The organism is Dorea sp. AF36-15AT, from assembly GCF_003477705.1.
Taxonomy (GTDB): Bacteria; Bacillota; Clostridia; order Lachnospirales; family Lachnospiraceae; genus Claveliimonas; species Claveliimonas ammoniilytica.
Window position 1 is genome coordinate 1 of sequence record NZ_QUDV01000010.1, and the last position, 57,671, is coordinate 57,671.

Annotated in this window: 53 protein-coding genes, 1 tRNA gene and 1 riboswitch (1 of these 55 running past the window's edge); of the genes, 6 read left to right on the forward strand and 48 right to left on the reverse strand. The window is 43.6% G+C overall.

What is annotated here, in order from left to right; genetic code table 11:
- The 12 genes from DWZ93_RS12850 to DWZ93_RS12905 all read right to left on the reverse strand — a co-directional run.
- Positions 1-817, reverse strand: an 817-nt coding sequence (locus tag DWZ93_RS12850; protein ID WP_118453168.1) for a helix-turn-helix transcriptional regulator, incomplete at its 3' end; no start/stop codon positions are given.
- Between the two features lie 53 nt (positions 818-870).
- On the reverse strand, positions 871-1,143 hold the full coding sequence (locus DWZ93_RS12855; RefSeq protein ID WP_243061289.1) for a type II toxin-antitoxin system RelE/ParE family toxin: 273 nt from the start codon (positions 1,141-1,143) through the stop codon (positions 871-873).
- 172 nt (positions 1,144-1,315) lie between these two features.
- Positions 1,316-1,933, reverse strand: a complete 618-nt coding sequence (locus DWZ93_RS12860; RefSeq protein ID WP_118383210.1) for a V-type ATP synthase subunit D — start codon at positions 1,931-1,933, stop codon at positions 1,316-1,318.
- A gap of 272 nt (positions 1,934-2,205) precedes the next feature.
- Entirely contained in the window at positions 2,206-3,603 is a 1,398-nt protein-coding gene (locus tag DWZ93_RS12865; protein WP_118453169.1) for a V-type ATP synthase subunit B, read from the reverse strand.
- Between the two features lie 15 nt (positions 3,604-3,618).
- Positions 3,619-5,394: a V-type ATP synthase subunit A gene (locus tag DWZ93_RS12870; RefSeq protein WP_243007055.1), complete on the reverse strand. Its 1,776-nt coding sequence runs from the start codon at positions 5,392-5,394 to the stop codon at positions 3,619-3,621.
- Positions 5,387-5,974, reverse strand: a complete 588-nt coding sequence (locus tag DWZ93_RS12875; RefSeq protein WP_118383213.1) for a V-type ATP synthase subunit E — start codon at positions 5,972-5,974, stop codon at positions 5,387-5,389. The genes DWZ93_RS12870 and DWZ93_RS12875 overlap by 8 nt, the downstream gene beginning before the upstream one ends.
- Positions 5,975-5,991: 17 nt before the next feature.
- Positions 5,992-6,300 (reverse strand): V-type ATP synthase subunit F, encoded by a 309-nt coding sequence (locus tag DWZ93_RS12880; protein ID WP_118383214.1) that lies wholly within the window; start codon positions 6,298-6,300, stop codon positions 5,992-5,994.
- Between the two features lies 1 nt (position 6,301).
- Positions 6,302-6,736, reverse strand: coding sequence for an ATP synthase subunit C (locus tag DWZ93_RS12885; protein ID WP_118383215.1), 435 nt, complete (start codon positions 6,734-6,736; stop codon positions 6,302-6,304).
- Positions 6,737-6,768: 32 nt separating this feature from the next.
- The gene (locus tag DWZ93_RS12890; RefSeq protein WP_118453170.1) at positions 6,769-8,709 is read right to left on the reverse strand and encodes a V-type ATP synthase subunit I; all 1,941 of its coding nucleotides are present in this window, start codon (positions 8,707-8,709) and stop codon (positions 6,769-6,771) included.
- The gene (locus tag DWZ93_RS12895) at positions 8,706-9,755 is read right to left on the reverse strand and encodes a V0D/AC39 family V-type ATPase subunit (RefSeq protein WP_118453171.1); all 1,050 of its coding nucleotides are present in this window, start codon (positions 9,753-9,755) and stop codon (positions 8,706-8,708) included. Before DWZ93_RS12895 ends, DWZ93_RS12890 begins: the two co-directional genes overlap by 4 nt.
- A gap of 15 nt (positions 9,756-9,770) precedes the next feature.
- Positions 9,771-10,082 (reverse strand): hypothetical protein, encoded by a 312-nt coding sequence (locus DWZ93_RS12900; RefSeq protein WP_118383217.1) that lies wholly within the window; start codon positions 10,080-10,082, stop codon positions 9,771-9,773.
- A gap of 135 nt (positions 10,083-10,217) precedes the next feature.
- Entirely contained in the window at positions 10,218-11,102 is an 885-nt protein-coding gene (locus DWZ93_RS12905) for a LysR family transcriptional regulator (protein ID WP_118453172.1), read from the reverse strand.
- Between the two features lie 96 nt (positions 11,103-11,198).
- Here DWZ93_RS12905 and DWZ93_RS12910 point away from each other — a divergent pair, with 96 nt between their 5' ends.
- Positions 11,199-11,990, forward strand: coding sequence for a YoaK family protein (locus DWZ93_RS12910; protein WP_243007056.1), 792 nt, complete (start codon positions 11,199-11,201; stop codon positions 11,988-11,990).
- Positions 11,991-12,095: 105 nt separating this feature from the next.
- Here the strand turns inward: DWZ93_RS12910 and DWZ93_RS12915 are convergent, their stop codons facing one another.
- The 7 genes from DWZ93_RS12915 to thiW all read right to left on the reverse strand — a co-directional run bounded on the left by DWZ93_RS12915 (position 12,096) and on the right by thiW (position 19,161).
- Entirely contained in the window at positions 12,096-13,034 is a 939-nt protein-coding gene (locus DWZ93_RS12915; protein ID WP_118453173.1) for a P1 family peptidase, read from the reverse strand.
- A 3-nt stretch (positions 13,035-13,037) separates the two neighbouring features.
- On the reverse strand, positions 13,038-13,655 hold the full coding sequence (locus DWZ93_RS12920) for an ECF transporter S component (RefSeq protein WP_118453174.1): 618 nt from the start codon (positions 13,653-13,655) through the stop codon (positions 13,038-13,040).
- 204 nt (positions 13,656-13,859) lie between these two features.
- Entirely contained in the window at positions 13,860-14,801 is a 942-nt protein-coding gene (locus tag DWZ93_RS12925; RefSeq protein WP_118453175.1) for a DMT family transporter, read from the reverse strand.
- Positions 14,802-14,903: 102 nt separating this feature from the next.
- Positions 14,904-15,320 (reverse strand): PD-(D/E)XK nuclease domain-containing protein, encoded by a 417-nt coding sequence (locus DWZ93_RS15045; RefSeq protein ID WP_243061290.1) that lies wholly within the window; start codon positions 15,318-15,320, stop codon positions 14,904-14,906.
- Between the two features lie 60 nt (positions 15,321-15,380).
- On the reverse strand, positions 15,381-16,826 hold the full coding sequence (locus DWZ93_RS12930; protein ID WP_243061291.1) for an AAA family ATPase: 1,446 nt from the start codon (positions 16,824-16,826) through the stop codon (positions 15,381-15,383).
- Positions 16,827-17,245: 419 nt separating this feature from the next.
- Entirely contained in the window at positions 17,246-18,556 is a 1,311-nt protein-coding gene (thiC, locus tag DWZ93_RS12935) for a phosphomethylpyrimidine synthase ThiC (protein WP_118453176.1), read from the reverse strand.
- A gap of 95 nt (positions 18,557-18,651) precedes the next feature.
- Complete coding sequence (thiW, locus tag DWZ93_RS12940) at positions 18,652-19,161, reverse strand: energy coupling factor transporter S component ThiW (RefSeq protein ID WP_118383224.1); 510 nt, start codon at positions 19,159-19,161, stop codon at positions 18,652-18,654.
- 102 nt (positions 19,162-19,263) lie between these two features.
- A riboswitch (TPP riboswitch) is annotated at positions 19,264-19,373 on the reverse strand.
- Between the two features lie 187 nt (positions 19,374-19,560).
- On the opposite strand from thiW, the gene DWZ93_RS12945 reads away from it, so the two are divergent.
- The 3 genes from DWZ93_RS12945 to DWZ93_RS12955 all read left to right on the forward strand — a co-directional run bounded on the left by DWZ93_RS12945 (position 19,561) and on the right by DWZ93_RS12955 (position 22,673).
- Positions 19,561-20,628 (forward strand): ABC transporter permease, encoded by a 1,068-nt coding sequence (locus DWZ93_RS12945; RefSeq protein WP_442873186.1) that lies wholly within the window; start codon positions 19,561-19,563, stop codon positions 20,626-20,628.
- On the forward strand, positions 20,628-21,398 hold the full coding sequence (locus DWZ93_RS12950) for an ABC transporter ATP-binding protein (RefSeq protein ID WP_118453178.1): 771 nt from the start codon (positions 20,628-20,630) through the stop codon (positions 21,396-21,398). Before DWZ93_RS12945 ends, DWZ93_RS12950 begins: the two co-directional genes overlap by 1 nt.
- An 81-nt stretch (positions 21,399-21,479) precedes the next feature.
- Positions 21,480-22,673: an ABC transporter substrate-binding protein gene (locus DWZ93_RS12955; RefSeq protein ID WP_118453179.1), complete on the forward strand. Its 1,194-nt coding sequence runs from the start codon at positions 21,480-21,482 to the stop codon at positions 22,671-22,673.
- Positions 22,674-22,762: 89 nt separating this feature from the next.
- Here DWZ93_RS12955 and DWZ93_RS12960 read toward each other — a convergent pair whose 3' ends face one another.
- From DWZ93_RS12960 to DWZ93_RS12985, 6 genes are all read right to left on the reverse strand, one after another.
- Entirely contained in the window at positions 22,763-23,365 is a 603-nt protein-coding gene (locus tag DWZ93_RS12960) for a cytidylate kinase-like family protein (RefSeq protein ID WP_199665951.1), read from the reverse strand.
- Positions 23,366-23,384: 19 nt separating this feature from the next.
- Positions 23,385-24,737 carry an SLC13 family permease gene (locus DWZ93_RS12965; RefSeq protein WP_118383225.1) on the reverse strand — a complete coding sequence of 451 codons (1,353 nt, stop codon included), beginning with the start codon at positions 24,735-24,737 and terminating at the stop codon, positions 23,385-23,387.
- A gap of 194 nt (positions 24,738-24,931) precedes the next feature.
- Positions 24,932-27,154: a DNA topoisomerase III gene (locus DWZ93_RS12970; protein ID WP_118453180.1), complete on the reverse strand. Its 2,223-nt coding sequence runs from the start codon at positions 27,152-27,154 to the stop codon at positions 24,932-24,934.
- A 10-nt stretch (positions 27,155-27,164) separates the two neighbouring features.
- Positions 27,165-28,496, reverse strand: a complete 1,332-nt coding sequence (locus DWZ93_RS12975; RefSeq protein WP_118453181.1) for an ATP-binding protein — start codon at positions 28,494-28,496, stop codon at positions 27,165-27,167.
- A gap of 197 nt (positions 28,497-28,693) precedes the next feature.
- Positions 28,694-28,978, reverse strand: a complete 285-nt coding sequence (locus DWZ93_RS12980; RefSeq protein WP_118453182.1) for a DUF1294 domain-containing protein — start codon at positions 28,976-28,978, stop codon at positions 28,694-28,696.
- A gap of 183 nt (positions 28,979-29,161) precedes the next feature.
- A tRNA-Lys gene (locus tag DWZ93_RS12985) sits at positions 29,162-29,234 on the reverse strand.
- A 218-nt stretch (positions 29,235-29,452) separates the two neighbouring features.
- Between DWZ93_RS12985 and DWZ93_RS12990 the strand changes: the two genes are divergently transcribed.
- The gene (locus tag DWZ93_RS12990) at positions 29,453-29,953 is read left to right on the forward strand and encodes a DUF6512 family protein (protein ID WP_118453183.1); all 501 of its coding nucleotides are present in this window, start codon (positions 29,453-29,455) and stop codon (positions 29,951-29,953) included.
- A 2-nt stretch (positions 29,954-29,955) separates the two neighbouring features.
- On the opposite strand, the gene DWZ93_RS12995 is transcribed toward DWZ93_RS12990, so the two are convergent.
- The 21 genes from DWZ93_RS12995 to DWZ93_RS13095 all read right to left on the reverse strand — a co-directional run bounded on the left by DWZ93_RS12995 (position 29,956) and on the right by DWZ93_RS13095 (position 56,002).
- On the reverse strand, positions 29,956-31,323 hold the full coding sequence (locus DWZ93_RS12995; RefSeq protein ID WP_118453184.1) for a zinc-ribbon domain-containing protein: 1,368 nt from the start codon (positions 31,321-31,323) through the stop codon (positions 29,956-29,958).
- Between the two features lie 156 nt (positions 31,324-31,479).
- Positions 31,480-32,679 (reverse strand): DUF1002 domain-containing protein, encoded by a 1,200-nt coding sequence (locus DWZ93_RS13000; RefSeq protein ID WP_243061292.1) that lies wholly within the window; start codon positions 32,677-32,679, stop codon positions 31,480-31,482.
- Between the two features lie 179 nt (positions 32,680-32,858).
- Complete coding sequence (locus DWZ93_RS13005; RefSeq protein WP_118453185.1) at positions 32,859-33,173, reverse strand: thioredoxin family protein; 315 nt, start codon at positions 33,171-33,173, stop codon at positions 32,859-32,861.
- Positions 33,174-33,230: 57 nt separating this feature from the next.
- Complete coding sequence (gene trmB, locus DWZ93_RS13010) at positions 33,231-33,932, reverse strand: tRNA (guanosine(46)-N7)-methyltransferase TrmB (protein WP_118453234.1); 702 nt, start codon at positions 33,930-33,932, stop codon at positions 33,231-33,233.
- Between the two features lie 227 nt (positions 33,933-34,159).
- Entirely contained in the window at positions 34,160-36,070 is a 1,911-nt protein-coding gene (glgB, locus tag DWZ93_RS13015; RefSeq protein ID WP_118453186.1) for a 1,4-alpha-glucan branching protein GlgB, read from the reverse strand.
- A gap of 119 nt (positions 36,071-36,189) precedes the next feature.
- On the reverse strand, positions 36,190-39,021 hold the full coding sequence (locus DWZ93_RS13020; protein WP_118453235.1) for a hypothetical protein: 2,832 nt from the start codon (positions 39,019-39,021) through the stop codon (positions 36,190-36,192).
- 188 nt (positions 39,022-39,209) lie between these two features.
- Positions 39,210-41,114 carry a beta-propeller domain-containing protein gene (locus DWZ93_RS13025; protein WP_118453187.1) on the reverse strand — a complete coding sequence of 635 codons (1,905 nt, stop codon included), beginning with the start codon at positions 41,112-41,114 and terminating at the stop codon, positions 39,210-39,212.
- Complete coding sequence (locus tag DWZ93_RS13030) at positions 41,107-41,616, reverse strand: RNA polymerase sigma factor (RefSeq protein WP_118453188.1); 510 nt, start codon at positions 41,614-41,616, stop codon at positions 41,107-41,109. The genes DWZ93_RS13025 and DWZ93_RS13030 overlap by 8 nt, the downstream gene beginning before the upstream one ends.
- A gap of 261 nt (positions 41,617-41,877) precedes the next feature.
- Entirely contained in the window at positions 41,878-43,320 is a 1,443-nt protein-coding gene (locus DWZ93_RS13035; RefSeq protein WP_118453189.1) for an ATP-binding protein, read from the reverse strand.
- A gap of 137 nt (positions 43,321-43,457) precedes the next feature.
- Positions 43,458-45,737: a hydratase gene (locus DWZ93_RS13040; RefSeq protein ID WP_118453190.1), complete on the reverse strand. Its 2,280-nt coding sequence runs from the start codon at positions 45,735-45,737 to the stop codon at positions 43,458-43,460.
- A 96-nt stretch (positions 45,738-45,833) separates the two neighbouring features.
- Positions 45,834-46,928, reverse strand: coding sequence for a PucR family transcriptional regulator (locus DWZ93_RS13045; protein WP_118453191.1), 1,095 nt, complete (start codon positions 46,926-46,928; stop codon positions 45,834-45,836).
- A complete protein-coding gene (locus tag DWZ93_RS14770) occupies positions 46,867-47,085 on the reverse strand; it encodes a hypothetical protein (protein ID WP_118383239.1) in 219 nt (72 codons plus the stop codon). Before DWZ93_RS14770 ends, DWZ93_RS13045 begins: the two co-directional genes overlap by 62 nt.
- Positions 47,086-47,297: 212 nt before the next feature.
- Complete coding sequence (locus tag DWZ93_RS13055) at positions 47,298-48,410, reverse strand: ABC transporter ATP-binding protein (RefSeq protein ID WP_118453192.1); 1,113 nt, start codon at positions 48,408-48,410, stop codon at positions 47,298-47,300.
- 102 nt (positions 48,411-48,512) lie between these two features.
- Positions 48,513-49,370 carry a 16S rRNA (cytidine(1402)-2'-O)-methyltransferase gene (gene rsmI / locus DWZ93_RS13060; RefSeq protein WP_118383241.1) on the reverse strand — a complete coding sequence of 286 codons (858 nt, stop codon included), beginning with the start codon at positions 49,368-49,370 and terminating at the stop codon, positions 48,513-48,515.
- Positions 49,371-49,423: 53 nt separating this feature from the next.
- Positions 49,424-50,203 carry a tRNA1(Val) (adenine(37)-N6)-methyltransferase gene (locus tag DWZ93_RS13065; RefSeq protein ID WP_118453193.1) on the reverse strand — a complete coding sequence of 260 codons (780 nt, stop codon included), beginning with the start codon at positions 50,201-50,203 and terminating at the stop codon, positions 49,424-49,426.
- Complete coding sequence (locus DWZ93_RS13070; RefSeq protein WP_118383242.1) at positions 50,196-51,104, reverse strand: PSP1 domain-containing protein; 909 nt, start codon at positions 51,102-51,104, stop codon at positions 50,196-50,198. The genes DWZ93_RS13065 and DWZ93_RS13070 overlap by 8 nt, the downstream gene beginning before the upstream one ends.
- Positions 51,105-52,097, reverse strand: a complete 993-nt coding sequence (holB, locus tag DWZ93_RS13075; RefSeq protein WP_118383243.1) for a DNA polymerase III subunit delta' — start codon at positions 52,095-52,097, stop codon at positions 51,105-51,107.
- Entirely contained in the window at positions 52,084-52,671 is a 588-nt protein-coding gene (locus DWZ93_RS13080) for a guanylate kinase (protein WP_118383244.1), read from the reverse strand. Before DWZ93_RS13080 ends, holB begins: the two co-directional genes overlap by 14 nt.
- A 46-nt stretch (positions 52,672-52,717) precedes the next feature.
- A complete protein-coding gene (locus DWZ93_RS13085; protein ID WP_118453194.1) occupies positions 52,718-54,166 on the reverse strand; it encodes an aminotransferase class I/II-fold pyridoxal phosphate-dependent enzyme in 1,449 nt (482 codons plus the stop codon).
- A gap of 128 nt (positions 54,167-54,294) precedes the next feature.
- A complete protein-coding gene (locus DWZ93_RS13090; protein WP_118453195.1) occupies positions 54,295-55,146 on the reverse strand; it encodes an MgtC/SapB family protein in 852 nt (283 codons plus the stop codon).
- A 160-nt stretch (positions 55,147-55,306) separates the two neighbouring features.
- Positions 55,307-56,002, reverse strand: coding sequence for a 5'-methylthioadenosine/adenosylhomocysteine nucleosidase (locus DWZ93_RS13095; protein ID WP_118453196.1), 696 nt, complete (start codon positions 56,000-56,002; stop codon positions 55,307-55,309).
- Between the two features lie 162 nt (positions 56,003-56,164).
- Between DWZ93_RS13095 and DWZ93_RS13100 the strand changes: the two genes are divergently transcribed.
- Complete coding sequence (locus DWZ93_RS13100; protein WP_118383248.1) at positions 56,165-56,407, forward strand: TIGR03905 family TSCPD domain-containing protein; 243 nt, start codon at positions 56,165-56,167, stop codon at positions 56,405-56,407.
- Positions 56,408-56,773: 366 nt separating this feature from the next.
- Here the strand turns inward: DWZ93_RS13100 and DWZ93_RS13105 are convergent, their stop codons facing one another.
- Both DWZ93_RS13105 and DWZ93_RS13110 read right to left on the reverse strand, forming a co-directional pair.
- Positions 56,774-57,262: a DUF6147 family protein gene (locus DWZ93_RS13105; protein ID WP_118453197.1), complete on the reverse strand. Its 489-nt coding sequence runs from the start codon at positions 57,260-57,262 to the stop codon at positions 56,774-56,776.
- 68 nt (positions 57,263-57,330) lie between these two features.
- Positions 57,331-57,671, reverse strand: partial view of a DUF4367 domain-containing protein gene (locus tag DWZ93_RS13110; RefSeq protein WP_118453198.1) — the final stretch only. The gene runs 532 nt beyond the window's last position; the window shows 341 of its 873 coding nt (coding positions 533-873); its start codon lies off the right edge, out of view; its stop codon occupies positions 57,331-57,333.

Genomic DNA, 57,671 nt, shown 5'->3' on the forward strand with positions numbered 1-57,671 from the left:
GAGAAAAAGAAAGCTGCGCCACAGCCTTGGCAGACCATCGCGCAGCGATTTTGTTCAACCAGAATTTATCTGCATCTTTGCCACGTACTGTTAATCCAACAACTATTTTATTTCCATCACAGAAAGTTGCTCCATGCAGGAAAGAACCTCCGATATGAGGAAGGAAAACAAGTGCAATACCACAACCAGATAACATCTCAATCAGTTTAGGACAAAAATCAGCAGGGTTCATTGCTGTCATGCTTCGAATTTCCGGTAGTTTCTCCTTAAGAGTTTTTAAATCAATCAATGACGTTTCAATGGCACGAGCTTCCAGTTTTGCTTTCTGTGCCCATGCTAATAGAGCGAGATTACCCTTTTCTGTTTCAGCCAATCTGCGACATGCAATTTTTGATAATTTCATATCCTTGATAATCTCAAGATTTACAACTTCAAAATATTTTCTAAGATAAATTACCTTTTCGGTTGCCTCTCTGGTTTCCGGTACCCAACCATTCTTTGACATTTCACGATAAGGTAGTTTTTTCACAAGCTCTTTATCAGAATCCATTTCGTTCTCTGCATTTGCTTTTATGAGTTTTTCGCGATAAGTAGCTTCTAATTTATTCCAAAACTTAGCAGGAACGCCTAGTACCATTTCTAAACGAACTGCGACTTCCGGAGTCAACTGAACATCACCATTGATTAATTTACTAATATGTTTTTCGGACATACCCATGCGTAATGCAAACTCTTTCTGGCTAAGCCCTCTGTCAATCAACTGCTCTTTAATAGTTGCTCCCGGCGGTGTTGCAATAAAACTGCGACTTTTCACCATCGTAATACCACCTCCTAGTAGAATGAAAGTTTAATGATAGTTTACAATTTCCATTACGTTTGCAATTTGAATTTCATTCCCTTTTCTTTCAAAACCAGTCTGTAAGGATGAACTAAATCCATTGCGTATTGGCCTTTTCGATTGCCTTTTAATGGATGGCATCTTCCGATATGGAATTTAACCATTTCCTCAACAGTATCAGATGCAGCTATTTCGTCTATACGCTGATGGATTTTTTCAGCCATTTCTAAACCGTATTTCTTTTCTGCCTCACTTGCTAGTGTACACACCTTTTCAATCCTGCGAGACTTATATGTTATTTCCAATCTGTCACCTCTTTTGCGAATTTACCTTTGAGGTAAATCTATTATATTCTGTTCAACTATATATGTCAACATTTTCATAACCTCACGTTTTAACTCGTCACAACACAAAAAGAGAACCTGCCTTTCGGCAAAGTTCTCTCCATTTTTTCTCATGCTAATAGGTTCTGAATAATTACGCTCTTTTCATATTCTTGATGACTTTCAGTCTGGTGAATTCCTCACGCTCTTTTTCTTCCAGTGCATTATTAATATTATGAACCAGATTCGTATACATCGGAATCGTTATATTCTTCAATGCGTTGGCACGCTTCTGCGTCTTTTTAATATTTGATGCCAGACGATACGCAGAGTTCTCAACCATGGACAACTTAATCGTCAGGTCTTTCACTTCACGAAATGCCTCTCTGGCAATATCGATCGACTCGCTGGTCGTACTGAATGAGTACGTAAGGTTATTCTCTTTTTCATCATATTTCACATGCGGAATCTCAGTACCCATGATGCTTCTCGTCTGGATACGAATGGATTCCTCTATCGGCACGGTAAATGCGAGCTGCTGCACCTTGCTGATACCGTGTTCAATGTTGGCACGCTGCAGGCACGCATATGCCTTGGTAAATGTGCTGTCGATCTGCTCCTGAATCTCCTTTGCCTCATCGATCAGAGCCATCAGTTCTTTCAGAAGCACGTTACGCTTCTTATCCATCAGGTCATACCCCTGACGGGCAAGAGCCAGAGAATTCTTCGCCAGCATCAGATTTCCTTTGGTGGGAAACTCTCGTGGATCCATATCATCGACTCCTTTCCTTTATAGTGAAAAATCCGCGTGAACTCGTGAGCTTCGCTCACTCATTCACGTCAAACCCGGCATGTCTGGGATTTTTCTTTTTCTGTGAAAAATCCGCGCGAACTCGCGAACTCCGTTCACTCATTCACGTCAAACCCGGCATGTCTGGGATTTTTCTTTTTCTGTGAAAAATCCGCGCGAACTCGCGAACTTCGTTCGCTCATTCACGTCAAACTCAGACATGCCAGAGTATCCGGCTGAATAAATTCCCCCGTCTACTCTGTCGCGTCTGAGGATTTTTCACGTGGATAGTATTTTTCTATGATCTTGGTGTCGATTCGGTCGAGTTCTTCTTTCGGAAGCATTCCGAGAAGCTCCCAGCCGAGGTCAAGTGTTTCCTGAATCGTACGGTTCTCTGTCGGTCCCTGTCCTACGTAACGTTTCTCGAATTCTTTACCGAACTCCAGATATTTCTTATCCAGTGGGGACAATTCGTCTTCGCCGATTACGGATGCCAGGTTTCTTGCCTCACCTACTTTTGCGTATGCAGAGAATAGCTGGTTGGCAAGTCCCTGATGATCTTCTCTGGTGTATCCTTCACCGATACCGTCCTTCATCAGACGAGACAGTGACGGAAGTACACTGATTGGAGGGTATACACCCTGTCCGTAAAGGTTACGATCCAGTACGATCTGACCTTCCGTGATATATCCTGTCAGGTCAGGAATCGGATGTGTGATATCATCGTTCGGCATGGTCAGGATTGGAAGCTGTGTTACCGATCCTTTGGTGCCCTCTACGATTCCGGCACGCTCATAAAGTGTTGCAAGCTCACTGTACAGATATCCCGGATATCCTTTTCTTGATGGAATCTCTCCCTTCGAAGATGATACCTCACGAAGTGCCTCTGCAAAGGATGTCATATCTGTCAGAATAACCAGAATGTGTTTGTTACATTCAAATGCCAGATACTCTGCAACTGTCAATGCAACCTTCGGCGTGATCAAACGCTCTACGACCGGATCATTTGCCAAATTCAGGAACATACACACATGATCAGATACTCCGCTTTCTTCAAATGTCTTACGGAAGAAATCGGCTACGTCATGTTTGACGCCCATCGCAGCAAATACGATCGCAAATTCTTCATCGGAATCATCTCCCAGTGACGCCTGCTTTACGATCTGTGCCGCCAGCTGGTCATGCGGAAGTCCATTGCCGGAAAAGATCGGCAGCTTCTGTCCACGAATCAACGTTGTCAGACCATCAATTGCAGATATACCTGTACGGATATAGTTACGCGGATATTCACGGCGCACCGGATTCAGCGGCAGGCCATTGACATCTCTCTTATCCGTAGAAAGCAGCGGCCCCAGTCCATCGATCGGTACTCCGACTCCGTTAAATGTTCTTCCCAGCATATCCGGTGACACTGCCACTTCCATCGGATGACCGGATAATTTGGTATGTGTATTTACCAGGGACATATTCTCGGTTCCTTCAAATACCTGGATGACAGCTCTGCCTTCATACAGTTCAATAATACGTCCCATTTTCTTTTTATTACCATCTACAACGAACTCTACGATCTCATCATAGAATGCGTCCTGAAGTCCTTCCAGAACTACGAGAGGTCCGTTGATATTACTTAAGCCAAGATATTCGATTGCCATTGTCCTCTCTCCTTTCTATGCGTTCTTTGCTAATACGTTATTGTAGAATTCATCAATCTTCGTCTTATAGGTATCCAAAAGCTGAAGATTATCGTTTGGTACATCGTACTTGATAGCGATAACTTTCTCAAAGATGCCTTCTGCTTTCAGTACTGACATCGGATGTCCCATTGCCACCAGCTTACGGCTGGTCTTATAAAGATACAGGATAACATCCATCATCTTAAACTGCTTTTCCAGTGACACACAGGTATCGTCTTTATGGAAGGCATTCTGCTGCAGGAATCCCAGACGGATTACCTTTGCAATCTCCAGGATCAGCTTCTGATCATCCGGAAGTACATCCGCACCGATCAGTTTAACAATCTCCATCAGGCTGTTCTCCTGCCCAAGTAAAGACATTAATCTGTTTCTATAGTCCACAAATTTTGGCGATACATTGTCTGTATACCATCCGCTAAGATCTGTCAGATATTCACTGTAACTGGTCAGCCAGTGAATTGCCGGGAAATGTCTCGCATATGCCAGTGACTTGTCCAGTCCCCAGAAGCAACGGACAAATCGTTTGGTATTCTGTGTAACAGGCTCAGAGAAATCACCACCCTGTGGGGATACCGCACCGATAATAGATACAGAGCCTGTAGCACCGCCAAGTGTCTGCATCATTCCGGCTCTCTCGTAGAATGCTGACAGACGAGATGCCAGATATGCCGGGAAACCTTCCTCAGCCGGCATCTCTTCCAGACGTCCGGATAACTCTCTTAATGCTTCTGCCCAACGCGATGTAGAATCTGCCATGATCGCTACGTCATAACCCATATCACGGTAATACTCAGCCAGTGTAAGGCCTGTATAAATTGATGCCTCTCTGGCAGCTACCGGCATGTTAGATGTATTCGCGATCAGTGTCGTACGATCCATCAGCGGATTACCGGATTTCGGATCGACAAGTTCACCAAACTCTTCCAATACCTGTGTCATCTCATTACCACGCTCACCGCATCCGATATAAATGATGATATCCGCATCGGACCACTTCGCGATCTGATGCTGCGTCATGGTTTTACCGGTTCCGAATCCCCCTGGGATTGCTGCCGTTCCGCCCTTTGCGATTGGGAACATCGTATCCAGAATACGCTGTCCGGTTACCAGCGGTACGCTTGCCGGATATCTCTGATGCACCGGTCTTGCTACTCGGATCGGCCATTTCTGTGTCATAGTCAGTTCCTGAATATCCCCATTAGAACGCTGGATCTTTACCAGCACTTCATCAATGGTGTAATCTCCATCTGGAACGACGTCTACTACTTTTGCTACTTCAACCTCCGGCGGCACCATACATTTGTGTACAATTGCGCGGGTCTCCGGCACTTCTGCAATTACAGATCCGCCGTGTACTACATCACCCTTTTTTACCGTCAGATGAGTCTTCCATTTCTTTTCTCTATCCAGGGAATCAACCGATACACCTCTGGTAATAAATGCACCACCCTTATCAGCGATACGTTCCAGCGGTCTCTCAATTCCGTCAAAAATATTATCCAGGATACCAGGTGCCAGCGTTACTGACACCGGTGCTCCGGATGCTTCTACGATCTCTCCCGGACGAAGTCCTGAAGTTTCCTCATATACCTGAATGGTCGTACGTTCTTTGTCCAGTGCAATAACCTCACCTACCAGACGCTGTTCACCTACATATACCATTTCAGACATCTTAAAATCACTTTTTCCTTGCAGGTAGATTACAGGACCATTGACGCCGTAGATAACTCCTGTCCTTTTCTTATCCAATGCCCGTACCTCCTCTAAACATAAAATCCTGGAATTCTTCTTCCAATGCTCCTTTGTACGCATGGTCAATCAGCACATTCCGGCCTTTTACCACCGCTCTCACACCACCGACAAAATTCTCCTTGCTGACTGTAAGCGTCATTCCTGTGCGTTCCTCCAGCCATTCCTTTTTGTCTGCGTCTGACGGGTTAATATAGATCTTGAGATCTTCCCCATTTGTGAATCGTGCCGCTTTCTCGATATATGCTACCAGAAGTTCTTTATACTCATCCGTCTTCATGAACTCCTGTAATTCTTTCAGCACTTCCTGAAACAGTTCCTGCTTCAGTTCTTTCTGACGTTTGCCATACTCACGCTTCAATTCCAACTGTGCCTTAGATACAGCCATATTCTGCTGCTGTCTGGCACTGACTGTTTCTGCCTTGATCCGCACATCTGACTGACGGTTGGCCTCGCCTTTGTGCTGATTCAATACATTCGTCAGAGTCTGTTCATGCTGTTTTACAATCGCGTTCGCCTTTGCTCTTGCTTCTTCCATAGCCGCTTCCTGCAAATGCGCTACTCTCTCGTCTATCGTCAAGCTTCTCACCTTCTTCTCTATAATTTCAGTCCAATCGCCTCATTTACATAGGATGTGATAAAGTCTTTTTTACGTCCGGTTCCGTGTCTGTCAGGAATCTCGATCAGAAGCGGCATCGTTCTCTTCAGCTTAATCTCATCAATCAGCTCCGGAAATTCTCGTCCGAAACGCTCTGTCAAAAGTACAATGCCTACATCCGGATCTTCCATAGCAGTCTCAATCGCGTTACGTAGTTCTTCTTTTTCATGGACAACCACGCCATCTACGCCCGCTAACCGCATTCCTGTCAGAGTATCCACATTATCACTGATCAGATACATCCTCATCTTACAATTTACCAAGGATCATGAAGGAGATGATCAGTCCATACAGACACACACCTTCCGCCAGACCTACGAAAATAAGAGATTTACCAAGTGCGCTGGAGTCTTCACTGATTGCTCCCAGTGCTGCGCTTGCTGCACTTGCTACTGCGATACCACCGCCGACACAAGATAAACCGGTTGAAAGTGCTGCTGCAAGGTATCCAAATCCTGTTGCGCTGCTTGCTGCTGTACCAGCTGCCTCTGCTGCCTGTGCAGGCATTCCTGAGAACAGCATGATTCCAGCTACGACAAATGCTCCGAAGAAGAAGAATGCATTTGCTCCGATCGTACGTTTATAACGTTTTTTTGATTTCTCTCCCAGAAGAAATGTTCCGAATGGGATGATGATGCCAAGCACCAAAGCTGCGATAAGTAATAATTTTACTGCTAATGTCATTGTAATAGTCCTCCTTGTCTTAAGTCATATGATTATTTTGTGTTTATTTGGTTAAATGGTTTGAATTCTCGTCCGCTTCCCTTATAGAACCGGCTGAACATCTCATAGTATTCAAGCCTCAGTACCTGAATACCTACAACCAAACCTTCCAGTAACATTACGATTGCATTACCGATTACAATTCCGATCCAGTTCGGGCTTCCATTCTCAGCACCTGAAAGCATCAGTACAACCTGCATGATTGCTGCATGGCTGACTGCAAATGCTCCGATACGCACATAGGACAGCGTATTGGAAAAGTAACTAAGCATCGTCTCGAATAATTCAAAAAATCCCTGTACCAGAAACATCCCTTTGCCGACTTCCATTTTCTTATGTCTCTTCTCGACAATATTACCAAGAGGTTCTTTGAACAGGAACAGCAATATTGGAATCCCCAGGAAAATTACCATTAATATATTACCTGGTGTCTTGTGACCTGTCATATAAAGCACGATCGTCATTACGATAAATGCATAAAATACCAGTCCCGCAATACCATTATGAGAGAACAACATATCTTCCAGATCATGCGCTTTTGCTGCATTGATAATCTGGAACAGCATTACCAGTAAGTTGAGTCCCATACCAAATGCAATTGCTACAATAAATACGGTATTCAGCTGACCGATAAACGGTAAGTTGGTCATCGCGTCTACCGGCTTCAACCACATAGCAGGCATTACATCTTCAAATCCAAACACACTTCCGTACATAACTCCAAAGAACATCGAGAACACTCCGGCAACGGAAATAATGCCCGCCAGATTCATTTTCTTCTTCAGATACAGGATGCCGCCCACGATAAAGAGCAATGCCCCCTGTCCGAGATCTCCGAACATGGCTCCGAATATCAGTGTATATGTGAGTGCCACAAACATAGTCGGATCCATCTCATCGGCCGCCGGAAGTCCGTACATCTCAATGAACATCTCAAACGGTTTGAAGAATTTCGGATTCTTGAGCTTGGTCGGTGGCTCTCCAAAGAACTTTTCTTTATTCTCCTCGACCACTGCCATAACTCTGTCATCGTCTTTAATCTCTTTCAGGAACTGCTCCACATCCGCTTCACTCATCCATCCACAGATCACGTAATGACCGTCTTTGTTTTCTTCATCCTCGATGATTGCTGCCTTTTTACGGATGTCAAAGTATTCTGCCAGCTCTGTCAGTCTCTGTTTAGCTCCCAGAAGTTTGGATGCATTACTGCTCATCAGGCTTGCTTCCTTTTCATCAACCTCAGCAATCTCCTGATCTGTCTTTTCAATCTCTTTCTGTACTGTCATCCTGATCTCTTCCGGAGTACCTTCTTTATATTCATTGGTTAGATGGATTCGTTCAAAATGCAGTGAATTAAAAAGTGCATCCACTTTCGCTTTGTCTTTGTTGGCTGTAATGTATCCGCCATAGACATAACTGTCATTTCTTGATCCTTCCAGAAATACTGCATCCAGATCTTCAAATAAGTACTTTTCAAGTCTTCCGTAGTAGTCCAACCCGATCCTACCAAAACGTATCTTTAGAAACTGATAAGTGGACACATGTCCCAAATTAATTTCTAATGATCGGAACGGTTCCAGTGCATTCGCAGTCTCTTTCAGTTCACCTGCTTTTTTCTTTAATCGTTCCCTTTTCTCCTGAAAATCCACGTAATCGTGATTAATATCACGCAAGAGTCCCATCATCTCATCTCTGCTCAGAGATGTATCCGGTGAAGCCTGCGTATCACCAAGCAATGCACAGAACTGCTCCGCTTTTCCTAACGGATCACGATACGGATTCACTTCGATGAAGGGCTGCAGATTGTCCGTCGTCTTCAGTTCAGCAATAGCACTTTCCAGCTGCATTTCATGTCTGGACAGATACTTATTGCACATTCTGTCGATATCCGATTGCGGTCCGCTGATCTGCAGGAATTTCATCTTTACTATCATTTCTTAGCACCTCCTATGTACCCCAAAGTCTCCCTCGGTGTCAGGCCGTAGCGGATACACTCAAGGGCTGTAGTCAGTCTGTTGATCTCCTCTTCCTTCAGGAACAGATAGGTATTCACTGTTGCCAGCGAATATGGATTCCTTCTGCGGTCTGACAGATACATGCCATGGATACATGCCTTATAGAACTGCTCCATGCCTTCAGATCTCTGCATCGCATGGAAGCGATTCTCATAATATGTATTTGCCAGAAGCTGCATAAACTGATCTACAGTCGGCGCTTCAACCAGCGCCTTAAATTCATCTACCTTAATCCGATAATGGATTGGTATGGTCATCAGATAAATGTCCGGTGGAAGCATATGATAATACTTCTTCGCACGGTAGATCCAGTTCAGATTCAGCAGATCAATCTTCATCCCGCAGTCTCTGGTGTAGATCTCCTTTTCCTTTTTATCCAGGACCTTACGCTGTCTGGTCCACGCATTTTTAAAATAATACTGTTCCAGTACAGTTTCGTAGTCATACAATGTCGCTTCGCTGGTATCCTTCAATTTCACCAGCGGCTCATAGTATTCGGTACCTTTCAGGTTCTCCACCAGTTCCTCGATATTGCCGGATGTTACCAGCTTATCGATGGAAATCTGCGAATACCTGTCAAAATACTCTTTCTTGTAATTTAAATCAAACGGTACATCATAATGATTGAATACGATCCGGAAACAATAGTTAATCAAATCTATTTCATACCGTTTCCAGAAGCCTCTCATAAACTGCTTCTGTTTCATGCCCGCAAATCGATACAATCTTGTATAATCTGCGTACAATGACTGTGCCAACACTTTTTCCACATTGCCCCTGTGATACAGTGTATCATCCATCCGGTTCAGTGCATCCGCATACGCGGGTTTCCCTTTCAGATATTCCACTGCTTCCGGAACGCTGTGAAGTGCGGCAATGTTCTCAAAATCCTGATCTGTCAGAAGTTTTGCCTGCATAGCCCGTACTTTTGTAACCAGACCACTGTATGCCATCACATTTCCCATAGTCTCACCTCTGCGTTATACCTCTATGATACGCTCCAGAATCTCTTTTACATAAGCCTTGCGATTCTGATTATAATCATTTTCCAGATTATCGATAACGGAATGATGTCGTTCCTTCTCTTCTTTCAGGATCTGCTCCATCTTCTTCTCAGATTCTTGTTTGATCTGATCCAGCTTCTGCTTCGTATCTTCTGCCAGTTTCGCATCGAACTGGTCCCGTTCTTCCTGCAACCGCTTCTCAATCACAGCTTTTTCTTCTTCTGCGTGCTCCACGATCGCTTCTGCTGTCATTTCTATATCTTCCAGCTTTTGAAATACAGAATCCATATGGCACCTCCATTCTTTTTACATTATCGGATAAGTCTTTTATCTAATTGGATATTATGCGCTCTTTTATTTTTCAATGCAATCGTCATTTTCAACAAAAGACTATCATTAATTCTATGAAAAATAGTACAAAACCTACTTTTCCAAATACTTGATAAATAGCTCCGCAGCCCAGCTTTTTCCCACACCTTTATCCCATACCATCTGGATATCCCGGGGCGGCATCTTCATATCCACATCAATCTGCACCAGCTCTTTTTTTTCTAATAATGGCTCTGCCAGTACTTCTGGCACGAACCCTATCCCTAGGTCATTTTGTATCAACGGCAGCATCAGATTGGCCGTCGCTACTTCCATATCCAGTTCATAATCGATCTTCGCCTCTGAAAAAACTGCCTTGTATAATTCATAAGTTGCTGTTCCATTACCCAGTCCGATCAGAGGATAACTACATAGCTCCTTGAGTGTCTTCCTGCTCTCTGCAAGTTCTGCATAAGTGCTGCCACCTACCAGGATCTCATGAAATTCCGTCATATTCCTGCTGGTTAATTTCTCGGATACAGAAAATGGATTGGTAATAAACGCAATATCAGTCTTACCGCCATTCAGATCATCAATTACTTCCGGCGTCGTATTGTTACGGATCTTAATCTTAATCTCCGGATAACTCTTCTTAAATTCACAGATCTTATCCATCAGATACAAGTGAAGTGCTGTCTCTGTCACTCCTATCTCGATCGTCCCTCCCAGCCCTTCACCCAGACTGCTGAGTTCCGCCTCTGCATTAAACAAATGCTGACACGCCACCTCTACATGTTCATACAGACGTTTTCCTTCTTCTGTAAGCTTCAGACCTCTCGGTTCACGGATAAACAATGCACAGTTAAGCTGTGATTCCAGAAGCTTAATTACTCTCGTTACATTGGGCTGATTGCTTTTCAGCACACCTGCTGCTTTCGTAATATTCTTATACTTCGCTACATAGTAAAATATCTTATAGTACTCAAAATTAATATCCATATAAATTTTATATTCCTCGCATATAATATATATATTTTTAGTATTTCTTTAAAAGTAGTATAATCCACATCGTAAAGAAAGTAAACAGGTGATCTCATGAGAAAATCAAAAAAACAAATGTCCGAGTCTTTCCGGACCGCTGCATTCCTATCAGTGTCCGGTGGTCTGCAGGATGCTTATACTTATATATTCAGAGATAAGGTCTTCGCGAATGCGCAGACCGGTAACATTGTGCTCTTAAGTCAGTGCATTGCAAACCGTGACTTAGAATTATCCATTCACTATATTGTACCTTTATTATTTTTCGCAGTCGGTATCGCTGTGGCCGAGATAATCCACGGCAAATTCAAAGAAGCCAGACGCCTTCACTGGCGGCAGCTGGTTTTGATTATTGAAATTGCATTACTATTTATTGTCGGATTCCTTCCTGAGAAATGGAATCTTCTTGCCAATGCGATGGTATCCTTTTCCTGTGCAATGCAGGTACAGGCATTCCGCAAGGTGAACGGTTATGCCTTTGCCAGCACCATGTGTATCGGTAATCTCCGAAGCTGTGTAGAATCGCTGTGTGCATATGGAAGAACCCGTGACAAACACATACTTCAGAAAGCTTTCAGCTATCTTGGTATCATTATATTGTTTGCAGTAGGCGCAGCACTTGGCGGTCACTTTATTCCGGTTATTGCTGCACGTACAATATGGATTTCCTGTGGACTTCTGATCGTAAGCTTCCTGTTCATGTTTATCAGGGAAGAAGTGGAAGAACATCCGGAACTTTTGGCAGACGAAAAGGCAATCAAAGAAAGCTTTCATAATATAAAGGAAGAAACATTAGACGTTACGCACATTCTGGAAGACGACATCAAATCATCCAGAAAAGACAAATAAATATTAGATTGTCAAGTCCCATATGCAAAGAAGCGAGAGGTATGTGTCCAGCCTCTCGCTTCTTTGCATTTCACATTTATTCAGTTATATTCTCCACATTTAGAATCATACCGCGTGGATCGCATTCACAATCGCACGCTCCATCACCTGTGCAGCCAGTGTCCCGGCGACATTGATATCTGCCTCTACATCACCAACGGACGCCGCATAGATTGTATCCCCATCCGCCAGTGTCCCTACCGGATTAATACATCTTGCATATGCATTGCGTGTCATTGATGCAATCTTATTCATCTCTGCTTTGGAAAATTTACCATTCGTAATCACAGCGCCAATTGTTGTATTACCGGTAAACATATCGGTTCGCTTACTAAGCTTATACAATTCTTCCCTGGTGTCTGCAAAACCACTGCCATCCTCTGACCGAAGTCCTGCAATCTTCTTGCCGTTTTCCGGATCAAAGATATCTCCCAATGCATTTACCACAACTACTGCTGCCATCTCCAATCTGCCAAGTCGTGCCGCATAAATGCCAAGCCCTGACTTAGATGCACGCTCCATGCCACACAGTTTACCGACGGTTGCTCCGCATCCGGCTCCTGTATTACCGCTTCTCGGATGATTCGCTTTCGCATCCTCACAAGCTTCATACCCCATCGCCGCATCCGGTCTCACGCTGGCACTTCCAAAGCCCAGATCATAGATGCAGGACTGACATACCAGCGGTACTCTTGCATAACCTGTGTCATATCCTATGCCATGTTCTTCCAGATACCGCATCACGCCATCCGCTGCTGCAAGTCCATATGCCGAACCGCCAGCCAGCACGATCGCATTGATCGGATTATCTGCTGTAGTTGGATCTGCCAGATGCGTCTCTCTGGATGCCGGTCCGCCACCACTGACATCCACTCCGGCTTTTGCACCTTTATCAAATAAAAGTACCGTCACGCCTGTCTTCGCCTGATCATCCTGCGCATTACCGATCCGCAGTCCCTTCAGATCTCTGACAGATATTTCTTCTAATTCGCCTGTCTGCTGCATTCCTTACACTTCCTTTAATGCTGCTGCCAGCGCACGTGCAACTGCTGCTCCCACTACGGTACATACAACTGCCTCGATTGCGCCCTGCACACCTACAAATGCGACTACAAATGCAAATGGATTAGTTACGCCAAGCGCATCTACAAATCCCTGAATGTAGTCTGTATTATAAAAGAATAACACCAGAGAGCTCATGTAGAAAATGGTATTCAGAACCGGACAAGCCAGTCCGCCTGCAAAATACGCCAGATTCTTGTTCTTGCTTCTGACTGCTTTGAATATCAGACCGCTGAGCAGACCTTCCAGGATTCTTGGAACGATACATGTAAATACGGTACCGAATGGATTGATTCCAAGAAGCATTGCCCCAAATGCGCTGGTTCCAAAGCACTGCATCAGACTTGTGATACCAAATGTTGCTCCACAGATTGCGCCACCTTTCGGTCCAAGGATCATCGCTGCTACTGCTACCGGTACGGTCAGGAATGTAATAGACAGTCCCGGTGTTCTGAGGTATCCTAACGGTGTGAATGCCATCACAAAAATGATTGCGATCATCAGCGCCAGTTCTACAAGATACTTTGTGCCTCCCTTAGTGTTAGTTGTTGTCGTTGCTTCCATATTCTGTTCTCCTTTTCTGCTGATAAAACGGCACTTTTCCAAGTGTTCCCCTGTCTTTCAGCCACGTATTATAGGGAAATGAGCATCGCTATCAGACTTCGTCCTCCCCTTAGGCGGTTGCCGCCTTACGGTCAGCACCGGTTCAGATTCTATCTATAAGATATGAAATGCCCGGTGACATTATATCACCGGGCGCACATTTTCTCAACTAATTCCTGTTTCTTTCCGAAAATTCACGATATAGATTCCCACACATACCATCACAAGCGCTGACAGGCTGTACAGATTAAATGCTTCCTGCACCTCTCCCAACACCAGCGCTGACAGAATCACGCTACACAGTGGATTCACAAATCCAAGAATTGCAACCCGCGATACCGGATTATGCGCAAGCAATATTGACCATAACGTATAAGCCACCGCTGATACCAGTGCCAGATATAGGATCAACACAGCTCCGGCTGCAGTCAGCTTATCCAGATGCCCGCCCATAAACTTTCCTATTATAAATAGTAAGATGCCGCCCGCAAAAAACTGGCTGCCACTCAACAATATCGGAGACATCTTCTTTGAATAGCGATTGATCAATAACGTAGATACCGCATAGGACACCTGCGATATCAGTACAAAACCTTCACCGGTAAGCTTAAAGCCCATATCTAATGTACTTCCATTCAGATTGATCAGCACCACACCTGCAAAGCCAAGCAGACATCCAATCATCTTCCGCCCCGTCAACTTCTCATTCCGAGCCACCAGACATGACATCAGAATTGCAATAAAGTTCCCTGTTCCGGTAATAATGCCACCCTTCACTCCTGACGTATGGGCAACACCTATATAAAAGAAGAAATACTGCACCAGTGTCTGTGCCAGGCATACCGGCACAATATACCTGATCATGGACTTCTCTGGCAACATGATCTTCTTTTCACGAATTGTTCCAAACAAAAGAACAAGCAATCCAGCCAGTGCAAATCGGATTCCTGCAAATACAATCTGGCTTGCAGTGTCGGACGATTCCACCTCAAGCAGGCGATATCCCGTCTTAATCGCCGGAATCGCACTGCCCCATAAGATGCAGCAGATGCTGGCAAGCAGCACAACCATCCATGTTCTGGTTAATATATTCTCTTTCTCGGACATATAAATTCTCTCTTTCTCCTATAGTAAAACATCTGTACCCCACAAACATTTACAGATATTTTACCCTTAAGATCTTTGTATGTAAAGAGAGAACAGCGCGTATCAGGATTTTTGATAATGTATAACTGCCTGTTTACCACGATGTGCCAGACCAATATAATAAACTGGGGTATCCAAATTCACATCATACTTTTTATCTTTCATCTGCTCCACTGCACTGGCAGCAAGTTTATCCAAATCCTCTTTCTTATCCTTGGTATATTTAAACTCCAGAATCATATTAGGATAGCCGCTTCTTTTTGCCCTCATCAAAAGATCCGCTCTCCCATTTCCGTTCTCACGATTACTTTCTATAATATAATTCTTCTGTTGAAACACACACATTCCCAATACCATCATATGATAACTATTTTCACATTGCAGGTCATGATAGGATGGAAGTGCCAACAAAATGTTCTGATACCTTTCCGCAAACTCATCTATATTTCCCCGAATCAGCTCCATAAATAATTTCTGCATATCTTCCTCATCTATTTGCAGAGAAAATGCAGTCAATTCGCGAAAAGCTGACCATACCTCCTAATTAGGAATCCGCAGTGTATAATAGTCATCTCCCAGGTTTTCTTTCATCGTCAGCATACCTGCATTTACCATCAATCCCCATAGCGAAGCATCACTTTGATGTTCATAATACGCAGTAGTCAATGAGACAACTGTTGTTATCTCTCCCGTCTCAATCAACTTATTATATTCTTTTTCAAACGTTGTTCCTCGTTCTCTCAGCGCATCTTTTAATATACTGTTCTCGGCAGTATTTACCCAATATGGTGCCAGCCTTTTTCTTACCGCATAATTGATCGCTGACCACGGATTGTAGATATCTTTATTGCCAAATCGGTACCCATCATACATCTCCTTCACTTCATCCGTAAGTTCCAGGTCAAAGTCATCCAAGAGTTTCCTGACTTCTTCCTCAGTAAAACCAAAACAATCTTCATATTCCGAATCATTTACAGTAAGCACCGTTAGGTTATTCAATCCGGAAAATATGTTTTCTTTCGCTACACGCTGGATTCCTGTAAGCATCGCTCGTTCCAGATAAGGGTTCCCTTTTAACGATGTACTGAGAAATCCCGCTAAAACAGAACGTACTTCTGAATAATAACCATTCATGTTCGCCGACATAAACGGCGTATCATATTCATCTATGAAAAGATAAACATTCTTTCCATAATATAAACTCAAAACTTCACACAGAGTCCGGATTGATTCTATAATACAAATTCTCCATGATTCCATATTTCTTATATCTGCTAAAGCTCTGTATATCTTATTAAATTTTTCTTTTTCTCTATCCGATAACATACTATCGTTTATCAGAGAATAATATCTCTCATATTCTTTTGTTACAGTCTCCCCGATTAATTCAAAAAGTCCTTTCGAACAATCTGATTTTGTATTCAAAAATGACAAAAATATCACTGGACACTGATTAAGTTCCACCATCCATTCTGTCATGCTAATATTAGTTCCTTCAAAAATTGCTTTTGAATCTTTGGTACAGTCAAGAAACTCTGCAAGCATAGACATGTTCATTGTCTTCCCGAATCTTCTCGGTCTGGTTATCAAAGTAATCTGATACGGCGAGTTGAGAAATTCCCCGATCATCATTGTCTTATCCACATAATAAGCATGAAGCTCTCTCAACCTGCGAAAGTCCTGCAAACCAATAAGAGCCTTTTTCTTAGCCCTGGGGCTTCCGTATCGAACCGCTTCCTCACGCAGCATCACACCACTGCCAGAAGTATCCCTTTTATAACCTCCACTTCTGCCAAACAGTTCATCCAACGAACATTTCAGTACATCCGCAATGCGTATCAACGCGTCAAATCCTGGTTCCGCCGTTCCGTTCTCATACTGTGAATATAGCGATTCCTCAATTAACAGCTGCTCTGACATATCCTTTTGTGAATATCCGGCACGCTTCCGATACTCCAATAAATGTTTACAAAATATTTCGTTCATGATGCACCTCCTGCTCTTTTTCTGATAGTATCACAGTCATGCATCATTTTCAACATAATAATTTATTTAAATTTATGGTCTCTTTTTCATTTTTATATATTGACATTTTTAATTTCAGAATATAATATTATGTCACAGCCGATAGGGTGCATGCTGCCGTTTCCGAGCTTTAAGGAAAGGGGAGTGATTCTTATGAGTACATATGAAGAATTTATGATTATACTGGCGACCGCCAACTTGATTATATCTGTTCTAAGTTATACAAAAAAGAAATAGCACCTCCGCTCTGACAAAGTAAGGTGCTATTCTAGCTTCTGAAAACCGCCAGAAACGGATAGGCTTGATCTATCGTATCGGCTGTCTTGTTAATTTCATTATATATGTATTTTTTTAAATGTCAAGTATTGTTTTTGATTCTTTTACAGAATATCGATATATTCTCCTGCCAGTGCTTTGTTCATACTACGTACTGCGCAGAATTTTCCACACATGCTGCAGGTATCGCTGTGATCCTCTTCCGGACTTCTGCTGTCACGGATTGCCTTTGCATGCTCCGGATCCAACGCACATGCATACTGTGCTTCCCAGTCAAGCTTCTGTCTTGCTTCAGCCATCTTGTCATCAATGTCTCTTGCGCCCGGCACGCCCTTAGCAATATCTGCCGCATGAGCCGCAATCTTGGAAGCAATGATTCCCTGCTTCACATCATCAACATTTGGCAGTGCCAGATGTTCTGCCGGTGTTACATAGCACAGGAATGCAGCTCCGCTCATAGCGGCTACTGCTCCACCGATTGCACTTGTAATGTGATCATATCCCGGTGCAATATCAGTTACGATAGGTCCCAGTACATAGAATGGAGCTCCCATGCAGATGCTCTGCTGGATCTTCATATTAGCTGCCACCTGATCAAGCGGTACATGTCCCGGTCCTTCTACCATAACCTGTACATTATGTGCCCACGCACGTTTGGTAAGTTCTCCCAGACGTACTAACTCTTCAATCTGGCATACATCGGATGCATCAGCAAGGCATCCTGGTCTGCAGGCATCACCAAGCGAAATCGTCACATCGTATTCTTCACAGATATCCAGAATCTCATCATAATATTCATAGAACGGATTCTCTTCACCTGTCATGCTCATCCATGCAAATACAAGACTTCCACCACGGCTTACGATATTCATTTTACGTTTGTGCTTTTTAATCTGTTCGATCGTCTTTCTTGTTATTCCACAGTGCAGCGTTACAAAATCAACGCCGTCTTCGGCATGCATCCGAATTACATCTACGAAATCTCTGGCAGTCAGTGTTGCCAGATCTCTTTGATAGTGGATGACGCTGTCATATACCGGAACAGTACCGATCATTGCCGGACATTCACTGGTCAGCTTTCTGCGGAATGGCTGGGTATCGCCATGGCTGGACAGATCCATGATGGCTTCTGCCCCCATATTTACCGCACTCATTACTTTCTGCATCTCGATATCATAATCTTTACAGTCTCTGGATACGCCCAGATTCACATTAATCTTTGTACGCAGCATGCTGCCGACTCCTTCCGGATTCAAACAAGTGTGATTCTTATTTGCGCAGATGGCTACCTTACCCTCTGCTACCAGCTTCATCAGCGCCTCGGACGTCATGTGTTCTTTCTCTGCAACCGCCTTGATCTCAGGTGTTACAATTCCTTTTCTTGCTGCGTCCATCTGTGTTGTGTATTCTCTCATCTTTTTTCTCCTTCTTCGGGATATCCCGGTTCTTTATTGCCCACAACATTTTTCTTACGCGACAGAAGGTGGTGCCCCCAATCTGCCGCCATGCATTACCTTTCAGTCCGTATCTGGTTCAGCGCTCCACCCTTTTCCAGTGCAGAGATCAATACATATGCCAGAATACTTCCCACAACTGTAGAAACAAGAAATGGCACAATATAGACAAATAATCCGGTTGGATTCAGTCCCATCAAAAGCTTTGCAACCGGATAAGCTGCAATTCCTCCCAGCACGCCGGTTCCAAACGCCTCAGCACAGCAGGTCAGCCAGAGCTTTCTACACATTGCATATACCAGTCCACAGCACAGAGCTCCAACCATACTTCCCGGAAATGCCATCAGACTTCCGAGTCCAAGAAGGTTACGGATCAGACTTGCCGCAAATGCAATGCCGACTCCCCACCATGGTCCAAGTACAACTGCTGCCAGCACATTTACCATATGCTGTACCGGTGCACATTTGCTTCCAAGTATCGGAAAGCTGATAAAGCTTCCGACTACAGCAACCGCTGTCAGAACACCTGCAAGAGCAAGCTTCTTAACTGTGTCATTCTGTTTCATCTTGATTATCCTCCTTTCCTGCCATAGTAGTTGAGTAACTCTCTTCTATAAATTCTATAAATAAGAAAAGAGACACCCCGTAAGGGCATCTCCTAAATCACTGATTACTCACTTTGTTGTCCCTACGTTGGCATTATCCAAATCAGGTTATGGGTCGAGAAATGCATTCTCCTCTCAGCCAGCTTTTTACGCCAGCTCCCCGTAACGATCATTCTATTCGTCCTACATTATACTATCTCTTCAACTTTTTTTCAAGTATCGTTTATCTATAGATTATATCTATAATTAACCTTACTTATGGGATTTTTTTATTTTAATTCAATACACTTTATATGTTATCCTATTTATTGAAGATATTAATACAATTTAATAAGAAAATGAGAGGAAAATGAGATGTCATTGAAAGAGAATAACTCTGAAAAGAATCTGTCAGGCACAGGCGATTTGGGAAGTCTGAGCCGTCAACAGTTAAAAGAACTGGAAGCCAGAGAAAAAAACGGATTTCAGAAAGCTCTGGACTGGATTATCATGATACTTCCGGTAATCTGCGGAATCATTTCCATTCTGGAATATAAGTTTATTCCAGACGGAATCACGAACAGGAATCCACAAACCTATCTCGGTGCATTGATTGTACTTATTGCGGCATATATCATTTATTTTTTGGTCGCATGGATTAAAAAAATGCGCGGGAATCTTCCTTGTATAGAGAAGCTACGCTACAGAGCACCTCTGTTTTCAGCACTGTTTCTTCTGTTGGGCGGATATGATTATCTGACTTTGAAGACCGGAATCTTGACACAGCCATTTGTACCATGTCTGAACGCAGTACTGAATATCGCATGGGAAGATAAAGCTTATCTGATCAATTGTACACTTCATACACTGCGTCTCCTGCTACTCGGATACTTCAGCGGAGTCATCGTTGGTCTGATCACCGGTATAGCCTGTGGCTATTTTGAGAAGGTACGCTACTGGATCAATCCTATTATCAAATTCTTAGGACCAATCCCAACTCCTACCTGGATCCCGATTATCATGGTAGTTGCTTCATCACTGTTCAAGGGTGCCATCTTCGTAATCGCGCTTGGTTCATGGTTCGCTGTAACAGTCGCTTCCATGACTGGTATATCTAACGTAGATAAAAGCTATTTTGAGGCAGCTCGGACCTTAGGTGCATCGCAGCGTCAGCTCGTATTTAATGTTGCGATCCCGCATGCTATGCCATCCATTCTCCAGGGATGCACACAGGCTATGAGTTCTGCCTGCGTAGCTATCACAGTTGCCGAAATGATGGGTGTTAAAGCAGGACTTGGCTGGTATATGAACTGGGCAAAATCCTGGGCAGCTTATGATAAGATGTTTGCCGCATTATTTGTGATCTGCATCATCTTCACAGTTGTCACCAAAGTATTGGATCTTATCAAGCGTCGCCTGTTGAGATGGCAGAATGGAGTTGTTAAATAATGGAAGAAAAAAAAGTCACACTGAAGCTGGATAATGTATCCAAAAGCTTTGCCAAAATAGAAAACGATGAAGTTACCCATGCATTAAATGAAGTTGACCTTACATTGCACAGCGGCGAATTCGTCAGCCTTGTAGGTCCTTCCGGCTGTGGTAAATCCACTATCCTCCGCTTGATTGCGGGACTGATCGTCCCAACCACGGGAACCGTATCTGTAGATGGGAAACCAGTCACCAAGCCATCTCCGGAACGAGGTATGGTATTCCAGAAACCGACCTTATTCCCATGGCTCACTGTTGAGAAAAATATTGCTTTCAGTCTGAGAATGCAAGGCAAATTAAAAGGTAACGAAGACAGAGTCCATCGGATGCTGGATGTCATCGGACTGGACGCCTTCAAAGACGACTATCCGGATCAGTTATCCGGAGGTATGGCACAGCGAGTTGCACTGGTGCGCTCACTAATCAATGAACCGGACATTCTGCTCCTGGACGAGCCCCTTGGCGCGCTGGATGCATTTACCCGCATGAACATGCAGGACGAAATCCTGAAGATCTGGTACGAAAAGAAACAACTCGCTATCATGGTAACCCATGATGTCGATGAAGCTATTTACATGGGAACCCGAGTCCTCGTAATGGATGCTAACCCAGGACGAATCGTTGAGGATATACATATTGATCAGACCTATCCTCGTGACCGTTCTTCTGCATCATTCGTAGAATATCGCAACCGTATACTGAATCGACTGCACTTTGGCGGTAATTCATAACCGCCCTGGCTCTGTTCCAATATCGCCGCTCTGGTATGTCCCGACGGTTTGGAAATATATATTTTATAAAGGAGAGAAAAAATGAAACTCAAAAATGCAAAACGCGTAATGGCTGCTGCAATGCTTTCTGTCATGACTCTGTCACTGGCAGCATGCGGCGGAAAAGACACCACTCCAACTGATAATTCTTCTAAGAAAGAGACAAGTGCCAAAGATGTAGAACGTCCGGAAGCAGTTTCCGAAGAAGACTGGGAGGCTATGAAAAAAGAGCCGGTATTCGGTCAGGAATTAAACTACCTGTTCAATGGTGGTGCTTGTGTATCTGCTAAATACATGGCAGAAGTACAGGGATACTATGAAGAATACGGTATCAATGCCAAATACCTTGAAGGTGATTCCGTTGTAACTACAGTTGGTTCAGGTCAGTGTCTGTGGGGAACAGACCACATTGCAACCATGCTCGTTCCGGTAACTAACGATGTTAAGATCACATTCGTAGCCGGTGCACATATTGGATGCAAATCTATCTACGTTCCAGCCGACAGTGATATCCAGTCTGTCGAAGACCTGAAAGGTAAGACAATTGCTATCCACGATGGTATCGGTAACTCTGACCAGAACATCTGCTACCGTATGTTGGATAAAAATGGCGTTGATCCTACTTCAGAAGTAGAATTTACCGACATTAACGACAGCGCAGCTACTGTACAGGCTATGGAAAGCGGTGAAGTAGATGCTACTATCTTCTCTGATTACTTCGTAATGGCTAATTACAAAGATGATATGAGAATGATTTGCTCTATCGGATACAGCCCGGAATTCCAGAGCGAAGCTTGCTGTGTAACTGCTATGAACACAGACTTCATTAAAGAGAACCCAGTACATGCTAAATATGTCACAATGGCAATCAAACGTGGTGGTGAATACAACCGTCTCCACTCCGAGGATGCTGTTCAGGCAATGTACGATAACGACAAGATGACTGGTGATAAAGACATCCAGCTTGCATTCTGGGATGGTCTTCATTTCGGTCTGTCTGACAAGTTTACAGAAGCTTCACTTCGTCAGATTGCAGAAGATTACCTTCGTCTTGGTATCATCACCAACAAAGACCTTACTGTAGATGAGATCATGGATATGGCTTGGACAGAGACATGCCCGGACGAAGAGATGCCGGAAGGATACACCGTTGCCGATCCTGTAGAGCCGGAAGATGCTGTAGTTCCTGTAAAAGCAAAAGAAAATCCAGCTAAACTGGATGGATTCGGACTGTAAGATTTCTCGAATCAAACATACCAAAATAGCGAGACGCATTACGCGCCTCGCTATTTTTATGCCATTTTCATGACTTTATATATATGTTTTTATTCAGCAATTCTTTTCTTAATATATTCTTCCATCATATCAGCTGTGCCATCAAGTCCCAGTCTGCTGCTGTTAATACTGACATCATATCCTCTGGAGTCACCCCATTTGATCTTGCAGTAATGATTGTGGTACGTCTTACGCTTACGATCATGACGTGCGAGCAATTCCTCGGCTTCTCCTCTGGATACACCTTCACGCTGCATGGTACGTTCAATCTTGTCCTGCATATCCCCTAATACGAAGAAACTGATCAAGTTCGGATTCTCTTTCAGAACCGTCTCTGCACATCGTCCCACGATAACAAAAGACTCACCCTCGTCAGCTTTCTTTCTCAGAAAATCAAACTGCAGATTAGCAATGTTTTCCTGTGGAGAATTACTGTAGCCTTTTACCGTTCTAGAGAAAAATGGAGTCTTCGGCAACTCATCGAATTTTTCCAGTGTCTTAACATCCACTTTCTTGTCCAATGCAATCTCGCCGAGCATATGATAATCATAAAAAGTCAGTCCAAATCGTTTTGCCAACTCCTCTGCTATCCTATGTCCACCGCTTCCATACTCACGTCCAATGGAAATAATCAGCTGTTTCTTCAGTTCCATACTATCACATTCCTTTCCATTAACAATATCTGAGCCAGATTCCTACTGTTGCAACCACCATTACGATAATTGTTGCCGGAACTGCACTCTTGCAGTATTTGCCCCATCCAACGATGTGACCTTCTTTTGCGATAACCGACATACCTACTACATTCGCTGATGCTCCGATTGGTGTTGCGCTTCCTCCGATATCTGTTCCCATAGAAAGTCCCCATGCCAGTGTAGAAATATTCACACCATTCAGGGCTGCCAGACTCTGGATAACAGGAACCATTGTAGCCGCAAATGGGATATTATCTACAAATGCACTTGCAATTGCAGAAACCCAAATGATAATCGCTACCATTACATACAGGTTGCCACCACTGACACTACCAATAAATTCGGCGATCAGCTTCAAAACATTTGTCTGCTCCAGACCACCTACTACGACAAAAAGTCCAATGAAGAATAACAGCGTCTTATAATCTACGCCTTTAATCACCTTCACTATATTTTTACCGGATGTAATCAGTGTAACGATTGCAATTCCAAGACCAATCGTCGCTACCGTAAGTCCTGTCTGTGCATGTGTTACAAGAAGTACAACTGCACACAGAAAAATGACTGTGCTAATTGCAAAACTTGTCTTATTGGTAATCGCTGACTTCGGATCCGGATATTCTGCTACTACTTTTCCAGTACGCTTTACACGAAGTTCTTTGTGGAAAATCAAATAGTAATAGATTACTACCAGAATCAGTGAAATACCAGCCAGTACACCAGTATTGGTAATAAAGTCTGCAAATGTCAGCTGCAGAGATGTTCCGACAATGATGTTCGGCGGATCTCCGCACATAGTTGCTGATCCTCCAAGGTTCGCGCAGAAGATCTCTGCCAAAACCATCGGAACCGGGTCAAAGTCCAGCAAATCAGCAAGTTCCAATGTAACTGCTGCCAGGAACAGGATAACTGTAATACTGTCAATGAACATTGCCAGTATCGAAGACATAAACATGAATGTAATAAAGATCGGTATCACTTTATATTTTACCGCTTTTGCGATCGTCATGCAAAGCCATCTGAAAAATCCCGCTGCTGCCATACCTTCTACCATGATCATCATACCGGCTACGAAAATGATCGTTGCCCAGTTGATGCCGGCAGAGCTCTCAGAAGCCTCACCTGCTGTGTACCAAAATCCCCTCGTAAATATCTGAGCCACATTCAATGTCTCAGTCAATGCTGTCATACTATGCATGCAGATTCCAAATACAACAACCATTGTAACCACTGCACATCCCAAAGTAATAATATGACGTTCAATCTTGTCCATGATAATCAGTAAAAACATTACCAAGAATATCAGGACAGCCGCAATTTGTGCCGCCATAGCTTATTGCCTCTCTTTCCTTTGTATTTTCAATTTCCAAATGCCTATTATAGTCGGAAAGATTGTTAAATTCAATGTCAATCTAGCAAAAAAATTGTACTAAAAAAAGTGCTTTTTTTCTTTCTGTACTTTCTCCACAGGTCAGGCCAAAAATCTAACAGTTGGAGGCCGGTACAAAATAATACACTCAACTGTTATTCATCCAGTTTTATTCCCGCCAGTGCCTGTGCAAATGCATTGTTCACCGGTTCCTCTTTCTGCTTTTTCAGATACTTCTGCACATCTTTTTTGGACACGCCTGCACCTTCTTTGGCTCTTCTCGCCTTAAATGCCTCCAGCTTTTCCTTATATCCACATGTGCACACAAATGTCTCTGCATCGCCTTTCTTGATCAATTCCATCTTTTTATGACAGTTTGGACATCTCGCATTGCTGGTTCTTGCTACCGTCTCTTTATAACCACATTCTCTGTCCTGGCACACCAGAAGCCTCGCATTCTTACCTTTAACTGCCAGCATCCTCTTCCCGCAGCGCGGACATTTGCTGTTCGTCAGATTATCGTGACGGAAAGTTCCATCTGCCTGCTTAATCTCCTGAATCAAGTCTTTTGTGTAATCTTTGATCTCATGAAGAAATGTCTTTTCTTTCCCATTTCCAGCGGCAATGTCCGACAACTGCATTTCCCATCTGGCTGTCAGTTCCGGTTTCTTCAGGTCTTCCGGCACTAATTCTAGCAGTTGTTTTCCCTTTGATGTGATCCGGATCTCATTACCATTCTTTTCTATCAGAAACGTATGGAATAACTTTTCGATAATATCTGCCCTGGTTGCTACCGTTCCGAGACCACCTATTTCGCCCAGTGTTTTCCGCTCTTTGACATTATCAGACTCCATATAACGGACCGGATTCTCCATCGCACTCAGCAGGGTTGCCTCGGTAAATCTTGCCGGTGGCTTCGTCTTTCCCTGCGACTGCATAATTTGGGAAATATCTACTTCCTGACCTTTTTTCAGTGTCGGAAGCTGCTGTCCTGCTAATCTCAGCTGATCCCCGCTTTTATCATCTTCTTCCTCATCCAGAGACATATTGTCATAGACCGCTTTCCAGCCTTCTTTCAATACAATCTGCCCTTTCGCCCCAAATACCGCGGTAGCCACAGATGGCTTCGCAGATGTTTGCACAGCAGCTTTCATCGTCGTCTGTTCATACTCATATGCCGGATACAGTACACCGATAAAACGGCGTACTACCAGATCGTAAATCTTCCGTTCTTCATTACTCATGCGATCTAATTGTACGTATTCTTCCGTCGGAATGATCGCATGGTGATCACTGACCTTCTTATCATCCACAAATGCTTTGCTTGTACAGATCGGTGCCTTCAAAAGTGCTGGAATATATGCTTTATACGGTCCGATATTGCAGGCTTTTAACCGTTCTTTGATGGTTGGCACAATATCCGAACCGATATATCTGGAATCGGTTCTTGGATACGTCAATACCTTATGATGCTCATACAGACGCTGCATGATATTAAGCGTCTCCTTCGCCGAGAATCCATACCGCTTATTGGCATCTCTCTGAAGTTCCGTCAGATCATAAAGACCCGGAGACGACTTCTTCTTTGCCTGCTTCTGCACATCCGTAATGACCAGTTTCTGCCCCTTAATGCTCTTTTCTATCTGATCAATAACTTCCTTCTTAAATGACCTGAGGCTTCCGGTCTTTGCATTCTGCCAGGTCCATTTCACGCCTCCTGCCATACACTGTAAGCCATAATAATCTTCCGGCTTAAATGCACGGATTTCTTCTTCCCTGCGTGCGATCATCGCCAGTGTCGGTGTCTGCACACGACCACAGGATAACTGCGCATTATACTTGCAGGTCAGTGCACGGGTTGCATTGATTCCCACCAGCCAGTCTGCTTCTGCACGGCTCTTTGCCGCATGATACAGTGCATTGTACTGTCTGCCATCTTTCAGATGTTCAAATCCTTCACGAATCGCCTTGTCTGTTACCGAAGATATCCACAATCTCTTAATCGGCTTGTGACAACCGGATTTATCCAGGATCCATCTGGCAACTAGCTCGCCTTCCCGACCGGCATCCGTTGCAATGATAATCTCCGATACATCCTTTCGGAACAGCTGGGTCTTCACATTCCGATACTGCTTTGCTGTCTGACGAATTACAACTAATTCCCATTTTTCCGGCATCATCGGCAGATACGACATATTCCATTCTTTAAATTTCTTATCATATTCTTCCGGATCTGCCAGTGTTACCAGATGTCCCAGTGCCCAGGTCACGATATACTGACTGCCCTCAATGGCACCCGGAATATTTTTATTGCATTTCAGCACCCGCGCAATATCACGGGCTACCGAAGGTTTCTCTGCTAAAACAAGTGATTTCATAAACATCCTCCTAGAGACTCTTTATATATCGTTTGATCAGAAAGGTACAAAAATACGGAAATGTATGAATACCATTTTCAATCCCTATATTGCCTTTCACTAATTTTATACCAAATGTAATATCCGGATATTTATCACGATCAATCAACGTACGCAACGACTTAGATCTTCCGTTTGCAGCTTTAACCTCTATCGGAATTAATTTATCCATACTTCTGACAAAAAAGTCTTCCTCCAAAGTAGCATTCTCTTTTTTATAATAATATAACTCATAACCACATTTGATTAATGCTTCTGCCACAATATTCTCATACAATGCGCCTTTATACACATTCATATTTTTGTTGGCACGAAGATCTTCCTGTGCCTCTTCATCCAGCATTGCAACCAGCATTCCCGTATCAAAATAATACAATTTATACTTTCCTTCATCATAATTACCACGCAATGGCAATTCCGGAAATTGCAAACAATAACATATATTCACCAACCCGGCATCTTTTAACCATTCGATGCATCCACGATAGTCCTTAAATCTGGCTCCTTTTGCCACTTTTGATATCTGAAACTTCTTATTATCTTTCGCAAGTTGAATCGGAATATGATTAAATACATTCAATATTCTTGTCTGATCTATTCCCTCTGCGTACTTTCGAATATCCTCTTCATAGTCTGCCAGCAACTGTCTCTGAATCTGCAAGGTGCCTTCAAATGTATCCGTCTGTATATATTCTTTTACAACACCAGGCAATCCTCCCAGAATACAGTAATCTAAAAACAAATTCTGATACACATTCAACTGTCCTTCCGGAAATGGTGTACCCTTTATCATATGATCCAACATCTCATCTATAACTTCATCAGAATATCCCTTCGCCCATAAAAATTCTTCAAAATCCATAGAATACATTAGATAATCATTTTTATATCCGACACTGTTACTTTCGATTCTTTGATATGAAATACCCAGCAGCGATCCACTGCATATAACATCAAACCGTCCATCCTGACAGAAAAACTTTAAGGATGTTGCTATCTCTGGGAATTCCTGAAGCTCATCAAACAAAATCAATGTATCCTGTGGTATAAACTTCTTATCAGGATCAATTCTCGATATGTTTTTAATGATATCTACAGCCGCATATCCTTCCTCTATAATAGTTTTATATTTAGGTTCTTCTACGAAATTGATTTCAATAAACGATGAATAGTTCGCTTTGGCGAATTCGCGAATAGATTCTGTCTTTCCAATTTGCCTAGCACCTTTCACAATTAATGGCTTACGATTCTCTCCCGCTTTCCATTCTTGTAAATACTGATCTATTTTTCGCTTCAAATACATAATTATCCACCTGCTTTCCCCAGCATTTCTAACTTCTTAGATTTTACCATAAATACGCCGTTTTTTCAATGTTACAACAATTTCATGAGCGATTTTTTCTCATTTATCACTATTTCATGAGCGAGTTTTCTATGCAATGCCGCAATTTCATGAGCGAATTATTATATAGCAAGCACTATTTCATGATTTAGTGACCATTATATCAGATTTGTATATCTTACTATCATCCACATATGCACCACTGCAAACAACGGCACCAGCGTCCGAAATGACATATGCTTTGTCTTGTGCCTGAATGTCTGCATCCCGATCCAGGCACCTGCTGCCCCACCGATCAACGCAATGCCCAGCAGTGTCTTCTCCGGGATTCTCCATCTGCCCTCCCTGGCATATTTTTTATCCAGGCCATATAAGATAAACGCTATGACATTTACGCAGATGTAGTATATTCCGATAATTCCGTATTCATTTACTATATTCATGTTATCATCCTCTTATATTCTTTCATTTTTCATAGTACCTTATCCTTATTTAGAAACCCTGCTATTTACACGCAAGCATGCATAACAGGCTTTCTTGTGTGAAAGAAGGTCTAAATCATTATATAGTAACAAAAAAATCACCGCCCCCGCAGCTCCATGTCTGCAAAAACAGTGATTTTTAAATGCGCGATCAGGGGTTCGAACCCTGGACACCCTGATTAAGAGTCAGGTGCTCTGCCAGCTGAGCTAATCGCGCTTATTTCGTTTTCCGTTCCTCGCGAACGCAAGATTTATTATAGAGTAACTTTCCAAAAAAAGCAAGTACTTTTTTGAAATTTTTTCAAAAAATTTGTCGGGGTAGTTTTTCAAGGTAAAAAGCAGATGATTTCCCGTACTTTGTCTTCTAATTGTTATTCATATTCCCCCTTTCCGCCGAATATATATACTCTATAGCTACATATCCAGGAGGTTTTTATGATCCGCATTATTCCACGCCAGTCTTTCCCATATATGATCGTCACAATGATCCTTGGTACGCTGAATCATTTTCTCTATGACTGGTCTGGTAAGAATCCTGTCATCGCTCTTTTCACTCCTGTCAACGAATCTGTCTGGGAGCACCTGAAACTACTCTTCTTCCCATTTCTATTGCTGTCTTTGATTGAATATATCATCCGCAGGCCGGACAGGGCTCGCTTCTTCGGTTCCAGACTGTTCGCTGTCTGGTGTGGTATGTTTTTCATTATCATACTTTTCTATGGATACAGCGGCGCCATCGGCAAGTCTTTCGTGCTGATTGACATTCTTCTGTATTATCTTGGCGTTATAATCACATACAGCCTCTCTGCGCATACAGAGAGGCTGTTCCATGGCACTTCCATACTCACGATCTTTTTATGGTGGGCCGGAAGTACTCTTCTGTTATTCTTTTTTACCTGCTTTCCACCGGAGATACCACTGTTTATCAGTGCTTAATCCTATTTTGATGCATCTACATTATCGTCATGATTATAATCAGATTCATTTGCTGTTACTACATTTTTATACAAATCGTCTAACGTCTGATATCCATAATATTTCCAAAGCATATCCGTCATCGACTGATCCTTCACGTCGGTTCTAATCGTAAATTTATTTTTTGGAGTACGATAATCTGAAATATCAACAATCAAATTCCCATCTCCATCAGCCAACACATCCTGATAACAGATAAACCAGTAAACGTCATTGACCTGGTCATACGATTCGCTTCCGTTACTGTAGGCATCTCTTACTTTTACATGATATACAAGATATAATGCATTGCCATTTTTCTCCTTTGAGCTCAGTAGATAATCTCCCATATAGGTAAGACTCTCTAAAGATTCATAGTTTCCCCAGTGCTGATTCATATGGTTATGATATTCTTCCTCCGCCTGCTCCTGCATTTCTTTCAGAGTTTCATCATCCAGTTCACTGCTCTTCGTGATATAATAATTCAGTCCCTTAACTGTATACTCCTTTTCCCATTTCTCCGGAATCTTTCCAAAATTTGCTGAATATTCATCTGCTTTGCTTTTGTCCAGATATATCTTGATCTTATCTCCATTCTTCAGAGTCTCATACGACTCACAATGAAAATCTGCCGCTGTTAGATCTGAACCTTTATAATCCCATCTAGCATAGCCACTCGGTTCTGTTCCGTTAAATTTAACGTCAAGGTCTTTAAATGCGTCAAACGATTTAACCTCTTCCAGTCCCTTCACCTTATATGAACCATCTTTATACTTTAATCTGCATTTCACATACTGCGAATACTCTTTATTGATATTCCATTTATATTTCACTTTATCATTATTAGACAGATTACTATCTGATTCGACTTCCACACTTATGAACGACTGTAAGACATCCACCGGTGATACAGAATCCGCACCGATTCCGTATTGTTCCTTGAATTCCTTAGTAAGCGATAATCTGGAACCATATTTTTTCTCAACCTTCTGCCAGTCAATCTGCGCATATACATCTCCTGAGCCTTCATATCCTGTCGACTCAAAACTCACATACTTATCAAGATCGATCGTCTTCCTGGCTCGCATGATCATAAATCCAGCCAAAAATATAATTACTGCTGCCACACAGATTAGAATTATCATCAGTTTCGTTTTGCGATTCCTACTATTCTTTTTCTTCTGAGTTTTCTCATTTGTTTCCGGCTTTTCTGCTGTTTCTGGAGTCTCCGCTGTTTCTGCTGCAACCTCTGTCTCGTCATTCGCTTCTTCCTGCCCGATTACAGGCTTTCCACACGCTGCACAGAATTTTGCATCATCCGCATTTTCAGTTCCGCAATATTGGCATTTCATCTTCACACCTTCCTATCGTCTGACCTCACGTTGTCTTTGCATCGTAATAATCATACACCTTTTTTCTATTAATCAAATATGATATAACATTTTTATTTTTTCAAAAAGTAAAAGGCCGGGCAGTCTCTCGACCGTCCGGCTTGTTACCTGTCTGTATTATTCACCTTTAAAGAAATTAATGATTCTTGTCAGCAGACCATCTTTGAATCCACTTACATCTACATTACTGTCTGTAATGATATCGCTTCCCAGTGCAGAATCATCGGTATCATTCAGAATACCGTCTCCTGATCCTACGAAGAAACTCTTAACAGAATTCCACACACCTTCCAGGGCACCCACTTTACCGCTCAGATTATTCAATGTGTCTTTAATAGAATCCAGATCATAATCATACTGGGAGATCTTCTCCATCAGCGATACCAACTGCTGTTTCTGATCATCTGTCAGTGTTACATCATGTTTCTCCGCGATCTTATCTACCGCATCTCCGATTTCATCCGGATCTGTCAGACCCTTGTCCAGAATCTCTTCCTTCACTTCACCAACTACCTGGGTGGCTTCCTCAGAGCCGATAGAATCAGCCAGATCACCGGTTGTGATCAGTTCTTCCATAGCAGCTTCCTTCTTGCCCTCGTCCAGCTTCTCTCCGCTGGCAGTCTCATATGCCATAATAATACCAGTCAATGCGCCTGTTCCTGATACTTCAAACGGGCAGGCTGCGATAACATTGCAGTTCTCCATACCGGCGGTTGTCAGTGTACTTGCGATCATTGCACTTGTTACAAAATTCAGGTTCGCTGTCTTTACCTTGATTCCACCGGAATTGGTCGGTTCTACGTATGCACAGCTGTTTGTTGTGTTGCCGATCTGTTCAGCTGTTGCGATACCTTCCATATATTTTACTTCATCAGAATGTGTTACAATAATAGTTCTTACCTTGTCCGCAGAAGTACCAAAATACTTGTACATTGCATCTCTCTGCTCTGTAGTAAGATTCTCACCTAATGTAACTACATTATCTGTATCTACCTGATCTCCCTCGATCACTTCTGTCTCATCTGTACTGTCCTCAGCATCTGTATCTGTAGTATCAGCTGTTGAGTCCTTTGTATTCTCTGAATTGTCGGAATTGTCTCCTGCTGTATCCTTATCCTGTGTATCAGAAGTCACATCCTCCGCTTCTGATTCCGATGAAGAAGACTTTTCGGAATTACTGCTGTCCCCAGTGCTTTCTGATGACTCTGTGCTGCTCTCTGTCTGTGATGACGCATCTGACGCATTTGCCATCATCGGCAGACTTGCTGTAGTCAAAACTGCTGCCATAAGAATCGGCAGTACCTTTTTCATTTTCATATACTTCTCCCTCCTGCATCCTGATGATGCTCCCCATTATTATGAATCATTATGTCCAAGAGGCGAAGAAGATCACTCTCTTATTCATGTAATCCACTTCACCTCCACATAATATAGCACAATCTTTTCCGATTGTACACGAAACTTTTCTTATAATTTTGTAAAGACTTTTATAAGTTTTATAAGAGTTCCTTTATCCTCTCTGCAAATATCTTCTCATCGATAACTCCCTGCATGATACTGTACACTTCGCCATCCCGAAATGTCACAAAAGTCGGCACTACATCTGCGCCGTATTCCGCAGCCAGCACCGCCGATTCTTCAATCTCTACTTCACAGAAGCGGATACGCTCCGCATATCTCTGCTCCAGCTTCTCCAGCACAGGTTTCATCATGGCGCATTTGCCACACCATACTGCATAAAACATCACTACCACAGGACCCGGGTAGTGTTTTGCTTCCATCGCGAAATTCTTAGCTGTCAAATGAATCATCTTGTTATCACCTCTCGCTATAGTATACTCTTTACAGCTTATCTCGTTGCAATCCGCTTATCTCCCTGCGATCAGCTTATGGATCGGATTGCCCATGGATGAAAATTTCGCTTCGTATTCTGTCATCACATTCCCCTGATTCATCGTCTCATCGTGATGCAGATCCCAGGTACTCGCCTCAAGTGTCCATCCTGCCTCAGCCACCTCTTCCAGTGAAAATGCGAACAGATCCCTGTTATCCGTCTTAAATTCTACTCTTCCATCTTTTGCCAGTATCTGATCGTATCTCTTCAAAAATTCTTTTGAAGTAAGACGCCTTCTTGCATGCCGTTTCTTCGGCCATGGATCCGAAAAATTCAGATAAATCCTTGCTACCTCTCCCGGCGCAAATGCATCCGTGATAAGACCTGCATCCATGCAGACAAACCGGATATTCGACAGCTCCGGATCTACGGTCAGCTCCGGCAGTTCCATTCCTTCCTTGCCCGGCACAATGTCCCTTCCACAGAATTCTTCGTATTTCTCCACAGCACGCAGTAACACACTGGAATACCGTTCAATACCGATATAATTAATATCCGGATTCTGCTTTGCAAGTGTCATCAGAAACTGACCTTTTCCCATACCAATCTCAATGTAAATCGGATGATCATTGCCAAAAATCTGATTCCATTTTCCTTTTTGATTATTTTCCTCTTTGATTACAATAGGGTGTGCCTGAAGCACACCCTCTGCACGCGGTATATTTCTAAGTCGCATGTCATCTCCCTTTCCGTTGCACTCACATACCACTTTCGTCATGAACTCTCGCCTCCCAGCATCCGGAGTTCCTTCCTCCGTGGTGCGTTCGTCTTTGTACGCTCCGAACGCTAAGTTCGCGTGCAGAGCACGCTCCCTTTCCGTTGCACTCACATACCACTTTCGTCATGAACTCTCGCCTCCCAGCATCCGGAGTTCCTTCCTCCGTGGTGCGTTCGTCGCTATCGCTAAAATTCAAAAATCGCCACTCCATATGCCGGAAGCGGATAAGCAAATGAATATGGTCTTCCGTCACATTCGGATTTCTCTGCTTTGTATACAGCCGGCCTCTTCTTACCGGTTCCGCCATATTTTTCTTCATCACTGTTCAGAATCAGGCGGTACTGTTTGCGCTTTGGCACACCAACACGGTAATCTTCTCTTGCCACCGGAGTGAAACTAATCACAAAGAGCAGATTCTGCTTGCCGCCTTTTGCATGGCGTACAAAGCTGTAAATGCTTCTGTCTCTGTCATCCGCATTGATCCATTCGAATCCTTCCCAGGTGTTATCCTGCTCATAGAATGCCTTTCTGCGGCGGTACAGATGAAGCAGATCACGTACCCAGCTCTGCATCTGCTGATGCTCTTTCTCAGCCAACAGATACCAGTCAAGTTCCCGCTTCTCACTCCACTCTCTGAACTGTGCAAAATCCTGACCCATGAATAGAAGCTTTTTGCCGGAATGTCCCATCATAAATGCATAAGCCGCTTTCAGATTCTCGAACTTCTCCCAGCCAAGCCCAGGCATCTTATTGATCATCGAGCACTTCAGATGTACCACTTCATCGTGTGACAATACCAAAATATACTTCTCACTGTACGCATAACTCATGGCAAATGTCATATTGTAATGCGCTCCCTTACGGAATAACGGATCCAGCTTCATATACTCGGTAAAATCATGCATCCATCCCATGTTCCATTTCAGGCTGAATCCAAGACCGTCATCTTCCACCTCTCCGGTCACCTTTGGCCACGCTGTAGACTCTTCTGCAATCATCACTGCGCCCGGATTACGGCCAAGCACCACTGAATTCAGATGCTTAAAGAATTCCACTGCCTGCAGGTTCTTATTGCCGCCAAATTCATTCGGTACCCATTCGCCGTCCTTTTTACCATAATCAAGATACAGGATCGATGCCACCGCATCCACGCGGAGTCCATCGATATGGAAATGCTCGATCCAGAATAATGCGTTGGATATGAGGAAGTTCTTTACCTCGTTCTTGCCAAAATCAAAGATCTTGGTTCCCCAGTCCGGATGCTCGCCCATTCTCGGATCTGCATATTCATACTCCGGTACACCATCAAAGTCTGCCAGACCATGTGCATCCTTCGGAAAATGTGCCGGTACCCAGTCCAAAATAACTCCAATCTTGTTCTTATGCAGGTAATTGATCATCCACGCAAAATCTTCCGGCGTACCATAGCGTGATGTCGGTGCAAAATATCCGGTCACCTGATAGCCCCAGGAGCCATCAAACGGATGCTCTGCGATACCCATTAACTCTATGTGTGTATATCCCATATCATGGACATACTTGACAATCTCTTTTGCAAATTCACGGTAATTATAGAAACCATCCTCGTCTTCCGGATGCTTCCTCCACGAACCGATATGCACCTCATAAATGGACATCGGCTTCTCTTTGTGATCCCATTTCAAACGTTGATCCATCCACGCCTTATCTGTCCATTTAATCTTCGATATATCCGTAATACGAGACGCTGTTCCCGGTCTCAATTCTGCATAATTCGCATATGGATCTGCTTTGTAGAGCAGCTCTCCTTTTTTTGTCTCAATGCAGAACTTGTACATCTCGTTCTCTTTTGCGCCTTCCACAAAACAGGTATAGATTCCTACCGGATCATTCCTCTCCATTACATCCGCAGTCAGATCCCAATCATTAAACTCGCCAATGACAGATACTTTCTGTGCGTTCGGTGCCCACACTGCAAAATATGTACCCTTTTTATCTCCATCTTCAACCAGGTGTGCACCCAGTTTTTTATAAATCTCATAATGATTGCCCTGTCCCAGCAGATACTGATCCAGTTCGCCAATCTCGTATGGTTTCACTCTCCTCTTTCCCTCCATAACTTCACCCTCTTCTGGTCATATTTCTTTACATATAATTATACTTGATACCCCCGTAAAAAGAAAGAGTTTTGAACAGCAATCTGTCCAAAACTCTCTTTTGTACTATCTTCTTTTTATTAGATTCGGAAGTCATCCTCTTTCAGAATGATACGGTCTCTGTCATCGGTTCCTTTACCGAATACTCGTCTTGCAAAATGCTTTACATTTGCTTTCTGCGAATGGTCAATGGCATCATCCATAATCTCTTTTACTTCTGCAACCGTCACTGCGTGATCCTCTCTCTGCATTACATCGATTCGGCTATACAGTGCCAGAATACCCATTTCATCCAGTTTATAACCATTTTCCTTCGCATAGGTCTGTCCGAATGTTACCAGCTCATCGTTGATAAATACCGGAAGTTCCAGTTTAGAAGTGAACTTCTTCTTGAAAGATGGATTAGCAGTAAAGAGCTTCTCCAATGGTTTTCTCTGATCCTCCAGAACTACCAGAAGTTCTCCTGTTCTCTTCTCCATCAGGCGATTCAGATCACGAACGGTTCTGGTATTCAGCTGGCCGGCCTTCTCAATGATGATCGCACCGCCGCGTAGCTTCTGTACGATACCTCCCAGTTCTTTCTTATTCAGAGACTCTCCGGTAACAATTGCTACCTTGCCCTGTTTCAGATTTCTCTGCTTCTGAATTGCCTTTACAATATCTACTGCAAGAACAGTCTTACCAGATCCCTTGTGTCCGATAACCACGATATTACCAGTACGCGATGTTCCTTCTCTCCGTTCTCTGCGGTCATTGTCCAGAACTTCTACGATCTGTTCGCTCATGCCTCGTACCGGTACGAAATAAGAGAATAACTGTTTCTGCTCCTCTGTCAGACCGGCGCGAAGACCGATCTCACTGGTAGCACTCAGATCATAACGTCCGGTTACTACGAATCCTGTGTCAAATGGTACGCCTCCGCGTCCTTTCTTGATACGTCTCTGGATCTCTTCCTCACTAGGTTCTTCAATCGTCAGATCATCGATGTTGCTAAGATCCGGTTCCGGCTCTTCTTCCTCGAACTCATCCTCAAAGTCGCCCTCTTCAAATTCGTCTTCCTCGAATTCATCATCGTCGTATGCTTCTTCACCTTTCGGCTCTTCCTCATACTCATCATATTCTGCGTCGAGATCATCATCCAGGAAGTCGTCATTCACATCGTCTTCTTCAAATTCATCATCAAAGAATCCCTGATCATCGTTTTCTTTTTCTGCATCAGTCTCTTCCAGTTCACGGAGCAGATCTGCCAGATCATCCGTTTTATCCGGAACTTCTTCATATTCAGCTTCCTCGAACTCGTCTTCTTCGAATTCAGCTTCTTCTGCTTCCGGCTCTTCAGGCATGACTTCCTCAAATTCGTCCTCATCTGCTTCTACTTCTTCCAGTTCAGCTTCCTCGAACTCGTCCTCTTCGAATTCATCTTCATCTACTTCTTCCAGTTCAGCTTCTTCGAATTCGTCTTCCTCTGCCTCTACTTCCTCCAGAGCTTCTTCAATTTCCTGAGTTTCCTCTTCTTCCTGCTTTCTGCGGGCTTCCGCTTCAACCTTAGCCTTCTCAGCCGCCTCCTGCTCCAGACGTCTCTCTTCTGCTTCTGCTTCTTCAATCGCACGTCTGCGCTCTTCTTCTGCTCTCTGCTCTGCCAGCAACCGTTCTTCTTCTGCTCGCCGTGCCGCTGCTCTTCTGGCTTCTTCTGCTGCCTTCTGTTCAGCAATACGACGTGCTTCCTCGGCCGCTCTCTGCTGTTCTTCGATGCGTCGCGCTTCTTCCTCACGACGTTTCTCTGCTTCCAGCTTCTTCTGCGCAAGGATCTCTTCATCTTTCTTCTTCTGGATCTCAATCGCTTCCGCATTATCCTTCTGCTTAGCTTCCCATGCCTGCAGGATATCGTCAATCTTCATCTGACCGGTTACACGCAGATCTTCATCTGATTTATTCAATGCTTTGCTTTCCGGATTCTCTCCATTCGCAACCGCCATTCCCTTTTTCAGTGCCTCTGCAAGGGTTGCGCCCTTTACAGACTGGCGCAGACCGGATCTCTTATGTGGCTTTTCTGCCGGTTCTTCTTCTGACTTCTCAGCTTCTTTCTTCTCAGCTGTCAGCGGAACTTCCTCTGTCTCAGCTACTGCCGCAAGAGCCTTTGCTGCGATATCTTCTGTAGATACCTCTTTTGGTTCTTCTCTAAGAATCGATGTCTCCGCTTCTTTATCCTCACCTTTATCTGTGTCTTTTTCAGAGGATTCTGCCACAGCATTCTCCGGTGCTTCTTCAACCGCCTTAGCTTCCTCTTCCTGCTGTTCCTCTGCTTCTTCAGACTCAACCACCGGATGCTCATATGCTTTCTTCTGGCTGTTGTATTTCTCCTGCTGAAGCGGTGTCAACGGCTTATACTTCATCTTAAGCTCCATCGCTTTATAAACGTATTTACCTTCGCTGAACCACAGAATCAGATCATCACATTCCTCCAGACACTCTGCCGTCATACCGGTCTGATCATACAGACATGCTAACTCGTATGCCCATTTTTCAATATATTCTGCTTTCTTAAATTCTTCCAGCGCATCAATCTGCTCCGACAGCGGTGCACGACGCGCCTTCAGAATCTTATATTTTAAAATGTACTGGTTCGGATCTTTCGGTGCCAGCTTCACAAATTCTTCATAGCAATCGGAAGCTTCATCCACATCATTCAGCCTGAGTGCCAGTGTTCCCAGACGATAGATCGTCTTTCTGCTGTTTGGTGCACGATCATATGCTACAAACAACACATCCCTGCTCTTCTGATATTCTCCGTTAAATTCATATATCTCACTGACGCTGTTCAGCATCGCCGGATTCTTCACCCGACGCCAGTCTATGGTATCCGCAATCTCCATCGCTTTTTTATAACGCTTGCGCTCCATATGCTCCAGCATCTGCTCTGTTTTTACCCGATATTCATATTTATCCAATGTTCTCACCTCAAAATGTTTCAGTAATACTGCAAACTATGTTTTTATATAGCTTATTTCAGTTTAACATACGGTGTATTCATTGTCAAAATTTTCGCGGTAAGTTGTTAAAAATCTGTTACAATTTCATTACTATTCCAAACGACATTTTTCTACAAGATCAAGTCGTCTATTTTCTGATAATCTGCCATATCGTAGGCTTCGATAATATTTCCCTTAACCACATACAACGTATTATCCACGTAGACTCCTCGCGCCGACTGGTAGCCATTTCCATTAACCGTCTCATTCATCAGACATTCAAATCCATTTGTATCATTATAGGAAAATACATAATAATTCTCACCGTTGTTTCCATCTGCCGCAAATCCGATCACATTTTTCTCCGGATCAATCAGCACTGCCTTGTAATCATACATCACAGCTGCGCTGTAGACATTTTCCAGTGTGTACTTCTGTATCTCTTTCACATCACTGCTGTCACTGATATCAAACATGGACAGCTTCACGCCATTCGTGGTAAATCCATCCTCATCCACATCCATACCGATGCCAAGCAACAGATTTTCTCCATAGAAATGCAGATATTCGGAAAATCCTGGTATCTTTAGTTTCCCGATGATCTTCGGATTCTTCGGATCCGACAGATCTACGGAAAACAACGGATCTGTCTGCTCATATGTCACAAAATACCCTGTGTCTCCCAACAGCCTCGCAGAATATACCTGTTCTCCCTCTGCAAGCCCGGTGATCGATCCAACTTCCTTCATATTTGAATCCAGAATATATAATCCATTCGTCTCGTCATCGGTAGTGACCACCCGCAGATAGCCATCATATTCATCAATGCTGAACGAATCATTGATATATCCATCCACCTTGCCGGATGCCTCTGCTTTCAGTTTCCCACCTTTATAAGAAATGCGCTTTATTACGGTCTCCGTTTTATCTGACCATTGAGTCTCATACCAATAGATGTTGTCGTTGCTCACATAAAGTTCCCCACCATCGCTGAAAATGGCTTTGGTGTCCTGAATTTCTCCTGGCTTCGCAACATCTACCGAACTTACCACTTCGTACATATATGCCTGAGAAAACGGCGGCAGGTAAATGTCATCTGCCTCCAGCATCTGTTGATTCACATACGGAATATAATCTTTCTTATCCTTTGGTGTTATTCCGCTCGTTACATCGACCGAATACTGAGTAAACAGATACAGATGTCCGTCCGTCAAACGAGAGGATGTGTAAGATCCACTCTGTGTCACTTCCCCTGCCTTCTCTGGCTTCTCCGGATCTGTAATATCATAAGTTGTCACCCTTGTATCTGTCGAAGCATACGTCCAGGTACCATCCTCTCTCTCCTGATTAAATTCGCTGACGAGAATCAGATGACCATCATTGACATAGAATTCTCTGGCTTGATCATCATCTTCAACCGGTATAGAAATAACCATCTGCAATTCTCCATTTGAAGTATCCACAATTGCCACAGACCTGCCATTATCTTTTAATGTATACAGATAACGTCCATCTGTCTTAACCACATCTGCTTCGTCTACACCTTCCTGACGTACATTGGTTTCTGAATACACTGCATTTTCTGAGGATTTGCTGTTCTGCGCCACTCCTGTATCCACGGCCGCCGCTGAATTCGTGCTCGATGAATCTTCTGCTGATTCCGTCACAACGCCCCGTTCCAGCATTCCGGTATCTGTGCCATATTGGTCATCCTGATTCGCCTGCAGATATTCATAGATCTGATCATAGCTTTTCGCTGTCTGAATGTCGGAACTCTCAGCCTGATCGGTTGCTGTATCTTGTTTTTCTACAGGTGATACTCTCTGTGGGCTTTTCTGAATCCCCCACACTGCGCCGCATACCAACAGACAACAAGCTGCCGCGAGTCCTGCCGTATACCCTTTCTTCCAATGATACTTTTTCGGTCGCTCTGACAACCGCTTTTCTATCTGATCCGGCCGCAGACTGTCTGGAATCTGGATATCTTCTGATTTCTTGCGAAGCTGTTCTATCATATCTTCTTCCCATTTATTCATAACCTGCGCCTCCCTTCTTCAACACCATACTCATCTTACCGATTGCTCTGCTTCTTTTAGAACGTACTGTCCCATCTTTTATATGGAGAATCTTGCTGATCTCCTGACTCTGATATCCACCATATACTGACAGACCGATGATCATCCGCTCCTCTTCAGAAAGCACCGCAAGTGCACGCCTGAGATCAAGGCGCAGATTCATCACATCTTCTCCCGCCGCCTCGTCCGATAATTGCTCCCACACATTTTCATTCTCCACCGGACTCTGCTTCGCCATTGCCTTCCACTTGCGTTTGCACACATTTGACAATATCGTAAACATCCAGCTTTTGAACGCATCTTCACTGCGCAGCGTATGTATCCTCTCATACCCTTTTATAACGGTCTCGCTCACTACATCCTCCGCATCATGGGGATTCCTCATCATACACAATGCATAGCGGTACAGGTCTTTATAGATAGTCTCATACATTCCGGCAAATGCTGCCGCATCACATTTCATGCTGTACCTCCTTCGAATCTCATTTTCTTGTTTACTTATCGATACCATACAGGGTGTTCCGCACTATGCGCTCAATCCTTGATTACGGTATCTATATATAAGATTACTGGAATTCACGATTTGTTGCATTAAATTTTAGATTTTATTTTATATTTTAATTTTTCAGATCCTATTTGAGTTCTTTTAAGGATCTAAAAAAGGAACTCAAATCTTTTCAAAAATTTGAGTTCCTCATTTCAATTTCTCAACAAATTTAATTTTTTATTCACTATAATATAACTGCTTTGGACTTTTCGGTTTTTCCGGAATACTCATTTTTATCTTTCCATCCTCCACCAACGGCATTACATACTTTTGAATCGCATAAGTAATAGACGATAATCCCAAATATTCTGCTATCTCTTTTCTTGTACGCGGTGTTTTACAAAATAGCAATAGGTTTTGAATTTCATCATCTTCCATATTTTCTATTTCATTCTTCGCTGCCATTTTATAAAACTTAACGATAAAACTTCCGCGTTCATCTGAAAATTCCGGTTCTTTCAAATTATATTTTTTCATTTCTCTTCGAATCGTTGGTATACCGGAATAACGATTCTCGGTAATACCAAGCACTTCTAATTCTGATGCTAATACCGGATTTCTCGTATCTGGCTGTACTTTACCTAACTGATCTATACGGATGCGTCCATATATTCCTCCTGGATTATGAATTTCCAAACGATCATCATACATAATAATCTGAATCGGCATTCCTTCCGTATGAATACTGTAATCCCTGTGCACCAGTGCATTTATCACTGCTTCTCTGACTGCCATAATCGGATAGTCTGTTCGATCTTCCCGTTTACCGGTTTCTACATCTATAATGCTTTTCACCCGCATATTGCGTTTAACAAATTGCAATGCCTCACTCAACATATCCGGAATATTTCCTTCGATCCGCTGATTATCCAAAAAGCGCTCTCCGGCTTCTCCAGTTTCTCCCATTTCATTTCCTGGTACTACAACTGCCACAATACATAATTGTGGAAAATATGCTTGTGGATAGGGACTAAACATCATCGTAGCACTGAGTGTGACCTCATTATTTCTCTTTATACTCATCAATTCATATATAGCCTGATTTTCAACTGCCGCTAAACGAGGTTTTCCTTTTTTTAATTGATTGATATACTCATCCAACAATGTCTGATCCAGCGATGCCATTGTCACACGAGATACTTCTCTGATATCATCTTGGTATTTTTTCCGATAAGCTTCGTAACTATATACTTCGTATTCTGTCATTGGCTCATCACTATCACCAATGCGTGTATACGATCCTTTCAAACGTCCACGTCCTTGATAATAACACGGTCTTTCAGTAATATCGATTCCTGGTATTTCTGCCGAGACAAAAAACTTTCCATCCTTTTCAATGACAGTCAATAACGGTCTGACAACTGGCTGCATTTGCAGACATTGCTCGTTAATTTTCTTTTGGATATCCTGTGCATCATAAACTCCGGTTTCTTTATAATCCTTTTTTTCATCAATACCAAAGATTATCGTTCCGCCGTCATCCTGATTCGAGAAACTCGACAACGTATCATATAATCTCTTAGGGCATCCATCTTTCGCGGTTTTAAGTTCCAATGTTTGAGATTCGCATTTCATTTTCTGAATTTTTTTCAGTTTCTCATATAGTTCTTCCGCTGTCATTTTAGTTCCTCCATATCTTTTTTTAGATTCTATCACTTTTTTTTAGTTTGTTCAAGAATCTAAAGTAATATTCACAGGATCTAAAAAAGGAACTCAAATTTTTCTTTAAATTTAAGTTCCTCATTTCACTTTCTCAATTATCCTCTATAGTAATTGATCAGACATCCTTTCAGGATAATCTCTCTTTCTACGTCTGTCAGCTCGCCGAGCTTCCATGACAATTCTGTGACCTCATCTCCGATCACATATGCATGGATCACTTCATCTTTATCCTCTACCGCTTTTCGGATATCCGGTACAAAGATATAATCTCCGTTCTTGAAGCTCAGATGCTCATGTTCTTCTTCTGTGATAAATGGCAGCATACCCCAATTGATCAGATTCGAACGATATCTCTTGGTCGCATACTCGTTGGCAATATTAGCCCAGCCGCCAAGTACCTTCTGACAGGATGCCGCCTGTTCTCTTGCCGAACCATCTCCTGGTTTTACCGCAAATATCGTGCTTCCGATTCCCAGATTGCTCCGGTTTACACCTTCAAAGTTATCATGCACCTTACTCATGATTGTCTGCAATTCTGGCAGTGCTGTCTTCGGGCAGGTGTCTGCCTCGATTGCTTTCTGTGCCTTCTGTACTTCTTTTGCCCGTCCTACATATCCCGGATCTTTTCTTGACAGCGCAAATTCTGCGAGTCCAAGCGGATTAGAACGGTAAGAAGATGTCTCGCCTGACGGAATCAGCTCATCTGTCGTCGTTACCGGATCATGGATCTCCGATACTACTTTCAGTAACAAATTCTGTGGCAGCGGCTGCATTTCCGGCCAGTCCTTGATATTCGGTCCAAATTTAATCTCCACAGACGGATCTGCCACGCCATGACTGTCAAACACACGGTTCGCATAAATCTTACTGTCGAAGTGATACTTCTGTCCCTTGTACTGTACGTCCAGATCCGTTGCAGGTGTCAGAAAGCCTTTATTCGCTGCAGTTGCTGCAATGGAACGCGCATCCATCAATGCTACTGACGCGATCTGTCCACTCTGAAGTTTCGATCCTTCTCTGTTCGGGAAGTTACGGGTAGAGTGACGGATTGAGAATGCGTTGTTCGCCGGAGTATCTCCCGCACCAAAGCATGGTCCGCAGAACGCCGTCTTCACAATCGCTCCGGATTCGATCAAATCAGCCACTGCTCCATTTTTCACCAGCTCCATATAAATCGGCGTACTTGCCGGATATACGCTGAATGTAAATTCGTCCGCACCGATATATTTGCCCTTGATAATGTCTGCTGCCGCGCAGATATTTTCAAATCCACCGCCGGCACATCCCGCGATCAGTCCCTGATCCACATAGAGCTTGCCGTCTACAATCTTGCTCTGCAACGAATAATCTACCGCGCCATCCAGACTTACCAACGCCTTCTTCTCTACTTCATGAAGAATATCTTCCAAATTCGCATTAACTTCATCGATCGTGTATACATTGGACGGATGGAACGGCATTGCGATCATCGGTTTGATCTCACTCAGATTTACATATACCATACCGTCATAGTACGTCACTGCTCCCGGATTCAGTTCTTTATAATCACCCTCACGTCCGTGAATCTCATAGAACTCGCGGATCTTCTCATCCGTCTTCCAGATAGAAGACAGACAGGTGGTCTCTGTGGTCATAACATCGATACCGATACGGAAATCTGCACTCAGCTTATCCACACCAGGACCGACAAATTCCATAACCTTATTATTCACATATCCATTACCAAACGTCGCACCGATAATCGCCAGTGCTACATCCTGAGGACCGACACCCTTCCTCGGCTCGCCGTCCAGATAGATCGCAATGACTTCCGGCATGCGGATATCGTAAGTCTTATTCAACAACTGCTTTACAAGCTCCGGTCCTCCCTCGCCCATTGCCATAGTACCCAACGCACCATAACGAGTGTGGCTGTCAGAACCAAGAATCATCTTTCCGCCACCTGCCAGCATCTCTCTGGCAAACTGATGGATAACAGCCTGATGAGGCGGTACATACACACCGCCATATTTCTTTGCACATGTCAGTCCAAACATATGATCATCTTCATTGATCGTACCGCCAACTGCACACAATGAATTGTGGCAATTAGTCAGGACATAAGGAATCGGAAATTTTTCCAGTCCGGATGCTCTCGCAGTCTGTATAATACCGACAAATGTAATGTCGTGAGATGTCAGCTTATCAAACTTAATCTGCAGTCGTTCCATATTGCCAGATGTATTGTGCGATTCCAGAATGCGGTAAGCCATCGTCTGCTTTACGGCTTCCTCTCTGGATATCTTCTGTCCGGTCTTCTGCTCCACTTGACGCGCATCTTCTGCAATCTCTGTTCCATTCAGAAGATATACGCCTTTATCGTAAAGTTTTACCATATTTTTCTCCTCCTTCCAGCCCCTCTTAACGGACTGACTTCGTTTGTTTAGTGTAACACAAAAAGCGGTTGCCATACAATAAGCAACCGCCCTTTATTATTGGTTATTCAGATATTTTAAATGCTTTTCTACCATAACCGCAATCTTAAATGTCAGTGCGTCCTCAAAGACTCTGACATCCAGACCTGTCTTCCGCTGAATCTTCTCCAGGCGATACACCAGCGTATTCCGGTGTATAAATAACTTACGGGCTGTCTCAGAAATATTAAGATTATTATCGAAAAATGCATATACCGTGACCAGTTCTTCATCATCGAACATCTCCGTTGCATTTACAGCCAGCACTTCTTTCAGAAACATTTCGCACAGAGATCTTGGTAACTGATGAACAAGACGTCCGATGCCAAGTTCATTATATGCCAGCACACCGCGCTCTCCATAAAATACCCGTCCCACTTCCAGTGCCATGTCCGCTTCTTTATATGAACGAGATACCTCTTTCAGCTCCTGCACGATCGTTCCGTAGGATACTCTCACATTCACCATTGCTTCCATACTCAGAGTATCTACGATTACTTTCGCCATCTGCAGGATCTCCGGGTAATCCTCTTTATTTTCCAGTTCTTTTACTAATATAATATGTCCTTCGTCTATCGCTGTAACAAAATCCCTGGTTCCCATACCATAAAGTCCACGCATTGTTTCAAGTACCAGATTGTCATTCTCATCCTTCGGTTCTACGATAAACACGACTCTCCGTCGCTCATTTGCAATGTGCAGTTTTCTTGCACGATTGTAAATGTCCACCACAAGCAGATTGTCTAACAGCAGATTCTGAATAAAGCGATCTTTATCCATCTGCTCCCCACATGCTTTCATCAGCCCGACCACCTGAATAACGCCCATACGCCCTGCCAGCATACGGTCATCGCCAGTCCCGGTCAGTGCCAGCACATACTCCAGTGCACGATCTGCATATATGGCAAATAACGCTGTCTCTTCATCCGTTCTCTCCGATATATCTTCCATTTCACTGTCTTCTATAAAGCTTTTTACTTTGTCCTTCAGAGTCTCAGACTCCGATGCGGATGACGCCATACTCTCTCCATCCGCTCCCCACAGTGAAGTCTCATATCCCGATACTCTCTTGATATCCTGTATTGTTTTCTGAATCACCTGATTCGTCAGCAAACAATCCCCTCCCATTCTGCATCCTGCAGCTTTCTTCTTTCATCACCCGCATGCGATAATCAAAGCGTGCAATCTCAACTTCTGTTTTCTGATATTTAATATAACTGCACACCGCCACAGTTGCAACCATAATTGGGAGAATTACCTTTATTTTCATACGCACCTTCTTTCTGATTCCCCTGCCCACACAACATATGTCTATTATACATAATTCGTGTTAATTTGTGAGAAATTGTGTCGTTCCGCCCTGTCGCCTATACTATTTCGGTAAAGTCTGTAATCCATAATATGGTAATGCAGTTTATGAATACAAATGGAGACGATGAATCCTCATCGTCTCCTGTGTCTCTTTATAATTTTTCCAATATTCTAGTTTGTAATCGTCAATTCGGTCTCTTTATCGAATACATGGATCTTCTCCGGATCAAGTGCAAAATCGATCATATCATTCGTTCTTGCCTTGGTATCCGGTTTTACTCTTGCAGTCATATTCGCTCCATCGTAATCGAAGTACAGGAATACTTCCGCTCCCAGCATCTCGTATACACGGATCTTCGCTGTGATCACTGTATCACGGTGTGCTGCCAGGTATTCCGGATCATCATGAATATCTTCCGGACGAATACCAAGAACAACTCTCTTGCCATCATATCCTCCATCGATCAGCTTCTTAGCTTTGTCCTTCGGCAAACGGATATCTGCATCCTGCAGAGACAGGATCACGCCGTCCCCTTCTACGCAGCAAAGCGCATCTACAAAGTTCATCTGCGGAGATCCGATAAATCCTGCTACGAACAGGTTGTTCGGCTTATCATACAATACCTGTGGTGTATCTACCTGCTGTACGATACCACCATTCATAACTACGATTCTGGTTCCCAGTGTCATGGCCTCTGTCTGGTCATGTGTTACATAGATAATGGTAGTTCCCAGTCTCTGATGCAGTCTGGAAATCTCTACTCGCATCTGTCCACGAAGCTTGGCATCCAGATTAGACAGTGGCTCATCCATCAGGAATACCTTTGGATCACGTACGATCGCACGTCCCATCGCTACTCGCTGACGCTGACCACCTGACAATGCCTTCGGCTTACGATCCAGCAGTGGCTCCAGATCCAGGATCTTAGCGGCTTCACGAACCATCTTATCAATCTGGTCTTTCGGCACTTTACGGAGCTTCAGTCCAAATGCCATATTGTCATATACAGTCATATGAGGATACAGGGCATAGTTCTGGAATACCATCGCAATATCACGATCCTTAGGATCTACATCATTCATCTTGGTGTCGCCAATGTATAACTCTCCACCTGTAATATCTTCCAGACCTGCGATCATACGAAGTGTTGTAGACTTACCACATCCTGATGGTCCGACAAAGATAATAAACTCTTTATCTTCAATCTCAAGATTAAAATCTTTTACTGCTTCATATCCGTTTGGATATGTTTTATTAATATGTTTTAATGATAAACTTGCCATGTTCATTCCTCCTGAGTAAACAGTCTTTTTCTACTGTCATCCATTATACCGAATCCATTCTTTGGTTACTATGACCAGGTTGAACAATCTTTTTACCGATTCTTAGTCAGATTGTCCAAGTTCAAGTAGCATTCTGTATATATCGCGTTTGCTGACTCCACGATCTTTCGCTACCTGCTTCATTGCCGACTTGTGATCCATGCCCTGAGACTCATAATGTTCCATATGTGCTTCTAACGGCATTTGTTCCCACTGCTCCTGCTCTTCTGCCTTCAGTTCCTCCCGGCTTCTGCCCTCGATCACCAGTACACATTCCCCTTTTGGTGCATTTTCCTGATAATACTCACAGGCTTCCGCAATATGTGTCTGCCATGCAGTCTCATGCTTCTTCGTCAGTTCCCGGCAGATAGTAATCCGACGGTTGCCAAGCGCTTCCAGTAGTTCCTTTAACGTCTTCACCAATCGATGCGGTGCTTCGTAGCAGATAACCGTGCGAGTGTCATTTTTCAGCTCTTCCAGTACCTGCTGCCGTTCTTTTTTGTCCGAAGGGAGAAATGCTTCAAATGCAAATCTTCTGGTGGACAATCCTGATAATGTGAGCGCGGTAATACATGCCGCAGCTCCCGGCAACGATGTTACCGGCACTCCGGCCTCATAACACATCTGCACCAGTTCTTCTCCCGGATCAGAAATACCCGGTGTACCCGCATCTGTGATCAGTGCCAGATTCTTTCCCTCCAGAAGCATCTGTACTAGCTTATGTCCTTTTTCAATTTTGTTATATTCATGGTAACTGGTCATCGGTGTCTTAATCTCAAAATGGTTCAGCAGCTTGATACTGTTACGGGTATCTTCTGCTGCGATCATATCCACTTCTTTCAATGTCCGAATTACCCGAAATGTCATATCTTCCAGATTACCGATTGGTGTCGCACACAAATATAATGTTCCCGGATTCATAATTATCCTCCTGTAACTGTGCTTTATTTTTTATCTTTTACTCTGCCGTTCTGCTATCTCTCTTCCCGGCTCTTCTTCATATCGCCGTACATAGCCAGTACTTCTTCTGTATAACTTCCATCCTGTTCATATACGATCAGCGGTGCTTCCACCTGCATCCGTGGTCTGCTATTCTTCATGCCTTCAATCAACACCATACTCGGTTCCTTATCGACTCTGGAATATACGAGACGCATCCGCTTCGGTTCCAGCTTTGCCCTGCACATCTCACACATGATTTCCGGCAGCCGGAATGGACGATGAACCATATAGAATCTGCCCTTGTCTTTCAATAACTTCGCACTCTGTTCTACCACATCCTGCAGTGTGCAGTACACTTCATGTCTGGCAATGTACTTGGCTTCGTTGTCATTTTTCAGACCATGCTCTCCGATCATATACGGAGGATTTACCGTAATAACTTCAAAAGAGGCTGCGCCATACAGGGCTGCCGCCTCTTTGATATCTCCGGTCTTTATCTCGATTTTCTGTTCCAGATCATTATACTGCACACTCCGTCTCGCCATATCCGCGCTGGCTTCCTGAATCTCCAACCCGCCGTAAAATGCGCCCTGATTCTTGGATTCCAGCAGAATCGGAATCACACCGGTTCCGGTTCCAAGATCCAATGCTTTCTCGCCACGCTTCACACGGGCAAAAGACGACAGCAACACTGCATCAATACCAAAACAGAATCTGGACGGATCCTGGATCAGATAATATCCGCCCGTCTGCAGATCATCCAGACGCTCGCCTGGATGGATCAGCTCATTCTTATCGTATTCTCTACTCATCGTTTAATTTGGATGCTCCATTCTTCTCTTCCAGACCTCTGAGTTCCTTCATTTCTTCCTTAGAAACACGATTATTCTTTCTGCGGCGCGGTTTGAATCGAAGTTCATCCACTTTATAATCACGAACTTCCTTTTCGTCATTATCCAGTGATACAATAACCTTAACCGTCTGACGCAGTACATTTACCGACTGTACTTCTCCCTTCAGCTTCTCCGGTGTGGTCACATAGTCGCCGATAGATGGTAAATGACTGTTCAGCTCTTCGTATGTCTCTTCCTCATTGGTCAGACAGCACATCAATCGTCCACACACACCTGAAATCTTAGTCGGATTCAATGACAGATTCTGCTCCTTCGCCATCTTGATCGATACCGGTGCAAATTCTGTCAGATAAGTATGACAGCACAGCGGTCTTCCGCAAATGCCAATGCCTCCGCGGATCTTTGTCTCATCGCGGACGCCAATCTGCCGCAATTCGATTCTGGTGCGGAATACACTTGCCAGATCCTTTACCAGTTCGCGGAAGTCGATACGTCCATCCGCGGTAAAATAAAACAGTACTTTGTTATTATCAAATGTATATTCTGCATCGATCAGTTTCATTTCCAACCCGTGCTTGCGGATCTTTTCCTGACAGATCTTAAATGCCTCTTTTTCCTTTTCCCGGTTCTTTGCCTCTCTCCGCACATCATCCTGTGTGGCAATTCGGATAACCGGTTTCAATGGCTGGGATATCTGATCATCCGGCACCTCTTTTATACCGGTCACCACTGAACCAAACTCCACGCCACGCGCAGTCTCTACGATTACTTTATCTCCCGCTTTCAGTTCCAGTCCTCCTGGCGAGAAGAAATAGATTTTTCCTGCCGTGCGGAATCTTACTCCAATTACTTTTATCATTTAGCCGTTCTCCTTTATTGTAAGACACAGAAGCTCCATAACCAGCTCGAAATTAACATTCGCATCCAGTCTGGTCTTCGCCTTTTCAAGACTTTCCAGTATCAGCTCGATACCTTCATATGAACTTCTGGTCGCCTGCTCCTTGATGCTGGATACCTGATCCTTAAATACAATCTCATTCACATCTTTGGTCGCCTTATATAATAACACATCTCGATACCATATCATAATAATATCCAGATAATCATTGATTTCTAATTTATATGTCTGACATCTCTTGATCGCTTTTTCGATCTCGCTGATTTCCATATCATGGATATATTTCAAAAGCTGTACTACTTCATCACGGATCTCCCCGAAATGTTCGGACTGTGCCAGCATGATTGCTTTGCCCATATTGCCCTGTGCAAATGCTGTACAGATATCAGCCTTGTAATCCGGTACTTCCAGCTTCTCCATCAGGTATTTGCGGATCAGCTTATCGCGGATATTGCGCAGCTTCAACATGACACATCTGGAAGTGATGGTCGGAAGAAGCTTCTCTGCATTCTCAGTCAGAAGAAAGATCACCGCATACTCCGGTGGCTCTTCCAATGTCTTCAGCAATGCATTCTGCGCCTGCGTCGTCATCAGATCTGCCTCCGGCACAATATAAATCTTATATGGTCCCTGATACGGCTTGATCTCAATATCGTTATTCAGCTGTGTACGAATGTCATCCACACTGATCGTATTCGGCTTCTCATGCTGCACCCAGATTACATCCGGATGATTGCCACTATCTGTCTGTTTGCAGGAATGACACTTGTTACAAGGCGAACTTCCCTGTTCCTCACAAAGCAGCGTCTCTGCAAAAAGCGTTGCCAGCATCTTCTTACCCGAACCACGTTCTCCGTTTAGAATGTACGCATGAGAAACCTTATTGGCGTTCACTGCGTTCTGAATATATTCGATAATATTTTTATGTCCTACTACGTCCTTAAAGCTTCCCATTGCACATCACTCCTGTTATCTCATTTAGACATGTCTCCATGTCCGTATTTCTATATCTTTTATCTATCCCGAGACGCTTCAGATTCTCCTCGCAGAAATCTTCTTCATCCGCAAGAAATCTCCGACACATCTCTTTATACTTTGGAACTGCCTGTCTGCGCTCCCGTTCCAGTGCTCTTGCAAGCCGTTCCCCATCTTCCACTTCTATATAGATCGGAACCAGATGCTCCGCACCATAATATTCCCGGATCTTCTCATAGGTCTCCAGTGTGCCGATCAGCAGATAATCACCTTGCTCCAGGTCAATCTGACCGTCATCTACGGTAAAATATTTCCAGATACCATGTACCGTGTTATATGCCCGAAGCTCCACGATCTTACCGTCTGTTTCCAGCTCGGCAAGCTGCTTATCATCCACGAAATGATATTCCACTCCGTCCTGCTCGCCTTCCCGGATCGGTCTGGTCGTATACGGCACTACCCTGTGTATCTGCGGCAGTCGCTCCAGAACCTTCTGATACAGCGTATCCTTTCCTGATGAACTTTTCCCCATCATGCAATATATCTTCCCCATGTCTGATCCTCATTCTCTTGTGTATCTTACTATATCTACAGTCATTTTACCAGTTTTTTTGCACTCGCAGATAATCGTCTTTTTCTAATCCCTCTATGGAAAATCCTACTTTTCGGTAATCTTGCAGCAAGCTTACCGCCTCTTCTGTCACCTGTTCACCCGGCACGATCAACGGACTTCCCGGCGGATAAAGATAGGCATATTCCACTGATATTCTGCCCACACTCTCTTCCCATAATACCATCTCGGTCTCTTCCAATGGAATTTCCAGAGCCCTGGCACTGTTCATGACCTGCGGATTCTTAGGGAGTCTTCCCATAGCATCCTCCATAGCTTCCACCACATCATTCAGCGCCATCTGTTTGCCCACGTTCATCTGCTCATTTTTCAATCCAATCTCGCTGTCTATCTCCAGAAATGCCTTTACTAATCTCTGAAAACCTTCATCCGTATCACTGACCGACGTCATTGCAATCACATAAGTCCCTGCCGCCATCTCCATCTGCAAATGGTATTTCACACGCAAAATGCGATACAGTTCCCTTCCACTAAGGCCAACTCCCTTCGCCGATACGACAATCTTAGACCAATCATAATGCTCCGTCTCCAAAAGCTTCAAGTACTTCATCTGCTTCAGCTGCGCCCGGGCTTCCTGCAATCTCTTCACATACGGTACAAACATCTCGTCTCGTTTTTCTGCCAGCAGATGCACGCAGTTATCGATCGACGCCATCAACACATACGAAGGGCTGCTGGACTGCAGCATATCCAGATAACGGAAGATCCGTCTGCGATCTGCAAGTTCACCCTGTACATGCAAAATAGCTGTCTGTGTAAGCGACGGCAGTGTCTTGTGAACGCTGTGAATTACCACATCAGCTCCTTTTGCCAGTGCATTTTTATCAAAATACGGATGAAATCCCAGATGTGCTCCATGTGCCTCATCCACGATCAGTGGAATACCATATGCATGCACCACTGCGGCAATTCCTTCCACATCAGAAATCACGCCATCATATGTCGGAGACACGATTACCACAGCGCGTATGTCCGAATGCTCCATAAGCGCAGTCTTCACTGCGCTTACAGAAATATAAGTATTCAGATGTAAATCCTCATCAAATTCCGGATACAGATAGACCGGATTTAATTCATTCAGATAGACTGCGTGATAGACTGATTTGTGGCATTGTCTGGCAAATAATATCTTATCGCCCTTCTTCGTGCAGCCAAGTATCGCACTCAGGATTCCTACTGTACTTCCATTCACCAGAAAACGGCTTTCTTCCGCGCCGTACACTCTGGCTGTCAGCTCCTGCGCATCTTTCAGAATTCCACTTGCGTGATGAAGATCATCAAACCCTTCAATCTCCGTGATATCGATTCCAAATGGAAGATTGTCGCCCCAGGATGCCTGTCTCTTATGCCCCGGCATATGGAATCCATAATAATCCGATGCCTGGTAAGCACTCAATCTGTCATATAATCTCTCCATATTACCATCCTTATTCTTATGATGAACTTTTTATCTATTTTACCAGTTTACATACCTTATATCAAGATATGCCGTCTAATTTGTCTCGCATTTGACTCTCCACTTTCAAGAAGATCTTCTTCTCATTATCATGCCAGATATTCTTCCAAAATTTCCCGAATCAACACTTCCTTAGATACATTTTTATCCTGCCTTGCAGATGCCGGCTTTGTCACAGGCTCCCTTGCAGGCTCTCTTGCAGAAACTTTCTCTGCTTCTCTTTTAGGGACTTTCTCTGCTTCTCTTTCAGGGATTTTCTCCGCTTCTCTTATGGTTTCCCTTATGGAGTCTCTTGGCGGTTCCTTTACCGGTATATTTTCAGACATCAGTTCCGGAATAGGCTCCTGTTTCATTTCCTGCTTCTTCTCTGGCATAATCTCCGGTACTGATTCTTCTTCGTATTTTGGCATACTCTTTTCCCGGCTCTTTTCGTATTTGCGCGCACAGAAATTATCCAGATAATCTACCATATATGTGCGTATTGCCTGCAGACGATAATTCTCATCTACTGACACCCGCAGTGCAAATAAAATAACACCTGCGGCCAGTCCAAATGCGCCATTACGCAGTACCTGATCATTCATTCCATGAAGCATGTATTCTCCAAATGCTGCCAATACACCGATTGCCGCACAGATCCACGCCGTCCCCTTTTCTAATCTTCGCCAGCTGTGAAGTGATAATCCTGCAATCCGGTATTCATATATGTATTTCTCCACAAACACTTCCACATTCTGCACGCGATCACTTACCATGCATGCATGCTCATATTTTGCCCGGATCAGGCGCATCAACGGATGCGTACTTTTCCCCATATTTGCTGCCGCCCATACCAGTTTCTTAAGCGTCAGCCCTGTAATAATTTTACTGATCAGCCCGATCGATGCCACAGCCCCCAGCAACACAAACTGCAAATGCCTGTCCATTATCATTTCCAACATAATAAATGCCCTCCTTCTTTGTTTCGATTATACTCGAAACGCCGAACGAGGGCGAAAAAAACGTTCTTCATATTTCGCATAGAGTTCTGCGAGTTTTCTCATATTCTGTCAGGCTTGTCCATCTCTGTCAGATCTGGTCACCTCGCATTCAGCCATAACGCTACGCAAGCTTTGTCATTAATTTCTCCACAAGTCGTACACTGTGGGCAATTGCTTTCTTCTCAAAAGTCGGATAGTCCTCAGATGCACTGCCATCTGCCTTGTCCGAAATAGCACGAATAATGACATACGAAATGTCATTGAGGTATGCAGTATGCGCAATTGCAGCTCCCTCCATCTCCGTACACAGTCCGCCAAAATTACTGCGGATCTTCTCTTTCACTTCATCAGAAGCAACAAACTGATCTCCGCTTACCACTCTTCCGGTAAATGTATGAATATCCGGATTCGCTTCCTCATTCGCCTCTACTGCCAGGCGAATCAGCTTCTCATCTGCCGGAAACGCCAGAATATCCATTCTCGGCACTTCTCCCAACGGATAACCAAATGCAGTTGCATCCATATCATGATGAAGTGCATCGGTAGAAATCACCATATCTCCAATATCAATCTTTGCATCCAGCGAACCCGCGATTCCTGTATTAATCAATGTATCTACATGAAATTCCGATGCCAGAATCTGTGCACACACTGCTGCATTGACCTTACCAATACCGCTGCGCACCACAGTCACCTCTTTACCTTCCAGCTTACCTGTCACAAATTGCATAGAAGCCCGGTCTGTTACCTTCTCCACTTCCATCTTCTCTTTTAACGCTGCTACTTCTTCATCCATAGCTCCGATAATACCGATCATGTCTCATCCTCCTTTTCTATCTCCGCTAGTATACCATGTTTTTCATGACGACTCTATAATTCTGTGCACATTTTTACTCTGGTATTTTCTATCTGCTTCTGTTATAATTCCGATAGTCTTTAATCAAGACTCAATATTAATTATGATAGGAGGATTTAAGATATGCAGTATAAAACACGCGGCACCTGTTCACAGCTGATCAATCTGGAGCTGGACGGTGATGTAATAAAATCAGTAGAATTCATCGGTGGATGTGACGGCAATCTGCAGGGCATCTCAAAACTGGTAACCGGCATGAAGGCCGAAGATGCCATCAAGCGTCTGGAAGGAATCCAGTGCGGATTCAAGCCAACATCCTGTCCGGACCAGCTCGCAAAAGCACTTCGTCAGGCATTGGCACAGTAAGCATTCATAAATACGTGTAACCTGATTTAAGGAAAAGAGACCGTCTCCCTCGGTCTCTTTTCCTTTTTCGTGCTGTTTACTGTTCACTTTTGTCTCTCCACTTCCAAAAGCCACAGCAGCACTTTTCCATATTCAGTTTTCATTAATACAAGAACAGATGACGCTGCCAGGCTCTCCGGCTGTTCTGTCCACCTATGATTCGGGGCGGCCGCATATATCCCTACGACCTGATATGTTGTGTGGAACCCAGAGAATCTGTCTCCTGTTTGTTCTCTACTATCCTCATAGACTTCCGTTACAGCTTTCCTACCAGAACTTATGCATCAACGTCAGGAACCTGCGGTTCCTGTGGGGAATGTGACGTCACTATGGCTCCTCCACATATAGGCCATCCGTAAATGAACTACTCATGTCTCCATCCGCGGAATGAATACATTTCACTCGGTAATACCAATCGCCCTCTACTTCCAGTTTCTTACTGGTACTTACAAGATCTGCATCGGTATTCTCCTTATGCCAGGTCTCTACAACTTCCCATTCCTCGTCTTCCCACTTTGCGCGTTCCACGATAACGGTAATCTGTATCGACTTACAGGTATGTTCACCGATAGTCGTTCCACCAGCATAAATCACACCCGCCTTGACTTTACGTATCTTCGAATAACCTACCTGAAGGTTTTCCCCTCTTGTAATCTTAGTATCTGTGCCTGTAGATTCAGTTTCATTTGTCAAATAGGAACCATCCAACATAGGCCTGTTGTCAGATGCTTCTGCTGACATACCGGTACTTGTACTCAGCAGTAAACAGATGAGCATTGAAAATGCACAGATTGTAGATATCGCTCGTTTCTGCATAATATTCTCCGCAGCTACCAACTCTTCTCATATATATAGACAACCGAACTTGCAAAACCTGTCGTTTTTTAGGAAGGAAAATGTAATTTTTTCAAAATTTCTTCAAAATCTGCTTTTTCTATAGTTCCTATCAACTGATAATAAACTCCCTGATACTCAAATGTTGCCGAATATCTCTTTTTTTTACTCTCAGGTAATTCATATTCCATAACTTTTGCCTTGAGTTTTCCTTTTTCCAAAGTATAACTATCTGTTATAGCATCTTCTAAATCAACTCCAATTAATTCCTCGTAATAAGATGAACTCATTACATAAGACACATTTGCACTACCATTTTTATAAAGCAACTGCGCCATTTCCATATCTTCATCAATTTCACAATATGAATACTTCATATTCTCATCAAATC

Coding starts and splice junctions, on each gene's coding strand:
- DWZ93_RS13020 (WP_118453235.1), bottom strand. CDS start 39,021: ATGCTGGAGCATATGGAGCGCAAGCGTTATAAAAAAGCGATGGAGATT.
- DWZ93_RS12915 (WP_118453173.1), bottom strand. CDS start 13,034: ATGCAGCAGACAGGCGAATTAGAAGAAATATCTGTCAGAGATCTGAAG.
- DWZ93_RS13080 (WP_118383244.1), bottom strand. CDS start 52,671: ATGGGGAAGATATATTGCATGATGGGGAAAAGTTCATCAGGAAAGGAT.
- DWZ93_RS13035 (WP_118453189.1), bottom strand. CDS start 43,320: ATGACAGCGGAAGAACTATATGAGAAACTGAAAAAAATTCAGAAAATG.
- DWZ93_RS13040 (WP_118453190.1), bottom strand. CDS start 45,737: ATGGTAAAACTTTACGATAAAGGCGTATATCTTCTGAATGGAACAGAG.
- DWZ93_RS12955 (WP_118453179.1), top strand. CDS start 21,480: ATGAAACTCAAAAATGCAAAACGCGTAATGGCTGCTGCAATGCTTTCT.
- holB (WP_118383243.1), bottom strand. CDS start 52,097: ATGGGAAGCTTTAAGGACGTAGTAGGACATAAAAATATTATCGAATAT.
- DWZ93_RS12925 (WP_118453175.1), bottom strand. CDS start 14,801: ATGTCCGAGAAAGAGAATATATTAACCAGAACATGGATGGTTGTGCTG.
- DWZ93_RS12990 (WP_118453183.1), top strand. CDS start 29,453: ATGATCCGCATTATTCCACGCCAGTCTTTCCCATATATGATCGTCACA.
- DWZ93_RS12965 (WP_118383225.1), bottom strand. CDS start 24,737: ATGGCGGCACAAATTGCGGCTGTCCTGATATTCTTGGTAATGTTTTTA.
- DWZ93_RS13095 (WP_118453196.1), bottom strand. CDS start 56,002: ATGATCGGTATTATCGGAGCTATGGATGAAGAAGTAGCAGCGTTAAAA.
- DWZ93_RS13005 (WP_118453185.1), bottom strand. CDS start 33,173: ATGATTCATTTGACAGCTAAGAATTTCGCGATGGAAGCAAAACACTAC.
- DWZ93_RS12865 (WP_118453169.1), bottom strand. CDS start 3,603: ATGGCAATCGAATATCTTGGCTTAAGTAATATCAACGGACCTCTCGTA.
- DWZ93_RS13030 (WP_118453188.1), bottom strand. CDS start 41,616: ATGAAATGTGATGCGGCAGCATTTGCCGGAATGTATGAGACTATCTAT.
- DWZ93_RS12950 (WP_118453178.1), top strand. CDS start 20,628: ATGGAAGAAAAAAAAGTCACACTGAAGCTGGATAATGTATCCAAAAGC.
- rsmI (WP_118383241.1), bottom strand. CDS start 49,370: ATGAATCCGGGAACATTATATTTGTGTGCGACACCAATCGGTAATCTG.
- DWZ93_RS12905 (WP_118453172.1), bottom strand. CDS start 11,102: ATGGATATTAATTTTGAGTACTATAAGATATTTTACTATGTAGCGAAG.
- DWZ93_RS15045 (WP_243061290.1), bottom strand. CDS start 15,320: ATGCAGAAATTATTTATGGAGCTGATTCGGGGAAATATAGATGAGTTT.
- DWZ93_RS13000 (WP_243061292.1), bottom strand. CDS start 32,679: ATGAAAATGAAAAAGGTACTGCCGATTCTTATGGCAGCAGTTTTGACT.
- DWZ93_RS13090 (WP_118453195.1), bottom strand. CDS start 55,146: ATGTTGGAAATGATAATGGACAGGCATTTGCAGTTTGTGTTGCTGGGG.
- DWZ93_RS12970 (WP_118453180.1), bottom strand. CDS start 27,154: ATGAAATCACTTGTTTTAGCAGAGAAACCTTCGGTAGCCCGTGATATT.
- DWZ93_RS13105 (WP_118453197.1), bottom strand. CDS start 57,262: ATGCAGAAACGAGCGATATCTACAATCTGTGCATTTTCAATGCTCATC.
- DWZ93_RS13085 (WP_118453194.1), bottom strand. CDS start 54,166: ATGGAGAGATTATATGACAGATTGAGTGCTTACCAGGCATCGGATTAT.
- DWZ93_RS13025 (WP_118453187.1), bottom strand. CDS start 41,114: ATGAATAAATGGGAAGAAGATATGATAGAACAGCTTCGCAAGAAATCA.
- DWZ93_RS13070 (WP_118383242.1), bottom strand. CDS start 51,104: ATGATAAAAGTAATTGGAGTAAGATTCCGCACGGCAGGAAAAATCTAT.
- DWZ93_RS12995 (WP_118453184.1), bottom strand. CDS start 31,323: ATGAAATGCCAATATTGCGGAACTGAAAATGCGGATGATGCAAAATTC.
- DWZ93_RS12900 (WP_118383217.1), bottom strand. CDS start 10,082: ATGGATTCTGTATTTCAAAAGCTGGAAGATATAGAAATGACAGCAGAA.
- thiC (WP_118453176.1), bottom strand. CDS start 18,556: ATGAGAGAATACACAACACAGATGGACGCAGCAAGAAAAGGAATTGTA.
- thiW (WP_118383224.1), bottom strand. CDS start 19,161: ATGAAACAGAATGACACAGTTAAGAAGCTTGCTCTTGCAGGTGTTCTG.
- DWZ93_RS12860 (WP_118383210.1), bottom strand. CDS start 1,933: ATGGATCCACGAGAGTTTCCCACCAAAGGAAATCTGATGCTGGCGAAG.
- DWZ93_RS12980 (WP_118453182.1), bottom strand. CDS start 28,978: ATGAATATAGTAAATGAATACGGAATTATCGGAATATACTACATCTGC.
- glgB (WP_118453186.1), bottom strand. CDS start 36,070: ATGGAGGGAAAGAGGAGAGTGAAACCATACGAGATTGGCGAACTGGAT.
- DWZ93_RS13055 (WP_118453192.1), bottom strand. CDS start 48,410: ATGGCAAGTTTATCATTAAAACATATTAATAAAACATATCCAAACGGA.
- DWZ93_RS12930 (WP_243061291.1), bottom strand. CDS start 16,826: ATGAACGAAATATTTTGTAAACATTTATTGGAGTATCGGAAGCGTGCC.
- trmB (WP_118453234.1), bottom strand. CDS start 33,932: ATGCGACTTAGAAATATACCGCGTGCAGAGGGTGTGCTTCAGGCACAC.
- DWZ93_RS14770 (WP_118383239.1), bottom strand. CDS start 47,085: ATGAAAATAAAGGTAATTCTCCCAATTATGGTTGCAACTGTGGCGGTG.
- DWZ93_RS12920 (WP_118453174.1), bottom strand. CDS start 13,655: ATGGAAGCAACGACAACAACTAACACTAAGGGAGGCACAAAGTATCTT.
- DWZ93_RS12975 (WP_118453181.1), bottom strand. CDS start 28,496: ATGTATTTGAAGCGAAAAATAGATCAGTATTTACAAGAATGGAAAGCG.
- DWZ93_RS12910 (WP_243007056.1), top strand. CDS start 11,199: ATGAGAAAATCAAAAAAACAAATGTCCGAGTCTTTCCGGACCGCTGCA.
- DWZ93_RS12960 (WP_199665951.1), bottom strand. CDS start 23,365: ATGGAACTGAAGAAACAGCTGATTATTTCCATTGGACGTGAGTATGGA.
- DWZ93_RS12880 (WP_118383214.1), bottom strand. CDS start 6,300: ATGAGGATGTATCTGATCAGTGATAATGTGGATACTCTGACAGGAATG.
- DWZ93_RS12895 (WP_118453171.1), bottom strand. CDS start 9,755: ATGGGAAATGTGATGGCATACAGTGGTCTGGTTACAAAAGTACGGGCT.
- DWZ93_RS13100 (WP_118383248.1), top strand. CDS start 56,165: ATGCAGTATAAAACACGCGGCACCTGTTCACAGCTGATCAATCTGGAG.
- DWZ93_RS13065 (WP_118453193.1), bottom strand. CDS start 50,203: ATGAGTAGAGAATACGATAAGAATGAGCTGATCCATCCAGGCGAGCGT.
- DWZ93_RS12885 (WP_118383215.1), bottom strand. CDS start 6,736: ATGACATTAGCAGTAAAATTATTACTTATCGCAGCTTTGGTGCTTGGC.
- DWZ93_RS12890 (WP_118453170.1), bottom strand. CDS start 8,709: ATGATAGTAAAGATGAAATTCCTGCAGATCAGCGGACCGCAATCGGAT.